Genomic DNA, 42,533 nt, shown 5'->3' with positions numbered 1-42,533 from the left:
GCACAGGCAACGGCCCCGGCCCGCGCCGCCGGCGGGGTGACGGCCCCGCCGGCGGGCGGCCCCGCCGCGGCCAACCCACCCCTCCACGCCCCGCCACCACGAACGGCGCCCCTCACTCCGGCAGGTCACCGTCGCCGCCCAACCTCGAACCCATCAACTCCATCACCCTCGACCACCCCTAACCACCCCGACCAACAACCCACCCAAAGCAGGCGCCCCACCCAACACCCAAGCAGCAGCAGGGAAACACCGAACGGCCCAAACCCCCCGAACCCCGCCCCCGTCAGCTCACCCCGGGCCCGAACCGGCGCTTGTACGCCGACGGAGTGATGCCCGTATCACGACGCATGAGCAACCGCAGATTGGTAGCCGTTCCCAGCCCACTTCGCCGAGCCACGATCTCCAAACGCGACTCGCCCCGCTCGATCAATCGGCATGCCAACGCGAGCCGCTCTCCCGTGAGCCACGTCAACGGGGTCGTTCCCAGTTGCGCCCGGAAGCGACGGTGCAGCGTCGCCGGACTGACCGCCGCCCGCGTCGCGAGGTCCGAGACCGTGAGCGGTGAGTCGAGCCGTTCCTGTGCCCAGGCCAGGACGGGAGCCAGGGACTCGTCGGGAATGTCGGGCACGGGACGCTCCACGAACTGCCTCTGCCCACCGTCGCGGTGCGCCGCGAAGACCAGTCGCCGGCTTACAGAGTTGGCGACCTCGGCGCCGTGGTCTCGGCGGACCACGTGCAGACCGAGGTCGAGTGCGGCCGCGCTTCCAGCGGCGGTGAGGATGTCACCGTCGTCCACGAACAGCACGTCCGATTCGAGGTGGACAGCGGGGAAGCGGGCCCTGAAGGCATCCGCCCACTGCCAGTGGGCGGCGGCCCGGCGCCCGTCGAGGACTCCGGCCTCGGCCAGGGTGAAGGCGCCGCTGCAGAAGCCCATCAGGCGTGCCCCGCGCGCATGCGCCCGCCGGACGGCGTCGAGCACGGCGGGTCGGCGGGGCACTTCGACGTCGGGGCGGTTGGGGACGATCAACGTGTCCGCGGTATCGGCCACCTCCAAGCCGGCGACTCCCGTGAGCGTGAAGAATCCGTCCCGCATCGCCGTGCGGGGCTCGGGAGAGCAGAGCCTGAAGTGGTAGAGGTCGCGGCCGATCTCCGGCCTACGGAGGCCGAATACCTCGGTCGCGCAGCCGAGCTCGAAAGGGTTTGAGTTCTCGTCCACGATCACGACCACCCGGTGAACGCCCACCGCATGAGCCTCGTGCGAGGATTCTTTCGCCATGTGCAATTCCTAGCACTCACGCCGACCTGGCAGAACGGCTCAGGATGAGCCCATGAGCAACCAACCGATCCCCCTGGGCGAGGCTCTGGCCTCCTTCGATGCGCTGTGGAGCCCCCGCATCGTCACGCGTGTCAACGACTACGACGTCCGGATCGCCAAGGTCCAGGGTGAACACCTCTGGCACACCCACGACGACACCGACGAGTTCTTCCTGGTACTCGACGGGGAACTGCACATCTCCTTGCGCGAGCCCGAGGGCGAGCGGACGGTCCTGCTGCCCCGGGGGGCGGTCTTCACCGTCCTTGCGGGTACGGAGCACAAGCCGTCCGCGCCGTCCGGCGCCGCGATCCTCTTGTTCGAGCCGACCGGGACGCCGACCGTGGGCGACCGCCACGACGAGATCCCCGACCACGTGGACGCGACCACCGGGCACATCCTCAACGCATGAGCGGACTCGCGAAACGCTCCCTGGGCTCCACCCCGGTTCCTCGCTCTCCCTCGAACCGGGCGGGCCCCTCCGTCCCGGGCGGTTTCCAGGGGCCGACGTCCGGACGCCCCCGAGACCGACGCCCTGCCGATGGAGGCGAACATCCGCAACCGCCCGCTCCGGGGCGATGCCCGTCGTGCGCTGGGGTCTGTCCTCGCCAACGGCCCGACCGGAGCCAGAACTGACGTGCGAAGAGCAGCCGGTGTCCGGTAGCGTGCGCGAAGGAGTGCCGGGAAGCCTGGTCGGCGTGCAAGGGACAGCTGTGTCCGCGAGCCGGTCCGGGGGGGTGCGCGTGGCGCTCGGCACGAGGTCCGTCGGCATGCCGTCGGCCCGGCCGCGGCTGTGGACCCGCCGCTTTCCGCGCCGGCCCCGAGCCCGGCCCCCTCTTGAGAGGGCTTCAGCGAATTTCGACACCGTCCGGCGCCGCGGCCGCCCGGTGCCGTCGCACCCCGGCAGGGGGCGGGGCGGCACGCCCCGCGACGGCGACCGGACCCTCCGGCCCACGCACCGGACCCGGGGGGAGAACCGTCATGACCAACCGTCCTTCACCGTCACCCTGGACCCGCACCGGCGGCGCGCTGCTCGCCGCCGCGGCACTGGTCCCGGCGGCGACCGCCTGGTACCTGCTCGCCGTCATGCTTCCCGACGACACCGAGCGGTACCACTCGTACACGACCGCCGCGCCCTGCCCGGCGGGGAGCCCGGGCGCGGCGGTGGAGGAGTGCGTGCGCACCGTGCCGTTCACCGTCAGCGGCACGGTCGTCCACAGCGCGGGCAAGAGCTCCAGGTTCCGGGCGACGCTGGACGGCGCGCCGATCTGGAGCGGTGAGGTGGGGTTCGGTGACGCCGGTCCGCTGCTGGATGCCCTGAAGCCCGGCGACCGGGTGGACGGCACGGTGTGGCGCGGCCGGGTGATGCGTCTGGAGCGGGCCGGCATCGCACAGTCCTCCTACGACGCGCCCCGCAACGAGGCGCAGTTCACTGCCGGAGTGGGCACCTTCACCGCGCTGCTGGCGGTGTTCGCCGCCGCCCTCGGGGTATTGCTGTGCACCGGCCGCACCGCCTCCGTGGCCCTCACCCGGTCGCTGTTCCTGTGGACACTGCTCGCCTGCGGCGCGCCCGCGGTGCTCGCGTTCTGGGCCGGCCTGCCGTGGTGGACGGTGCCGGCCGTGGCCGTCCCGGCGGCGCTGGCCGCGGCGGAGGGAGTGCGGCGCCATTACACGAGGACGGCTCCGCGCGGGTCCCAGGAGTTGGTGGACGGCCGGCTGGCCGCCTGACGTCCCACCTCGTTCCTCCCGACCGGGGTCTGCCGCCCTGTCGTCGACGGGGCGGCAGAACCCGGCCGTTGGTGGGGCCCAGGCGGGGTGCAGGCCCGGGTTGCCGGCCTCGGTGACGAAGGAGGCGGCGGTGGCGACGGTGCCGCCGGGGCGGGTGATGCGGGAGAGGACGCGGTGGCCGGCGCGCACGCGCCGGCGGTCCATGGTGACGTCCAGGGCGTAGGCCACGTGGACATCCACGGTCGGCAGCACCAGGTTCTCAGCGGCCCGGTCGACGGCGGACAGGAGGGTTCGCGGGCGGCCGGGTAACCGTCCCGGGCGTCCATGGAAAGCTTGGAGCGCGCGGCGGTGGTGTTCCGGCGGCGGGAGAGGACGACCCGCTGGGTGCGGCGGTGAACGCCCGGGCCGTAGTGGGCCCGGGCGCGTATGGGTCGGATCAAGCGGTCCCGGGCCTAGATCTTGCCGGAGAACGTGTCGCACTGGGTCAGGTCGCCGCTGCGGTAGCCGGTGGTGAACCAGGCCTTGCGCTGGTCGGAGGAGCCGTGCGTCCAGGCCTCCGGATTGATCCTGCCCGTGGCCTGCTTCTGGATCCGGTCGTCGCCGACGGCCGCGGCCGCGTCCAGGCCCTGGGCGATGTCCTGGTCGGTCAGGGCGGCGATCAGCGGACGGCCGGTGGAGGCCTGCGGGGTCGTGGTGGCGTGGTGGGCCCACACTCCGGCGTAGCAGTCCGCCTGCAGTTCCAGGCGCACCGAGGCGCTGGTGGCGCCCTGGCGGTCGTTGCCGACCTTCTGCATCGTGCCCAGCAGGGTCTGCAGGTGGTGACCGTACTCGTGGGCGACGACGTAGGACTCGGCGAACGGACCGCCCTTGGCGCCGAAGCGGGTGGACAGCTCGTCGAAGAAGCCGAGGTCGAAGTAGGCCTTCTGGTCGCCGGGGCAGTAGAACGGGCCCACCGCGGAGGTCGCCGGGCCGCAGGCGGTGGAGACCCGGTCGGTGAACAGCACCGTCTGGGCGGGCTTGTAGGCCGTCTTGGTGCGGCGCGGCAGCTCGGTGCTCCAGAACTCCTGGAGGCTGTTGGTGACGGCCGTGATCCGGCAGTCCTGGCGCTTGTTGGCGTCCGCGCCCTTCTTGCAGGACTGCTGCACCTCGCCGTCGGTCCGCACCCCGGAGGAGGAGGTGCCGCCGCCGGAGGACAGGCCCAGCAGCTGGGGGTCCACCCCGAGGACGACCGCGATCAGCACCGCGATCAGGCCCACCGCCCCTCCCCCGATGGCGACCTTCCCACCCGGGATGCCGCGCCGGTCGTCCACCTGCGAGGTGTCCAGGTCCCCCTGGTCGTCGAACTGCATGCCCCTGCCTGCCCACTTCTTGTCGATCCGCCGGTGTGTCGATGTGCCGCTTCGCCGCTTCGTCGCTTTGGTGGCGGTCTGCGCCTCTCGCGGCCCGCCCAGCCTACGGGCAGCGGGCCCTGACGCGCCGCAGCCGTCGCGTCACACCGCGGAGTCCTGGGCGCCGACTCCGACCACCCGCAGCAGCTCCAGGCGGGAGGCGGTCTCGCTGCCCGCGGCGGCGGTGTGCACCAGCAGCAGCTGGTCCTGCCCGCCGGCGGCCAGCACCTCGCACTCCAGCTCCAGCTCCCCCACCACCGGGTGCAGCACCCGCTTGCGGCCGCTGCGCCGCAGCGTCACCTCGTGGCGCTCCCAGCAGGAGGTGAACTCATCACCCGTGGCGCGGAGTTCGGCGAGCAGCTCGGCGACTCGCCGGTCGCCGGGGCGGGCCGCCTGGGCGGCGCGCAGGCCCGCCACGTGGGCGCGGGCCAGCGCCTCGTGGTCCTGCGGCGGGAACAGCGCACGGCTCGCCGGCTCGGTGAACCAGCGCAGCAGCAGGTTGCGCCGCCCGGGCGCCAGTGCGGCGATGTCCCCGAACACGGCGGCGGCCATCGCGTTCTGCGCCAGCACGTCCCCCAGGTCGGAGACCACCTGCGCGGGCGTGTCGTGCAGGCGGTCCAGGATCAGCAGCAGCCCGGGGCGCACATGGGTGAGCGGGCCGTGCCGGCGCGGCGGCTCGTGCCCGGCCAGGTGGAACAGGTGGTCCCGCTCGTCCTCGCTCAGCCGCAGCGCCCGGGCCAGCGCCGCCAGCAGCTGCGGTGAGGGCTGCGGGCCGCGCCGCTGCTCCAGCCGCGCGTAGTAGTCCACCGACAGTCCGGCCAGCTGCGCCACCTCCTCCCGGCGCAGCCCGGGGGTGCGGCGCCTGGCCCCCGGGGCCAGGCCCACGTCGGCGGGCGTCAGACGGGCGCGGGAGCGGCTGAGGAAGTCGGCGAGGGCCTCACGGTCGATCATGTCGCCCAGCATGGCGCGGACCGGGGTGCAGTAGCCAGGGACCGCCGCTCCCCGGTCGGCGGTCGAGGACTAGGGTCGTCCCCGTGTCCGATTTCTCGTCACCCCCGTCGCTCCCGTCCCACCTGACCGCCACCGCCGACGCCTACGACGCCGTGGCCGTGCGCTACGCCGACCTCGTCAAGGACGGGCTGGCCCACCTGCCGCTGGACCGCTCCTTCGTCACCGCCTTCGCCGACCTCGTGCGCGCCGCCGGACCCGCCCCGGTGGCCGACCTGGGCTGCGGCCCCGGCTACCTGACCGCGGCCCTGCGGGACGCGGGCCTGGACGCCTTCGGCATCGACCTGTCGCCCGCCCTCGTCGCCATCGCCCGCCGGACCTACCCGGGCCTGCGCTTCGAGGTCGGCACGATGGACGCCCTGGAGACGGCCGACGGGTCGCTGGGCGGCGTGGTGTCCTGGTACTCGCTCATCCACGCCCAGCCCGAGCAACTGCCCTCCTACCTAGCCGAGTTCCGCCGCGTCCTGGCCCCCGGCGGGTACGCCCTGCTGGGCTTCTTCGAGTCCGAGGGCGCCCCGGTGACCCCCTTCGACCACAAGGTCACCACCGCCTACCGCTGGCCGGTGGAGGCCCTCGCTGCCCTGGCCACCGATACCGGCTTCACCGAGACCGCGCGCATGCTGCGCCAGCCCGGTGAAGGCGAGCGCTTCCGCCGCGGCCACCTCCTCCTGCGCGCCGCCTAGGCTCCGGCTCCGTCCCCGCCAGGCCGGTCCGCCGGGGGCCGACCGGCGGGGCGGGCGGGCCCGCGGCTTCTCCCACGGGTGGTCGGAACCCTGACCGGCAGGTGCGCGTGGCTCGTCGGTGGCGTGCCGTAGGGTCCGCCCGTGATCGGGGACTGCGACGGGGAGGAGCTACGGCCACGGTGTCGTCTTCATCAGCCCCGATCACCGCGACGGCCGCTTCTTCTGGGATCGCCCATAAGGAGCGTGCCCGCGTCGGCGTGCGCGCAGGGCGGCCGGCCATCGCCTGCGGTGGCCCGGGCCTGACATCGCGTCACCGTGGACCGGACGTTGCTCGACGGCCGCCTGGCCCGCTTCGACGAATCGCAGGAGGAGGGGTCAGCAGGTTCGTGCAGTCCTCGACGTGGGACCCCAGCCAGGGATCGGGAGTCCCTGGATCGGCGGGTCTCTGCCGCTGTCACTGCGTGGCGGGCAGGGTGGTGGGCGTCGGAGAGAGAGCGATCCCGGGGAAGGGGACGGACGCATGCGGCGGATTCTGGTGACGGGGGCGACCGGTTCGGTGGGGCGGCGGCTGGTGCCGCGGATGGCACGGTGGGCCGGGGCTCAGGGTGGTTCGGTGCGGGTGCTGGTGCGGGATGCGGCCAAGGCCAAGGCGCAGGGGCTGGACGGGGTGGAGGTGATGGTCGGCGACCTGCGCGAACCGGCTGACCGCGCAGCGGCGTTGGAGGGCGCGGAGGTGGTGCTGAACGTGGCGGCGGCGCTGCGCGGGGTGCCGGACGAGCAGGCGTGGGCGGTCAACCGGGACGCGGCCGTGGCGCTGGCGCACGAGGCGGCGGAGGCCGGGGTGGCCAGGTTCGTCCACACCAGCACCAACCTGGTGTACGGGCGGGGGCTGGGCCGCCCGGCCGTGGAGCAGGACGAGCCGGCGCCGCACCCGGCGTGGGGTGTGTACGCGCAGTCCAAGGCGCAGGCCGAGGCGGGGCTGCGCGAGCTGGGGGACGAACTGCCGCTGGTGGTGGCCCGGTTGGCGTTCGTGTACGGGGAGGGGGACCCGCACCTGGCGCAGTCGCTGCACTGGGCGGCGTCCTGGCCCGCCCACCAGCGCCTGGCGGTGGTGCACCACGCGGACGTGGCCCAGGCGCTGTGGCGGGCGGTGGTGACCCCGGGCATCGAGGGCCGCACCTACAACGTGTCGGACGACGCCCCGCTGACCGCGTGGGACCTGCACACCCTCAACGGCCTTACCCACCCGGGTGGTGGGGAGCAGGAGGAGTTCGACCCGTGGGAGGGGCAGGTGTCCACCGCGGCCGCCCGCCGGGATCTGGGCTGGCGCCCGCTGTACCCCTCGGCGTGGGCGGCGGCGGAGGCCGGTGCGCTCTGAGCCCCTCGGACGCCGGGATCCAGGCGATGAGCCGCTCGTGGTGGTCGACGGCCGCGCTCGCGTGCGGCCAGGGGCCGACGGCGGCGGCGATGGCGGCCCAGAAGCGGTCTCCTGTGCCCAGGTGCTGCGCCAGGTCGGACAGCGTCCACTCCAGGCAGGTCGCCACCTTGGCGTCGAGGCTCGGCGCGGCGGCGATCGCGGCGCGGAAGGCGATCGCGGCGCGGAAGGCGATCGGGCGTTCGTCGATCAGCCGCAGCAGGTCGGGGAAGTCCGGGTTCTCTCGCACCGCCGGGTGCCTGTCACCGTCACGCGGGGCGGAGCCAGTGAAGGTGTCGAGCAGGGGCCCGGCCCGCCCCCGGTGGCGGGGAGGGCCGGGCCCGGGTGTCAGCCTGCCGGGGTGGGGGCCGGGGCGTAGCCGGCGGGGCGGGTGGTGAATGCGCCGCGGCCCTGGGTGCGGCTGCGCAGGCGGCCCGCGTAGCCGAACAGTTCGGCCAGCGGCACCAGCGCGCTCACCCGGGCGGTACCGTCGTGGCCGCCATGTCCCCCGTGGCCGCCGTGGCCGCCCCGCCCGGTCGCGGTGGTGCCCTGGACGGTGGCGCGGCGGGCGGCCAGGTCCCCCAGTACGCCGCCCAGGGCGTCCTCGGGCACGGTGACGGTCACCTCCGCGAGCGGTTCCAGCAGGTGCAGCCGGGCCGCGCGCAGCGCTTCGCGCAGGCCCAGGCGGGCGGCGGTGCGGAAGGCGAGTTCGGAGGAGTCCTTGGGGTGGGTGGCCCCATCGGTGAGGGTGACGGCGATCCCGGTGACGGGGTGGCCGCCGAGCGGGCCCTCGGTGAGGGCGTCGCGGCAGCCGGCCTCGACGGCCTGCACGTATTCGCGCGGCACCCGTCCGCCGGTGACGGTGGAGGCGAAGGTGAAGCCGTCGGCGGCGGGCGCCACGTCGAGGACGAGGTGGGCGAACTGGCCTGCGCCGCCGTCCTGTTTGGCGTGCCGGTAGACGAAGCCGCTGACGCCTTCGACGAGGGCTTCGCGCAGGGCGACCTGGGGCCGTCCGACCACGGCCTCGACGCCGGTGTCTCGGCGTACCTTCTCCACGGCGACCTCCAGGTGCAGTTCCCCCAGTCCGGACAGGGTGCGCTGGCCGGTCTCGGGGTCGGTGGCCAGGCGCAGCGAGGGGTCCTCCTCCGCGAGGCGGGCGAGGGCGGCGGCGAGCTTGTCGGTGTCGGCGGCGCGGCGGGCCTCGACCGCGACGGTGACGACGGGTTCGGCGCTCACGGGGGCCTCCAGGAGGATGGGGTGGTCGGGGTCGCACAGGGTGGCGCCGACGCGGGCGGTCTTGGGGCCGATGACGGCGACGATGTCGCCGGCCAGGGCGTGGTCGGTCTCGGTGTGGCGGTCGGCCATCACGCGCAGGATGCGGGCGATGCGTTCGGTACGGCCGGTGGCGGCGTCCAGGACGGTGTCGCCCTTGCGCAGGGTGCCGGCGTACAGGCGCAGGTAGGTGAGGCGGCCGGTGGGGGCGGCGGTCACCTTGAACGCCAGTGCGGTCAGGGGCTGTTCGGGGTCGGCGCCACGCTGTCCGTCCTGGTCGGCGGCCCGTACGGGCGGGGTGTCCAGCGGTGAGGGCAGGTAGGCGACGGCGGCGTCCAGCAGTGGCTCGACACCGCGGTTGCGGTAGGCGGAGCCGCCCAGGACGACCACGGCCTCGCCGGTGCGGGTGAGTCGGCGCAGGGCGGCGGTGAGGGTGGCGGGGCTGAGGGCGCCGTGGGTGCAGTACTCCTCCAGGGCTTGGGGGTCGAGTTCGGCCACCGCTTCGTCCAGGGCGTGGCGACGGGCGGCGGCCTGGTCGGAGAGGTGGGCGGGGACGGGGCCTTCGGCGAGGGTGCCGTCGTCGTCCCAGGTGAGGGCGCGGTGGTGGATGAGGTCGACGACGCCGGAGAAGGCGTCCTCGGCGCCGATGGGCAGGTGGACGGCGAGCGGGTGGGGGTGCAGGCGTTCGCGGATGGAGGCGACGGCGGCGTCCAGGTCGGCTCCGGCACGGTCGAGTTTGTTGACGAAGGCGATGCGGGGCACGCCGTGGCGTTCGGCCTGGCGCCACACCGATTCGCTCTGCGGCTCCACACCGGCGACCGCGTCGAACACGGCCACGGCGCCGTCCAGGACGCGCAGGCAGCGTTCGACCTCGTCGGCGAAGTCGACGTGGCCGGGGGTGTCGATCAGGTTGATGCGGTGTCCGGCCCAGGCGCAGCTGACGGCGGCGGCGAAGATGGTGATGCCGCGGTCGCGTTCCTGGGGGTCGAAGTCGGTGACGGTGGTGCCGGTGTGGACTTCGCCGCGCTTGTGGGTGGTGCCGGTGAGGTAGAGGATCCGTTCGGTGACGGTGGTCTTGCCGGCATCGACGTGGGCGAGGATGCCGAGGTTGCGGACGGCGGCGATGCCCGCGGTGGCCGTGGTGGCGACGGTGGTGGTGGCGACGGTGGTGCTGGTGGTGTCGGTGCGCATGGCCCGGTTGCCTTTCGAGGGGCGGTACTGGCGGGGTGGGCGCGCGATTGACACAGTGCCGCTTGGGGAATTCTGACTGTCCGTCAGCTCCAGGCCCGGAAGAGTTCGTGCCGCGTGGAGAGGCGGACGGTTCAGGCGATGGCGGCGCTGCTCCGGTGCCGGCCGCGCAGCGGGCACCGGAAGGGCGGAGACACCAGGATCACCTCGTACCGCGACGCGGGAGAGGGGGCGGCGGCGCTGTGCTTCGGCATGGCCGCTGCGCCCCCTCTCTGCTGTCTCGCGCGTCGGTACGGTCGGGCGTCCGCACCTCCGGGGTGCGGCCGCGTGGCGAGTGTAGGGAAGCCGTGGCCGGCGGGGCCAAGGATTTTACGGCGACGGCTTCTGGGGCGCACGGAAGCGCAGCACCGGCTGCGTCCAGCCGCCCCCGGCGTGCACTGCGGCATCCAGGGCGGCGCCGATGGCGCGTTCCTCGTAGCCGAAGTGGGATTCCATGATGGCGGCCAGTCCGTCGAGTTCGCGTGCGATCGCCTCCAGGTCGGCCCCGTCCTTTCCGGCGGCCTGTTCGGCGAGTTCGCGGACCCGGGCCAGGAGGGTGGCGATGAGGCCGTGGTCCTCGACGAGTTTGGCGACGGTGGGCGCGAGGTCGGGGCGTTCGCGCACCAGGGCGGCGAACAGGCCTTCGTCTTCGCCCTGGTGATGGTTCGTCAGAGCCGAACAGTACGCCAGGCAGTGGGCGAGCAGGGAGTCGTCGGCTCGCTGGTGTCGTCGTCCCAGAGCGGAACGGACACCTGTCAGGCGGCGGCGCAGTTCGTTGTGCGCCTGGGAGAGTTGGAGGCTGGGGGCGGCCGTACGGCCGGTGATCGGGGAGGCCACGAGCGGGCGGTCCCTTCGGTCGCGCACCTCCATGCCTGGCGCGGTCCGCCACCGGCACGCGATGCTGCGCCCATCCGATCACGGCACGCGCGGACCGGGCAAGTCCGCGCTCACCGCCGCGGCCGCTGCGCCGGCGCGGGCGCGGGCGCGGGCGCGGGGCCGTCCGAGCAGGATCCCTGCGACCACCAACACCAACCCCAGCCCCTGGCGCAGCCCCAGTTCGTCGCCGTCCAGTGCCGTGCCGAGCAGCACCCCGGTCAGCGGGTTGAGCAGGCCGAGCAGGCCGACGGTGCCGGCCGCCAGGTGTCGCAGGCCGGCGAACCAGCAGGCGAAAGCGAGGGCGGTGGCGGCCAGGGTGACGTAGCCGAAGGCGAGCAGGGTGGAGCCCCGGAGCGGCGGCGGGGCGCCCTCGGCGCCGGCGGCCAGTGGCAGCAGCATCAGGCCGCCGGCGGTCAGCTGCCAGGCGGTGGCGGCCAACGGGTCGGCGCCCTCGCGCCAGCGGGCGGCGAGTACGTAGCCGACGGAGGAGACCAGCATGGCGCCCACCGAGGCCGCCAGCCCGGCCCGGTCGGGCGCGCCGGCCGCCCCGAGGACGGTGAGCGCCACCCCGGCCAGGCCCACCACCGCCCCGGCCAGATGGGCGCGGTGCGGGTGCTGCCCGGCCAGCGCCCAGGCGGTGAGCAGCATGGCCAGCGGGGAGGCGGCCATGACCGTGGCGGCGGTGCTGGTGGGCAGCAGCTGGGAGGCGAGGTACAGCAGGACGAAGAACACCGCAGTGTTGAGCAGGCCGAGCAGGGCACTGCGCCACCACCAGGGGCCGCGCGGGCGGCGACGCGCGAGGGCGAGCAGCAGCAGTCCGGCGGGCAGGGCGCGCAGGGCGGCGCCCCACAGCGGGCGGTCGGCGGGCAGGTAGGCGTGGGTGACCCAGTAGTTGGCGCCCCAGGCGATCGGGGCGAGGGCGGTCAGCAGCACCCACCGTGCATTGGCTTCCATGGAAGACAATATAGCTTCCCTGGAAGCTAGCTGGAGGTAGGATGCGCCCATGGACCACCGGCACCACCCGCACGAGCACCAGCACGAGCAGCACCCGGACGGCGCCGACCGGGTCGCGCTGATCCAGGCCGCGTGGCACCGCGAGCGGCCCGACCTCGACGTCTCCCCCCTGGGCGTGATCGGGCGCCTGCACCGCCTCGCCGCCCGCCTGACCGCCGAACTCACCCTCGTCTACCAGCGCTACGGCCTGAGCGAGGGCGAGTTCGACGTGCTCGCCACCCTGCGCCGCGCCGGCGCCCCGTACGAGCGGGCCCCCGGCGAGCTGGCGGCGCACACCATGGTCACCACCGGCGCGATGACCAAGCGGATCGACCGCCTGGAGCGCGGCGGCCTGGTCACCCGCCGCCCCGCCGAGAACGACCGGCGCGGGCGCGTGGTCGCCCTCACCGAGGCGGGGCTGCGCCTCATCGACGAGGCGTTCACCGCCCACGTGCGCAACGAGCACCGTCTGCTGTCCCACCTGGGCCCCGACGAGGCCGTCGCCCTGGAGACGCTGCTCATCGCCTGGCAGCAGCGCCTGGAGGGCGCCGGGCCGACGGGCGGTACCGGCTGACGGGGCCGACGGGACGGTACGGGCTGACGGGGCCGACGGCTGACGGGCGATATGAGCAGCACGGGCGACATGGGCCGGCCCCGCGGCGAGCAGAATGTGACGCATGACCACCCCTCCCCTGCCCGGCCGCGGCGACGACGACGACGACCCCGACCGCCCCCACGCTCCCGACCATCCCGACGAGCCCGTTCCCCCGGGATGGGAGAACCCGGCGGTGCGTGCCGACCGGCGCCTGGTGGAACTGTTGCAGGAGCTGCGGGTGCTGCAGACCGGCGTGCAGATCGTCTTCGCGTTCCTGCTCGGCGTCGCCTTCACCCCGCGCTTCTCCCAACTGTCCGACGCCCAGCAGGACATCTACGTCGCCACCCTGTTGCTGACCGTCGTCGCCGCCGCCGTCCTGGCCACCCCCGTCGCCCTGCACCGCGGCCTGTTCCGCCACCCCGCCAAGGCCCGCATCGTCGACGTCTCCGCCCGCATCGCCCAGCTCGGCCTGCTGCTGCTCGCCACCGCCCTCACCGGTGCCGTCCTGCTGGTCCTGGACGTCATCCTCGGCACGCCGGCGGCCGTCGCGGTCAGCGCCGCCATCGCCCTGATCTTCGCCGCGTTGTGGTTCGTCCTGCCCTGGGCGGTGCGCCGCGCCACCCGCGAGAGGCCCTGAGCGCCCGGCCGGGGTTCGCCGCCGGCCCCTTCACCGCCGCCCGCCCGTACCGGCCGGGGCGAGTACGGCGGCGGCGGTGCCGGGGACCAGACCTTGGGCCGGCTGCCGGGCGCCGGGGGCCGGGCCGGGAGGCGCCGCAGTCCGGACGCCTCCCCCACCCCTACGACCCCGCCGGCCCTCCGAACGGATGACAACCTCCCATTAGTGTGACCGTATGCACACCGACCACCGCCCCTGGGACGTCCTGCTGATCGGCGGCGCCTCCGGCATCGGCAAGAGCCGCGCCGCCGCCCACCTCGCCGCCGCGAGCGGCGCGTTCACCGTGGAGTTCGACGACGTCGTCGCCGCCCTGCAGGCCGCCACCACTCCGGCCACCCACCCCGGCCTGCACCACTTCACCGCCGCCCCGGCCCAGGACCTGAGCACCGAGCGGGTGCTGGACCTGCAGATCGCCACCGCCCACGCCCTGGACGAGGCTCTGCTCGGCGTGGTGCACAACCGCCTGAGCGTCGACGTCCCCGCCATCGTCGAGGGCGACTACCTCAGCCCCCGGGCCGCCGCCCGCGCCGCCGCCGAGGCCACCGCACAGGGCCGGCACCTTGCCGCGGTGTTCCTCCACGAGGGCGACGCGGCCCGCATCAGCACCAACTACGCCCAGCGCGAGCCGGATCGCGGCCCGCAGAACGAGCGTGCCGCCGTCAGCGCCCGATACTCCGACTGGCTCGCCGCCCAGGCCCGCGCCCACCGCCTGCCCGTGGTCGACTGCCTCCCGTACGACACCCTGCCGCAGCGGCTGGCCGCCGCCTGGGCCTGAATCGGCCTGGGCGGCGGCGCCCTCCGGCCGCGGCACGGGGCCGTTACCCGGCGGGAGCGTCCTCGATGTCCGAGATCAGCTTGGTGCTCAGGTCGCTCTGCTTAGCCAGCCGGGTGTGCCCGGCGTCCGGCCCGCTGCCCCAGGTCAGGGGGACCGTGCTGAACGGTGCCCGGCGCCCGAGTCGTGGTGGCCCACCTCCCACGCGGTGGGCATGTCCTGGACGCGCAGCACGCCGTCGGCGTCCACCGCGGAGTCCGGGCTGCCACCGCGCACCGGGTTTCCGGGCTGGGTCATGACGGTCCCCTCCGCCCCGGGCCCGGTGCGGCGCCTCGCCACTCGCCTGGCCGATTCGGCCGTCCGCGGGGCACAACGGTCCCGGGCCCGGGCAGGTTTCGGGTACAAAGTCACAACAGGCGGTGCGCGTGGACGGGTTGGACGGGAGACGAGCGGTGCTGATCGTGGTGAGCGGCGGGCCGGGCAGCGGGAAGACGACACTGGCGCACGCGCTCGCCCGGGCTCTCGGCTGCCCCGCGGTGTGCCGCGACGAGGTCAAGGAGGGCCTGCTTCACGCCGGCGCCCCCTCCCCCGCGCCCTCCCCCGACGAGGTGGTGCGCGACGCCTTCTTCGACGTGCTGGGCGTGTTGGTGCGTGCCGGGGTCAGCGTGGTCGCGGAGGCCGCCTACCAGGACCGGGTGTGGCGCCCCCGCTTGGAACCGCTGGCCGCCCGCACCGAACTGCGGGTGGTGCACTGCCGGGTGGATCCGGCCCTCGCCCGCCGCCGGATCGCCGAGCGCCTCGCCACCGGTCGCCACCGCGCCGCCCACGCCGACCGCGACCTGCTCGCCGCCCCGCCCCGCGCCGGCAACCTGCTGGACGACTTCACCCCGCTGTCCATGCCGGGCGTGCCCCGCCTGTGCGTGGACACCACCGACGGTTACGATCCCCCGCTGGCGGACATCGCCGCCTTCACCCGCCCCTGAACGGTCGCGAACCCGGTCGCGGTGTCCGCCGCCGGCGTGGAACGATCACAGCACACTGCTGGTCACCGTTCGAGTTCGCCGTCCAGGCCTTCGCCACAGTCGAAGACCGCGACCGGCCACCGGCCACCGGTCCGGGTCCGGGTCCGCCGGGCTCAGGCGAAGGCGGACCAGGCCTGGTCGGTCAGGCGCGCGGCCTGGTCGACGTGGTGCTGCAGCTGTTCGGAGCCGGTGAAGCGCAGCCGGACCGTCAGGTGGGCCGATGTGCGCTCGCACAGCTGGACGTTGGTCTTGTCCGGGGTGACGTCCTGGCCGGTCGGAATGGGCTGGTAGAAGACCAGGCAGGAGACCTGGCCGATGGTGACGACCTCCGAGTTGGGTTTGGCCTGGCCGAGCTGGGCCGCGTCGACGTAGGGCGTGTAGGGCTTGGGACTGACGGCGCGTACGGCTTCCAGGACGAGGAAGTCGCGCATGCCGTCGTCGGTGTACTGGCGCACCGTGGCGGCGGCGCCGCCGTAGGCCTGGGAGAGGGCGCGGGTGCCGCCGGCCTCGTCGGCGGCGGCGTTCCTGGCGAGCGGGGCGTTCGTCGCGGCGGTGAGCGGGGTGAAGCCGCCGGGCAGGCTGTCGGGCGCGTGCAGGTCTTCGCCCAGGCCGCCGAACGCGGCGGCGGTGGCGGGGCCGCCGCCGTCGCCGCCGCTGCCGGTGAGCAGTAGGGGGACGCCGGCGATGAGGAGTCCGGCGACCAGGCCGGCGGCTGCGGCGACGGTCCTGCTGCGTGGCGCGGTGGTGCTCCGGTCGGTCACAGTGCTTCCTTTCTCTCTGAGTTGACTACCGGTCAGTTGCTCCGGGTGGCGGTGTGCCGGTGGTCGTAGTCGGCACGGGCGGCGAGGACGTGGGGCATGTGGATTTCCGCCCAGGCCTTGATCGAGCGCACCAGCGGCAGCAGGTCGCGTCCGAGCGGGGTGAGGGCGTAGTCGACGCGGGCGGGGACGGTGGGGGTGACGGTGCGGTGCACCAGGCCGTCGCGTTCCAGGGTGCGCAGGGTCTGGGTGAGCATCTTCTCGCTGACCCCGGCCAGGCGCCGGCGCAGGTCGCTGTAGCGCTGGGGTCCGTCGGCGAGGGCGTTGACGAGGAGGCTGACCCACTTGTCGCCGATGCGGTCGAGGAGTTGGCGGGCCGGGCACTGGGCCAGGTAGGCGTCGTATCCGGCCCGCTCGGCGGCGCGGCGCTGGGCGGCGGTCATGGTGGGCATCGGCCTGTCCCTCTCCTCTGGGTGGGTTGCGCACCTTGAGGTGCGTCCTTCCCGGTGGGGAGTAACTCTCCCTACGTTGGGCGGTGTTGGCAAGCGTTGCCGATGGTTGCTGGTTCTCGGAGGAGTGGGGTGCGATGCGCGCGGTGGTGGTACGGGACTTCGGCGGTCCCGAAGCGCTGGAACTGGTTGAGGTGGAACGGCCGGTGGCGGGCGCCGGGCAGGTGCGGGTGCGGGTCGAGGCGGCCGGAGTGAACCCGGTGGACGCCCTGACCCGCTCGGGTGCACCGGCCGGGGCGGCGCGGCGCAGGCGCTGGACCTGCTGAGGCTGCCCGCCGGTGCCACCCTGCTGGTGACGGGCGCGGCGGGGGCGTGCTGGCGCCCTGACCGGCGCCGGCACCGGGCCGCCCACCCGCTTCCCTGGTCCGGACGGCTCAGGGCGCCGAGGCCGCCGCCCGCAGGCGCTTCTTGTCCGGCTTGCCGACGGACGTCAGGGGGATCGCGTCGACCAGGTGCAGGGCCTCGGGGGCGTAGATCCGGCCCTTGCGGGCGGTGACGAAGGCACGGACCTCCTCCAGCCGCGGCTGCTGCCCCGGCGCGGGGACGACGGCGACGTGGACGTGCTCGGACTCCTGGGTGTCGCGCACGCCGAACACGGCGCACTGGGCGATCGCCGGGTGGGTGAGCAGCAGGTCCTCGACCTCGGACGGGTAGACGTGGCCGCCGACGACGATGATCAGGTCCTTGAGGCGGTCGGCGAGGTAGAGGTAGCCGTCCGCGTCGAAGTAGCCGATGTCGCCGGTGTCCAGCCACCCGTCCCGCAGGACCCGGGCGGTGAGCTCGGGCTGCTTCCAGTACCCGGCCATCAGGGTGTCCGAGCGGACGTGCACCTCCCCCTGCTCGCCGGTCGGCAGCACGGTGCCGTCGGCGCCGTGGATCTCCACCTCGACGCCCGGCAGCGGGCGGCCCACCGAGAGCTGGCCGCCGTGGCCGATGCGGTCGTGCTCGGTGGGGCCGAGCATCGCGATGTTCTGCGCCTCCGACATGCCGTAGCCGCTCACCAGCACGGGGCCGAACACCTTGAGGGCCTCGCGGATCCGGGTCGGGGAGGCGGCGCAGCCGCCGTAGGAGACGCGCCGCAGGCTGGACAGGTCTGTGCGGGCGAGGTCGGGATGGTCGAGGAGCTGGTAGAGCAGCGGGGGCAGCACCCACAGATCGGTGATGCGTTCGCGTTCGACGGCGGCGAGGACCTGGGCGGGGTCGAAGGTGCGGTGGAGGACCACGGATCCTCCGTGGTGGAGGGTCAGGTCCGACAGGACGCCGGCGAGGTGGGCCAGGGAGGTGGCGGCGAGGAGGCGGGGCGGTTCGTCCCCGGGGCGGGGGTCGCCGTAGGGGAAGTCGAAGGCGCTGCGGTAGGGGCCGTGCAGGCTCAGGATGCCCTTGGGGATCCCGGTGGTGCCGCCGGTGTGGCGGATGCCGAGGTCGTCGTCGGGGCCGATGCGGACGGCGGGCTCCTCGGCGGGACGGCCGGCGGAGGCGGCGATCACGTCCTCGCCGATGGCGACACCGGCGCCGTCGGAGCCGGGGCCGTCGGGGCCGGGGCCCAGGGTCAGGACGGCGGGCACGTCGATCAACGACAGCAACTCGGCGGCGCCCGCGTAGCGTTCGGCGTCGACGAGCAGGACGGTGGTGTCCACGCTGGCCGTGATCTCGGCCAGGACCGGGGCACTCATCCCGTCGTACAGGTTGACCACCCGCGCGCCCGCCAGACCCGAGGCGTAGCGGGCGCTGAGCGCCTCGGCGGTGTTGCCGGTGAGCAGGGTGACCGTCGCGCCGCGGCCCACGCCGCGGGCGATGAGCTCGTGGGCGAGGCGGTAGGTGGCGGCGGCGAAGTCGCCGCCGGTGATCTCGACGCCGTCGGCGGTGGTGACGGCCCGCCGGTGCGGGTCGGAGACCAGGGACCGGAGGATCAAGGCGGGTGCGCTGACGAACTCCCGCGCGGGCATGGCCACTTCTTCTTCTGCGGAGGGGGCAACCATGTCCCCACCCTAGCCCCGGCCCCGTACGGCCCACCGGAAAACCGCGGACACCCGCCCGCCGAAACCGCTGATGCCGCCCACGCTGGCGGCCAGCACACAACAGGAGTCGAACCGGCCGAAATCCTGCCCGCGCCGGGGGCCGACGTCGTGGGGCGGGCGGGGGTCAGGCGGCCAGGGTGGGAGCGAGGGTGGCGAGGGTGTGCAGGACGTGGATGCCGGGGCCGACGGGGGTGTCGGTGGCGGCGCGGTCGAGCCAGAAGGCGTGGAGCCCGGCGTCCCGGGCACCTTCGGCGTCGAGGGTGTACTTGTCGCCGACGTAGGCGACCTCGTGCGGGGGCAGGCCCAGGGCGGCGCAGCCGGCGTGGAAGATGCCGGGAGCGGGTTTGGCTTCGCCGTGCTGGTCCGAGCAGACGAGGACGTCGCCGAGGTGGTCGAGCAGGCCGATGGCGCGCAGTTTGCGGCGCTGGTGGTCGGCGTCGGAGTTGGAGACGATGCCGAGCCGGTAGTGCGGGGCGAGTTGCAGGAGGGCGGGCTCGGCGTCGGGGAAGGCGCTCCAGGCGGCGTCGCGGTGGGCGGCGTAGCCGGCGAACCAGGCGGCGGCCTGTTCGTCGCTCAGGTGCTCGGCGCCGTCCTGGCCGAGTTGGGCGAGGAACTGGCGGGTGCGTTCGTACTGCTGGCCGCGCAGGGTGAGTTCCCGGGCGAGGTAGCGGGCGTACTGGTACTCCATGATGCTGCGCCACAGGGCGACGGCCGCCTGCGGGGTGGGGAAGCGGTCCAGCAGCCCGACGTCGCGCAGGTGGGCGAGGATGCCCGCCTCCTCCGAGCCGGAGTAGTCGAACAAGGTGTCGTCGACGTCGAAGAGTACGCCCCTGATCGGCATGAACCGTCCTTTCCGTTGTCACCGCGAGCTGCGGTGCGCTAGGGACCCTACGCGCCGCTTGTCCGTGCGCCGGAGGCGAGGCGGTCGGCGAGTGCGGTGACCAGGTCGCGCAGTTCGTCGGGGCGCTCGATGACGAACGGCCGGTCGAGTGCGGCGAGCACCGGGGGCAGCCAGTCGAGCCGTTGCGCCCGCAGCTCGACCCGCAGCCAGCGCTGCTGCTCGGGTGCCCCGTCGTCCGGGACCGTACCGGGTTCGTGCTCCTCCAACCGGGCGACGGAGGCGGGCAGGTGGGTGCGGACGTGTTCGGGCGTCGCGTTGATGCGCAGGGTCACCCGGTGGCGGTAGTCCGCGGTGGCGAAGCCGGTGAGCACGCGCCGGGCGAGGTCGTGGTCCGGGTCGGAGCCGGTCGGTTCCGGGAAGGAGCCGGGCAGGGTCCTGGCGTCGGTGACGCGGTCCAGCCGGAAGGTCCGTTCCTCGTCGATCCCGGTGTCCTCGCCGGTGACGTACCAGCGGCCGGCGTGGGCGACGATCCCGCGGGCGTGCAGGGTGCGCTCGCTGCGCCGGCCGTCGCGGCCGGTGTAGCGGATGGCGAGGGGCCGGCGGTGGCGCACCGCGTCGGCGACCGTGAGCAGGACGTCGGCGTCGGGGGTGTCGGCGGTCTCGGGCGGCCCGGGGCGGTCGGTGAAGGCGAGGGCGTCCTGGAGGGCGTCGAGGCGGCGGGCGGTGTGCCGCGGCAGTACCCGGCGGATCTTCGCCGTGGCCGTCTCGTTGGCGGTGCGCTGGGTGGTGGTCAGCGCGGTGCGGCGTCCGGCGAGCAGGCCGAGGAGCACGGCCAGTGCCTCGTCGTCGCTGAGCATGAGCGGGGGCAGGCGGTAGCCGGGGGCGAGGCGGTAGCCGCCGTAGCGGCCGCGTACCGATTCCACGGGCACGTCCAGCTCGATCAGCCGGTCCACGTAGCGGCGCACGGTGCGTCCTTGGACACCGAGGCGGTCGGCGAGTTCGGCCACGGTGCGGGTGCCGCCCGACTGGAGGAGTTCCAGGAGGGTCAGCACGCGGGCGGTGGGTCGGGGCATCTGGGCAACCTACCGCGGATAGGGGACCGGTTCTGTCCGGTATTGCTCCTAGCCTACGGAACGCAAGGTTTCAGCACGCACGGCCAGGGAGATTCCATGGACTTCGTCTCGATCCGCATCATCACCGGCGACGTCGCCCGCCTCGTCGGGTTCTACGAGCGGGCCACCGGGGGGCGGGCGGTGTGGGCCACCGAGGACTTCGCCGAGCTCAGGACGGCCCGCGCGACCCTCGCGATCGCCTCCACCCGTACCGTCCCGCTGTTCGCCCCGCGCTGCGCCGGCCCGGCGGACAACCGCAGCGTGATCACCGAGTTCCTGGTCGACGACGTGGACCGGGTGCACGAGGACCTGGCCGGTGTCGTCGCCGACGTCGTCGCCGGGCCCGCCACGATGCCCTGGGGCAACCGGTCGCTGCTGGTTCGCGACCCGGACGGCAACCTCGTCAACTTCTTCGCGCCCGTCACCCCGGAGGCCGTGGCGAGGCTGGCACGCTGACGCCGCCGCGCGGCACCCTCAGTCGGACCCGGACCCGGACCCGGACCCGGCCCCGGGCGCGGGTGCGGGTGCGGGTGCGGGTGCGGGTGCCGACGCGAGGAGGGCGTCCAGCAGGCCGGGGAAGCGGGCGTCCAGGTCGGTGCGGCGCAGGCTGACGAAGCGGTTGCGGCCGGCGACCCGGGTGGTGGTGACGCCGGCCTCGCGCAGGACACGCATGTGGTGGGAGACGGTCGACTTGTGCAGGTGGTCCAGGCCCAGGTCGCGGGGTGCGCAGGAGTGTTCGGCGCCGTCGGCGTAGCTGAGCAGCAGACGCATGCGCACGGGGTCGCCGAGGGCGTGCAGGACGGTGACGAGGTCGATGTCGGCGGTCGCGGGCTGGGGAAGCCGCTCCTCCTCGCCCAGCCGCGCGGCGCTCACGTGCGCGGGGATCGTCGGCGCGGCGGTCATCGGAGCAGGGGTCGTCGGCGCGGGGGTCATGGTCTGGCTCCGATCCTCGGGGGTGCGGCGGCGGTGGATGGTTTGACAATCATCCACCAATCCCTGATTGTTTGGCGAGCATCAAACCGTTGCATGTACGTCCAACAATCGCCTCGGGGGGCTTTCCCGTGCCCGTACGCCTGCTCCTCCTCGCCCTCGGGACCTTCGCCATGGGCACCGACTCGATGGTCGTGGCCGGCATCCTCGGCCCGATCTCCGCCGACCTCGGCGTGTCGGTGGGTGCCGCCGGCCAGCTGGTCACCGTCTTCGCACTCGGCTATGCCCTGCTGGCCCCGCCGCTGGCCGCCGCCACCGCCCGCTGGCCGCGCCGGCGCCTGCTGCTGACCGCGCTCGCCGTCTTCAGCGCCGCCAACGCGCTCAGCGCCCTGGCCCCCAGCTACGCACTGCTGCTGGCCACCCGGGTGCTGGCCGCCGCCGGCGCCGCCCTCTACACCCCCACGGCCAACGCGGTCGCCACCGCCCTGGTCGCCCCCGAACGACGCGGCCGGGCGATCGCCACCGTGCTCGGCGGCATGACCGTCGCCACCGCGCTCGGCGTGCCGCTGGGTACCTGGGTCGGGCGCGCCGACTGGCGGCTGACGATGTGGCTGGTCACCGCCCTGGGCCTGGCAGCGTTCGCCGGACTCGCCGCCCTGCTGCGGGACCTGCCCGCCCCCGCCGCCGCCCTGCCCCTCGGCGCCCGCCTCGCCCCGCTGGGCCGGCGCCGGGTGCTCGGCGCGGGCGCCACCACCCTCGCCTTCTTCCTCGCCTTCCAGAGCGTCTACATCTACCTCGCCACCGCCGTCCACGGCGCCACCGGCGGCGACGCCGACCGGCTGAGCCTCATCCTGCTCACCGTCGGCGTGATGTCGGTGGCCGGCAGCTGGCTGGGCGGACGCCTGGTCGACCGCGCCGGAGTGCGCAGGGTGCTGCTGGCCGGCTCCGCCGTCGCCGCCTGCGCCTTCGCCGCGCTGCCGTGGCTGGGGCGCAGCATGCCGGGGGCACTGGCGTACTCGGTTGTGGTTCCGCTGGCGGGCTGGGCGGTGTCGGTGGCGCTGCCGCACCGGCTGGCCTCGATCGACCCGGCGAACGCGCCCCTGCTGATCTCCCTGAACAGCAGCGCCCTGTACCTGGGCACGGCGGCCGGCGGGGTGGCGGGCTCGGCGGCGATCGCGGTGCTGGGCGAGCGGTGGTTCCCGCTGGCGGCGGCGGTACTGGCACTGGCGGCGTGCGCGATCGCGGCGACCACCACCCGCGACCAGCGCCCGGCCCTACGGACGGCGGCAGTACCGGCCGCGACGCCGACGAGCAACTGACAGACCGTACGGGGGCGGGCCCGACGCACGCACCGGCTCCGGCCCAAGCGGCCCCGCCGGGCGCACCGGCTGGGGACGGGAGCGGGCCGGCGCCCCGGCCTCCGTTGCCCCCACGGGGGGCGGCGGCCGGGGCGCCGACGGCGTGCGTCAGGCTCCCAGGACCTCGCCGACCAGGGCGCGGGCCTCCTGCTGCACCCGCGCCAGGTGCTCCTCGCCCAGGAACGACTCGGCGTAGATCTTGTACACGTCCTCGGTGCCCGAGGGCCGGGCGGCGAACCAGGCGTTGTCGGTGCACACCTTCAGGCCACCGATGGCCGCCCCGTTGCCGGGGGCGTGGGAGAGCACCGCGGTGATCTTCTCCCCCGCCAGTTCGCCGGCCGTGACCTGCTCGGGCGACAGCCGGGCCAGGCGGCCCTTCTGCTCGCGGTCGGCGGGGGCGTCCACCCGGGCGTAGGCGGGGGCGCCGTGGCGATCGGTCAGGTCACGGTAGTAGGCGCTGGGGGTGGTGCCGGTGACGGCGGTGATCTCGGAGGCGAGCAGGGCCAGCAGGATGCCGTCCTTGTCGGTGCTCCACACCCCTCCGTCACGGCGCAGGAAGGAGGCACCGGCGCTCTCCTCGCCGCCGAACGCGATCGAGCCCTCCAGCAGGCCCTCGACGAACCACTTGAAGCCGACCGGGACCTCCACCAGCGCGCGGCGCAGGTCGACGGCGACGCGGTCCAGCATCGAGGAGGAGACCAGTGTCTTGCCCACCGCCGCATCGCCCGGCCAGTCGGCGCGGTGGCGGTAGAGGTAGTCGACGGCCACCGCCAGGTAGTGGTTGGGATTCATCAGGCCGCCGTCGGGCGTGACGATGCCGTGCCGGTCGGCGTCCGCGTCGTTGCCCGTGGCAATGGCGTACTCGTCCTTGCGGCCGATGAGGGAGGCCATCGCGGCCGGGGAGGAGCAGTCCATGCGGATCTTGCCGTCCCAGTCCAGCGTCATGAACCGCCAGGTCGGGTCGGTGACCGGGTTGACCACCGTCAGGTCCAGGCGGTGGGTCTCCGCGATGCGCCCCCAGTAGGCCACCGACGCCCCGCCCAGCGGGTCCGCGCCGATGCGCAGCCCCGCCGCGCGCACCGCGTCCAGGTCCAGCACCGAGGGGAGGTCCTTCACGTAGGCGCCCAGGAAGTCGTGGCGCCCGGTGGTGGCCGCGGCCAGCGCCCGCGCGTACGGGACCCTCTTGACCCCGCGCAGGCCCTCGCGGATCAGCTCGTTGGCGCGGTCCTGGATCCAGCCGGTGGCCTCGGAGCCGGCCGGGCCGCCGCTGGGCGGGTTGTACTTGAAGCCGCCGTCGCGCGGCGGGTTGTGCGACGGCGTCACGACGATGCCGTCGGCCAGCGCCCGGGGGCTGCGCCGGTTGTGGGCCAGGATCGCGTGCGAGACCGCCGGGGTGGGGGTGTAGCCGTCGGCGGCGTCGATCAGCACCTGCACGCCGTTGGCGGCCAGCACCTCCAGCGCGGTCGCCTTGGCCGGCTCGGACAGCGCGTGGGTGTCCGCCCCCAGGAACAGCGGGCCCGCCACCCCCTGCTCGGCCCGGTACTCGCAGATCGCCTGCGTGGTCGCCGCGATGTGGTCCTCGTTGAAGGCCGCGTCCAGCGAGGAGCCCCGGTGCCCCGAGGTACCGAAGGCCACGCGCTGTGCCACCTCCTGCGGATCCGGGCGCAGCGTGTAGTACGCCGTCACCAGCCGTGCCACGTCCACCAGGTCCCCGGGCTGCGCCGGCTGCCCGGCCCGTGCGTGTGCCATCCGTCCACTCCCGCCGAAATGCCGAACTTGCAGAAACTCGCGTTACGTCCTTGCCCCGCGCTCACCGATCGTAGCCAGAAAGCGACCGTGCCCCGAACCGCACGGCGGCTTCGGGGCACTCGGGTCGCGGCGGCGACGGGGATCAGGAGGCGGGCAGCTGCTGGCGGTAGTCCTGAAGCGCCGGGGCGGTGACGGTGGCCAGGAACTCCGTCACCCGGTACTCGGTCAGCCCCAGGCGGACGAACGGGTCGGTGGCCACCAGCGCCTCGATCCCGGCCCGGTCCTGCCCCGCCGCGAGGATCACCCCGCCGTCGCGCGGCACCTTGCGCCCCGAGGCCAGGAAGGTGCCCGCCGCGTAGTGGGAGTCCAGCCACTGCACGTGCTGCGGCAGCGCTTCGTCGATCCGCTCCAGCGGGGCGGTGTAGGTCAGCTCCAAGATGAACATGCCGTCAGGCTAGCTCGGCGGGGCGGGGGGAGGCCCACCAGGTCGAGGGCGCCGCGGCGGTGTAGCCCAGCGACTCGTACAGGGGCCTGCCCAGCTTGGAGGCGGTGAGGGTGGCGGGCAGGTCCGCGAGGTCGGCGAGGGAGCCGAGCATGACGGCCCGGCCCACGCCGCGCGAGCGGAAGGCCGGCGAGGTGGCGACCCAGTAGTGGCTGCCGATGCCGTCGTACACGGCCCTGGCGCAGGCTCCCGCGGCCACGCCCTCGTGCGAGGCGAGGAACACGTCCACGCCCGGCAGCCCGACCAGCGCGCTCCGGCTCCGCCCGGTCGCGGTCCAGAAGGCGGCCGAGTTGCGGGCCTGGCGCATCGGCGCCCGGGCCAGAGCCTCGGCCGAGGGGGTGGGCTGGTCGGTGGCGGTGGATCCCGTTGTCATGGTGCCCACGGTAGTGCGGAACTGACCCGTCGCCTGGGCCAATTCGTTCCGGGCGGGCTGGGCCACCTCGGGCGGGACCGCACTCGGGGGGTACGGCGGGCCTTCCCGGCCCCGGAGGATGCCGACCCCAATCCTGCCAGGTCAGGCAAGGGTTTCGGTAGGACGCAGCACACCCTTGTTCCGCCTTGCCGTGCCCCCCGCGCACGCCGCACACTCGTGCAACACCCCACTCCCCCTCCGCGGCCCACGCGCCGCCGCCCGCTTCCCGGGCGGCCGGCGTGCGGACCGTCGCGCCCTGGCGCCGGCACCGGGGGGTGGACGTACTTGAGCAACGACCAAGGGGGACACGCCACATGAACGTGCACACGGACCTGGTGCTGAAGGCGCGGGTGCGGCTGATGAGCCACAACGACCGGATCCTGGAGGGCGAGGAGGGGCTGTGGGTCTACCGGATCCTGTTCGCGGTCAGTCCACGCGCCCACGCCTACAAACTCGCCTACGTCTTGCGGGAGCTGAGCGAGGTCAGCCCGCGGGTGGCCCGCCTGCCCGAGGCGCGGCGGGCGCTGTTGGAGGAGGCCAGGGCCGTCAGCGCCCGGATCCCGACCGACGCCCCCGCCTACCAGCGCCGGATGTGGGACCACTCGATGGCACAGCTCAAGGAGATCGAGCGCCGGCTCGGGCAGGTGAGCCGGTGACGTGACCGGGCCGGTACGAGCGGCGGGGCGTACGGCCCGGCGCGAGCGGCGAGGGCATGCGGGCCGGTAGGCGGGCGCGGGCCGGTTGCGGTACAACAATCACTATTTGACGACTGATCGGAGAAAACCTGATATGAGCAGGTCAGGACTGTCCCGCCGCGCCCTGATCGCCGGCGCGGGCGCCGCCGTCGTCGGGTGGAACACCGCCGCCCGGGCCTGGGCTACCGCGCCGGAGGCCGGTGTCGCCGAACTGCCCGCGCTGGACGGGGTGGTGACGCTGGGCGAGGGCGTGGAGCGGTTCTCCTCCGACTTCGGGCACCTGGTCAGCGCCGCGCCCCGCGCGGTGCTGCGGCCCGCCTCGGTGCGAGACGTGCAGCGGGTCGTCGACTTCGCCCGGCGCCACCGCATCCCGGTGGCCGTCAACGGGCAGAGCGGGGACGCGGCGGTGGTCGGGCAGGCGGGGCTGGAGTCGCACTCCAGCTACGGCCAGGCCAACCCGCGCGGCGGCATCGCGATCGACGCCCGCGGTCTGGACGAGGTGGTGTCGATCCGGCCCGGCGAGGCCGTGGTGGAGGCCGGCGCCACCTGGGCGCAGCTGGCGGACGCCGCCCTGGCCCAGGGCTGGATGCCGCCGGTACTGACGGACTACCTGCACCTGTCGGTGGGCGGCACGCTGAGCGTGGGCGGGATCGGCGGCGCGGTGCAGCACCACGGCCTGCAGACCGACACGGTGCGGGAGCTGCAGGTCGTGACCGGCACCGGTGAGCTGGTGACGGCCTCGCGCGAACGCAACCGGGAGCTGTTCGAGGCGGTGCTGGCCGGCGGCGGCCAGGCGGGCATCATCGTGCGGGCGACGCTCGCGCTGGTGCCGGCCCGCGAGCGCTCCACCGTGTTCACCCTGGCCTACGACGACCTGGACGCCTACCTCGCGGACCAGGCGAAGGTGCTGGCCGACGGCCGGTTCGACCTCCAGGTCGGCAACGTGGTGCGCAGCGCGGACGGACAGCGGTGGCGGTACACGGCGGAGCTGGTGGCCTACGGCGACGCCGGGCACCCGGTGGACCGCGAGAAGCTGCTGGCGGGGCTGAACCCGGTGGCGGGTGAGACGTCGGTGGTGGAGCAGGGCTGGCGCGAGTACGCGTTCCGGGTGGACGCGTACGCGGGCTACCTGCGGGCGGCGGGGTTCTGGGGGCTGCCCAAGCCGTGGCTGAGCCTGTTCCTGCCGGCCTCCACGGCGGGGGTGTTCATGCGGGAGGCGGCCGCGTCGCTGACGGCCGCGGACCTGGGGGCGGGGCTGCTGCTGTTCTACCCGTACACGCGGGACGAGGTGCGCACGCCGCTGGCGGTGCTGCCGCAGGAGGAGGTGGGCTGGCACTTCGACCTGCTGGCCTTCCCCGCCCCGGGCGCGGACATCGCGGGCATGCTGGAGCGCAACCGGCGCCTGTACGAGCGGGCGGTCCAGCTGGGCGGCAAGCGGTACCTGATCGGGGCGGTGCCGGGGATGACGGCCGCCGACTGGCAGCGTCACTACGGGGGGCTGTGGGAGCAGGTGGTGCAGGCCAAGCGGCGCTTCGACCCGGCGGGGATCCTCACCCCGGGCCAGGGCATCCACGGCGCCTGACCCGTGCCCCCGGCGGGGCCGCTCCGTACCGGGGCGGCCCCGCCGGGGTCAGGGCGGTCTGCGGCCGGCCGGCTCATCCGCGGTCTCACCACCCGGAGCCCCACCCCCGCTGCTCCTCCGTCCCCACGCGCGCCGAGCCCGGGTGCCCGGGCTCGGCGCGCGCCCCTGCGGGGTGGTTCGAGGGCCTCGGCCTCCGGGGCGGACCGGTTCCGGGCACCGGCGCCGGCACCGCCCCCCTCAGGCGTACAGGGCAGCGGCGCGGCGGGCCGCGTCGGCGAGGCGGGCGCGGAGTTCGGGCGGGTGGAGGACCTCGGCCTCCGGGCCGAGGCGTAGCAGGTCGAAGTAGCCGATGTCCCAGGTCTCGAGCGGCAGGGTCACGGTGACCCAGCCGTCGGCGTCCGCCGGGCCTGCGGTGGCGAGGGCGTCGGTGGCGGCGGTCGGCTCCAGCAGGACGGCCAGCTGGTCGACGGCGAGCGGGCTCAGGCGTACCACGGCGCGTTCGCGCAGCATGGCGCGGGTGAACTCCCGTGCCGCGGTGGTCCAGTAGGCGGCGAGGTCGAAGTCCGGGTCGCGTTCGAAGTGTTCGTCGCCGGCTTCGGCGGTTTCGAAGCGGTCGACGCGGTAGGAGGCGATGCGGCCGGAGGGGCCGCGTGCGGCGACGTACCAGCGGCCGGCCTTCAGGACCAGGCCGTACGGCTCCAGGCGCCGCCGGCGGCTGCCGCCGCGTGCCGCGTAGCCGGCGTCGAGGACGCGCTCCTCCCACACCGCGCGGGAGACCTCGGCGAGCAGCGGCGGGGTCTCCGGCTCGCGGAACCAGGCAGGTGCGTCGAGGTGGAAGCGCCGGGCGGCGGTCGCGGGGGCGTCGCCGAGGACGGCGGCGACCTTCAGCCGGGCGGCGAGGGCGTGCCCGGCCAGGCCCATGTCGCGCAGCGGACCGGGGAGTCCGGCCAGGTGCAGGACCTCGGCTTCGGCGCGTTCGAGGCCGGTCAGGCGGGTGCGGTAGCCGTCGACGAGCCGGTAGCCCCCGCCGCGGCCGCGTTCGGCGTACACCGGGACTCCGGCTTCGAGCAGGGCGGCGATGTCGCGCTGCACGGTGCGTTCGGAGACCTCGAGTTCGGCCGCGAGTTGCGCGGCGGTCATCGTCTGCCGGGTCTGGAGGAGCAGCAGCAGCGCGATGGCCCGGCTCGCCCGCACCTCGCCTCCTTCGTCTCTGGTTCGTCCGCCCGTCGCGGCTGTTCGCCCACGGCCCGCGCACCATTGTCGCCGGTCGGGCGGGCCCGCCCGCCGCGCGGTCAGCGCCCCGCGTCCTCCCGTGCGTCGCCCGGGGCGTCCAGGAGCGGCCGGCCGGCCGCGTGGCGGCGCAGGTAGTGGGCGGTGGGAGTGTCGGCGCGGGCGACGGTGTCGGGAGTGCCCTGGGCGACGACGGTGCCGCCGTCGGGGCCGGCTCCGGGGCCGAGGTCGATCACCCAGTCCGCGGACGCGGCGAGGGGGATGTCGTGTTCGGCGACGACGACGGTGTTGCCGGTGTCGAGCAGCGCGTCGAGCGCGTCGACGACCTGCTGGACGTCGCGGGGGTGCAGACCGGACACGGGCTCGTCGAGCACGACGAGGCCGGCCTTGCGGCTGGTGGCGCCGCGCTGGATCGCGGAGGCGAGTTTCAGTCGCTGCGCCTCGCCCCCCGACAGTTCGGTGGCGCTCTGGCCCAGCCGCAGGTAGCCGAGCCCGACCCCGTCGAGCGCGGCGAGGGTCCGGGCGAGCTGCCGGGGCCGGGTGAAGACCTCCCTGGCCTGGTCGACGCTCAGTTCCAGCACCTGGTCGACGGCCAGCCCCCGGTAGGTGATCTCCAGGGCCTCGGGCCGGTAGCGCCGCCCGTCGCAGGTGTCGCACACCACCCACACGTCGGGCAGGAAGTGCAGGTCGACGAGTTTGCGGCCGTGGCCGGTGCAGCTCTCGCAGCGTCCGCCGGTGGTGTTGAAGCTGAACCAGGAGGCGTCCAGGCCGCGCGCGCGGGCCGTCCCGGTGGCGGCGAACAGGTGGCGGATGTGGTCGAAGGCCTTGCTGTAGGTGGCAGGGTTGGAGCGCGGGGTGCGTCCGAGGGGGTCCTGGTCGACGACGGCGACCCAGCCGAATCCGTCGAGACCGCCGACCCGGCGCACGGTGTCGGCGGCCGTACCGCCCAGGGCGGCGGCGGCGCCTGCGGCGATTGCGCCCAGGACGCTGCTCTTGCCGCTGCCGCTGACCCCGGTCAGGCAGGTGAGCCGCCCGGCGGGCAGGCGCAGCACGTCGGCGCGGGTGTGGTGGGCGCGCAGGCCGTGCAGTTCGATCCAGGCGGAGTCCGCGCGCACCGGGCGCGGGGCGCGGCGCAGCCGGGGTGTGCGGCCGGCGAGGTGGCGGCCGGTGGCGGAGGTGGGGTGGGCGGCGACCCGGTCCGGTGGGCCGCTGACCAGGACCCGGCCGCCGTGGCGGCCCGCGCCCGGCCCCAGGTCGACGATCCAGTCGGCGCGGGCGATGAGTTCGGGATCGTGTTCGACGAGAAGGACGGTGTTGCCGGCGTCGCGCAGTTCGAGGGCGATGTCGAGGAGGTGCTTCTTGTCGGCGGGGTGCAGGCCGGCGCCGGGTTCGTCGAGGACGAAGACGACGTCGCTCAGCTGGGTGCCGAGCTGGGCGACGAGGCGGGTGCGCTGCAGTTCGCCGCCGGAGAGGGTGGTGACGGGGCGGGAGAGCTGGAGGTGGGCCAGACCGAGGCGTTCCAGCAGGTGCAGGCGGCGGGTGAGGTCGTGCAGGAGGGGTTCTCCGACGGTGCGCCGGGGCGTGTCGAGGGTGTCGGCGAGGTGGGCGGCCCAGGCGCGCACCTCGTGGACGTCCACCTCCAGCAGGTCGGGGTAGGTGAGGCCGCCCAGGCGTACGGTGCGGGCGGCGTGGCCGTATCCGCTGCCGTGGCAGGTGGGGCAGGGCTGTTGGCGCAGGTAGGGCAGGTAGCGCTGTTTGGCGGCGGGGGTGCGGGCGTTGGCGAAGACCCGTTCCACTTCGGCGAGGGCGCCGCGCAGCGGCTGGGTGGAGGTGTAGGTCATCCGGGCGCTCTCGTGCCTGTTCGGGATGGTGACGGTGGCCTCGATGGCCTCGGATCCGGTGCCGTGGAGGACCTGGTGGCGGAAGGCGGCGGGCAGTTGCTCCCAGGGGAGGGCGAGGTCGACGCCGCGTTCGGCGGCGAGGGCGGGGACGAAGTGGTGTTCGGCGGAGCGCCATGAGGCGTACCAGGGGGAGGCGCCGTCGAAGAGGGGCAGGTCGGGGCGGGTGATGACGAGGTCCTCGTGGGCGCGCCGGTGTCCGCCGGTGCCGTGGCAGTCGGGGCAGCTGCCTTCGGGGGTGTGGCGGTCGAAGGACGCGGTGCTCGGCGTGTCGTCGGCTCCGGGGCCGTGCGGGCCGTCGGGGCCGGGTTGCGGCAGGCGGGAGTAGAGCAGGCCGAGGTGTCCGTCGATGCCGGTGATGGTGGCGACGGTGGAGCGGGGGTTGCGGTTGAGGCGGCGCTGGTCGACGGCGAGGGTGGGGCCGAGGCCGAGGATGCGGTCGACCTTGGGGCGGTTGCGCTGGGGGATGTACTGGCGGACGAACGGGGACAGGCCGTCCAGGTAGCGCAGTTGGGCTTCGCTGTGGAGGGTGTCGATGGCCAGGGAGGTCTTGCCGCTGCCGCTGACGCCGGTGAAGGCGACGAGTCGGCCTTTGGGGATGCTGAGGGTCACGTCGCGCAGGTTGTTGGTGCGGGCGCCGACGACGTCGATGGTGGCGCTGCTCATGCCTTGTCCGCCTCGTGCGGCTCGTGCGCGTTCGCTTCGAGCTGGGCGGGGTCGAGGGCGAAAGCGGCCATCCAGTGCGGGTGCAGCCGGTAGTAGACGACGTCGTTGTCCCAGTCGAAGGTGTCGTGGCCGTAGAAGTCGCGGAAGTAGGCGAGCAGTTCGGGCCAGTCGGCGGCCGCCTCGCCGTTGTGGGGGTTGAGGGTCTCCACGGTGCCGTGGGTGAACACGCCCAGGTCCTCCCCGCGCAGGTGGGCGGCGCTGACGGCGGGCCGGGCGGCCAGGTGGCGGGCCTTGGCGGAGGTGCGGGCGGTGCCGAAGTGCCACTTGCCGTGCAGGAAGTGGCCGTCCACGCCACTGACGCGCGGCTCGCCCTTCGCGGTGACGGTGGACAGGGCGAGCGTGCACATGCCGGTGAGCACACGGGTGAGCCGGTCGGCGGTCAGGCTGCGTTCGCTGCTGATGATGGAGCGCAGGTGGGCGGTGGAGCGGGAGAGCGAGGCGTCCAGGAGGGCCTGGAGGCGGTGGAGCTCGTCGGGAGTTTCGCGCATGGGGTCCTTGCCTTGTCGGTCGCTCCGGCCGGCGCCGTGACGGCGCCGGCCGGTGACCCCACCCTCTCCCCCTCACCCGACATCTCCTGTCGTATTTCCTCCCCGTGTCGCGACGGGCCTCAGCGAGCCAGGCGGCCCAGCAGCGCGGAGGCCGCGGCGATGCCGGCCAGGGTGGCGGCGGCCAGGACGGCGAAGTCCAGCGGCAAGTGGGACGGGGTGCCGATCAGCAGGCCGCGCAGTGCGTCGACCTGGTAACTGAGCGGGTTGACCTTGCTGACGGCCTGCAGCCAGCCCGGCATCAGGTGGACGGGGTAGAGGGCGTTGGAGCCGAAGAACAGCGGCATGGTGATCGCCTGGCCGATGCCCATCAGACGGTCTCGGGTCAGCACGATCCCGGCGATGGCCATCGACAGGCAGGAGAAGAACGCCGAGCCGAGCAGCACCACCGCCACCACCCCCAGCAGGCGCAGCGGGTTCCAGGTCATCGCGACGCCGAGGACCGCGGCGATCAGGACCACGACGACGGCCTGGAGGACGGCTTTGACGCCGGCGGCGAAGGCCTTGCCGGTGACCAGGGCCCCGCGCGGGGTGGGGGTGACCAGCAGTTTGGTGAGCACCCCGGAGTCCCGCTCCCAGATGATCATGATGCCGTAGAAGATCGCGATGAACATCGCGGACTGGGCGATGATGCCCGGCGCGAGGTAGTCCAGGTAGGGGATGCCGCCGGTGGGGATGGCCTTGAGGCGGGTGAAGGTCTCGCCGAAGATCAGCAGCCACAGGGCGGGCTGGACGGCCCGGGTGTAGAGCTCGGTGCGGTCGTGGCGCAGCTTCTGCAGTTCCACCGTACACATCGCAGCGATGCGCGCGGGTACCAGGCGCCAGCCGGTGCGGGCCCGCGGGGGCACCAGCAGCAGGTCCAACTCGGGCCCTTGGTCGGGTCCTTCAGCCGACGCGGTTGGCCGTGCGGCGGGTACGGCGGACATCGCCGAAGTCTCCTTCCGTGGCGTCGGCCAGGTCGCGGCCGGCGAAGTGGCGGAACACGTCGTCCAGGGTGGGCTCGTCCTGGCCGCCCCTGCCTTCCTGGCCTTCCTGGCCGCCCCTGCCGTCCTCGCCTTCCGGGCCGTGCTGGCGGACCTGGCGGACCTGCTCCTTGAGTTCGGCGGGGGTGCCCAGCGCCCGGATGCGGCCGCGGTCCATCAGGGCGATGCGGTCGCAGTGGCGGTCGGCCTCGTCCATGTAGTGGGTGGTGACCAGGACGGTCATGCCGGTGGCCTTGCGGACGGCGTCCACGCGTTCCCACACGCCGGTGCGGGCGATCGGGTCCAGGCCGATGGTGGGTTCGTCCAGGACCAGCAGGCGCGGGGCGCTGACCAGGGCCTGGGCGAGTTCGAGGCGGCGCACCATGCCGCCGGAGTAGGTGGCAGCCATCCGGTCGGCGGCGTCGGTGAGGTCGACGGCGGCCAGGGCCTGGGTGACACGCCGGGCGCGTTCGGCGCGGGGGACGTCGAAGACCCGGGCGAACAGCGCCACGTTCTCGCGCCCGGTGAGTCCGGAGTCGGCGGACAACTGCTGGGGGACGTAACCGAGCAGGCGCCGTACCTCCATGGGGCGGCGGGTGGCGTCGTGACCGAAGACGCGCACCATGCCGGCGCCGACCGGCAGCAGAGTGGTGATAGCGCGGATGGTGGTGGTCTTGCCCGCGCCGTTGGGGCCGAGCAGACCGAACACCTCACCGGTGCGCACGGTCAGGTCGATGCCGTCCACGGCGCGGGTGATCTTTCCGCGGCCGTGGGTGAAGCTGTACTCCAGGTTCTGGCACACCACCGCTTCGTCCTGGCCCATCACTCCTCCTCGTCGGGCAGGTTGCGCAGGCCCTCGGCCAGGCTGTGCAGCGCGGGCAGGGCGGCGGCCAGGGCGGCCCGCTCCGGCTCGGGCAGGTCCGCCACCAACTCGGCCATCAGCGCCCGGCGGCGCCGGCGCCAGGCCTCGATCCGTTCCTCGGCCGCCGGCATCGCGTACAGCAGCGCCGCCCGCCGGTCGCCGGGGTCCACCTCGCGGCGCAGCAGGTCCTGGGCGACGAGCTGGTTGACCAGGGTGGACACCGAGTTCCCGGCCAGGCACAGCTCCTCGGCGGCCTCGGAGACCCTCAGGCCGGGGCTGTCCATCACCAGGCGCAGCAGTTCCACCTGCGCCCCACGAAGTCTGGGCCGTTCCGCGCGGCGCCGCAGGCGCCGCCGGAGCATGCGCTGGATGCCGACGAGCAGGGCGGAGAACTCGTCCGCCACTACGCCGTCGGGCATTTCGGGAACGCGTGTCGCCATACCCCCGATTTTAGCTCTCAGTACGAGGTGTTTGTCGAGGAGTGCAGGAGCGGAGACTCGGGGCGCCGCTTCCCGGGCTCTTCCGGCCTGGCCGGGCGCAGAGGTGTGCCGCAACCGGCAGCACCCCGACCACCCGGTGCCCGTCAAGATTCGCGGCGGGCTCATGAGGTCGTTGCGGGCACGAGGTGGTCGAGGGCGTGGGCACTGCCCGTCGCGGCGTGGGTGGAGCGCGGGAGCATGAGGCGTTCGTAGGTGCGGACGGCGTCGTCGACGACGTCCTCCGTGACCAGGGCGTGGGCGAGGTCGGCGCCGTCGAGCATGGCGAGGTTGGCGCCGAGTCCGGCCGGGGGCATCAGGTGGGCGGCGTCACCGAGCAGCGTGAGGCCGGGGACGTGCTGCCAGGTGTGCGGGGCGGGCAGGACGAACAGGGGCCGGCTGGTGAAGCCGTGGTCACCGCCGCGCAGAAGGTAGCGCAGGCTCTCGTCCCAGCCGTCGAACAGGTCCAGCAGGTGCGCGCGTACGGCCCGCTGGTCCTCGGGGTCGACGCCGGCGGCCGTGTGCCAGGCCTGGGGAGTGCGCAGCGCGATGTAGGCGCGGATGTGGTGGTTGCTGTTGCGCTGGGCGACCAGCGTGCGGCCGGCCCCCTTGGCGAGCATCGAGCCGTGGCCGACCAGGCGGGCGAGACCCGGGTGACGGGTGTCGCAGTGGTCGAATCCGGTTTCGAAGAAGGTGACGCCGGTGTAGCGGGGTACGGCCGCGGACAGGGCCGGGCGTACGCGGGACCAGGCTCCGTCGGCGCCGATGACGAGGCCGAAGTCCTCGGTGGTGCCGTCGGCGAACCGCAGCCGGCAGGTGCCGTCCGCGAGCGGGACGGCCGCGCTGACGGCGTGGTCCCAGCGCACGGTGCCTTCGGCGAGCGAGTTCAGGAGCAGGCCGCGCAGTTGGCCTCGGTCGATCTCGGGCCGGGCGCCGGTGTCGGGATCTGCTTCGGCAGCGGCGTGGGCACCGAAAGCGGCCAGGGGTTCGGCCGTGGCGGGGTCGAGCACGCGCCACTGGTCGCCTTCGGGGCGGGCGAGGGCGTGGAAGCGTTCGAGGAGTCCGGCCGAGCGCAGCGCGGCCTGCCCGGTGTCGGCGTGCAGGTCGAGGGTGCCGCCCTGGGGGCGGGCGTCGGCGCCCGCCTCGCGTTCGAAGACGGCGACGCGGCGGCCGTGCCGCTGCAGGACCCGGGCGCAGGTGAGGCCGCCGAGGCCGGCGCCGACGATGGCGATGCGGGAGTCGCGGGCAGGGTTCATGGGAGTGGAAGTGCCCCTCGATAGGTCGGTGCGGGTCGCCGGGAGCTCCGGGCACCACCAAGAAAGCACACTCGCTAAATAAGTGCAATGACTACGCATTCGAAGCGGGTTCACTCCAGGGTAGGATGGGCGGGTGACCGAACCGACCGGGCGCCGCGAGCGCAAGAAGGCCCAGACCCGCCAGGCCCTGGCCGACGCCGCACTCGAGCTCTTCCTCGAACGCGGCTACGACCAGGTCGGCGTCAAGGACGTCGCCGACGCTGCCGACGTCTCGGTCACCACCCTGTTCAAGCACTTCCCCGGCAAGGAGGCCCTGGTCTTCGACCAGGACGACGACCTGGAGGCGGCACTGGTCGCCGCCGTCCGCGAACGCCCGCCGGGCCGGTCCATCCCCCAGGCCCTGCGCGACCACCTCCTGCTCGGGCAGACCCGCTTCGCCGTCCACGCCGCGGACCCCCGCTTCGCCGCCTTCCTGCGCCTGGTGCAGGACACCCCCGCCCTGCGCGACTACGCCCACCGCATGTGGACCCGCCACGAAGCGGCCCTGGCCGCCGCCATCGCCGAAGCCGTCGGCGCACCCGCAGACGACATCCGCTGCGCCGCCCTGGCCCGCTTCGCCCTGGAGGCCCGCAGCCTCATCCAGCGCCACCCCGACCCGGACCGCGCCGCCGACGAGGCCTTCGCGCTCCTCGAACACGGCTGGACGGCCTCCCACCCGGGCACCTGAGCCGGGGGCGGCGCGCCGGTTGCCTCACTCCGTGCCGATCTGGGTGCCGAGTTCGGTGGCGAGTTCGGTGCCCAGCTCGGTGACTGGGTGGCGGCCGGCGGCGAGATCGACGTCGGTACGGTCCCTGAGCAGCCTGATCGCGGCATCGCGCCGACCGTCGCACAGCAGGGCCGTCAGCTCGGTGACGAGCCCGGCGTCCAGCCGCCGCAGGGCGGTCAGCGCCCGGGCGTAGTCCGCCGGCAGTGCGTACCCCTGGAGGAGCAGGGCCAGTACCGTGGGCGCCGCGTCCGACCCCAGCCCGGGACCACTGCGCAGCCGGCGCCCGCCCTTGGCACGGCACCCTCGTCCTGGCATGGGCGCCTTCGTCCCGGCACGGGCGCCAGGATCGCGGATGTCTTCCTCGGCCCCGCCGATCACATCCCGCGTTTCGACCCGGCGCGCGTCCTCGCGGAGGTCGACGCCAAGCGGGCCGTCGCCGACGGGAACGGCCCTCAGGTCCCGCACGGGCGGGAGCCAAGGTCTTTCGGGGGCGGGTCCGAGGTCCCGCCGCTCAGGCCGGTCGGAAGCGCTGGACAGCAATCGGCCGCACCGGCGAAGGCCGCTCACGAAGGAGTCGCACGCCCGGATGCGGTCGGAGGCGCTCACACATGTCGCCGCGCCCCCGGCCGGGCGGGACACCGCGTGAGGAGCCGTCAGTGCCGGGGCGGTGGCTGGGTGAGGGAGCCGAGGGGCAGCAGCTTGGGGACCTGCTGGTCGGCGAGGAAGTCGAGCAGGATCCGGTTGACCAGGGCGGGCTTCTCCAGGGGGGCGGTGTGGGAGGTGCCGGGCAGGACGGCGAGTTGGGCGTCGGGGATGGCGGCGGCCATGTCGGCGCTGTGGGAGACGCGCACGCCGTCGTCGTCGCCCTGCAGGACCAGCACGGGCATGGGCAGGGCGGCCAGGGCCGCAAGGCCGATGTCGGGCTCCTCGCGCCACATCTTCAGCCACTTGGCGAAGACGACGGGGAAGTGGCCGGGGCCGTCCGGGGAGAGAGGTTCGTACTGGGGGCGGAACATGTCGGCGAGCCGTTCGGTGTCGTCCAGCATCGCCGCGTCCGCGTCGGTGGCGCCCTCGCGGCTGACGCCGCTGCTGATGAGGGCGAGCTTGCGCACCAGGTCGGGGCGACGCAGCGCCAGGCGCAGGGCGACCGTGCCGCCGGCGCTCCAGCCGACGAGGTGGACCGGACCGGTGGCGAGGGTCTCCAGGAAGGCGATGACGTCGTCGGCCATCAGCTCGCTGGTGACGGGGCCTTCGACGTCGGCGGTGCGGCCGTGGCCGCGAAGTTCGGGGGCGTGGACGCGGAAGCGTTCGGCGAGGGCGGGGATCTGGGCGTACCAGCTGTCGGCGGTCACCCCGCCGCCGTGCAGCAGGACGACGGGCTCGCCCTCACCCCGCGTCTCGTAGTAGGTGCGCAGTCCGTTGACCGTCACGTACTCCCCCATGCCCCCACCCCTTTGGTCCTTCCGGCAGCACTGAACCGCCTTGCCCGGTGGCCGGATTCGGCGTACTTGAGCAATGCTCAGGTCGATCATAGGCAGATGACCTGAGCTAAGCTCAAGTCCCTGGAGAATCCCGTTTGCCGGAAGGACCGCACCCACCCCATGGCACTGCACCGCGAGGACGTCGTCCGGGCCGCGCTCGAGCTGCTGGACGAGGTCGGGCTGGACCGGCTGACCACCCGGGCGCTGACCGACCGGCTCGGCGTACAGCGCGGCGCGCTGTACTGGCACGTGCGCAGCAAGCAGGAGCTGCTGGGTGCGATGGCGGACGCGGTGGTGGCCGGGGTTTTCACCGCGCCCGGCACCGGCGACGGGGCCGACAACGGAGCGCAGGCAGGCTGGGCCGGGCGGACGGCGGACTTCGCGCACCGGTTGCGCGGGGCGCTGCTGGCCCGCCGGGACGGGGCGCGCCTGGTGTCCGCCCACCTGGCCCCGGGGGCTGCGACGCTGGGGGCGGTGGAGGAGGGGCTGGCGCTGATGCGGGCGCAGGGGCTCGCACTGGCGCAGGCGGCGATGTTCGGGCACGCGGTGACCAGTTACGTGATCGGGTTCGTGCTGCAGGAACAGGCTGCGCACACCGGCACCGAGGCCGGTGCCGGTGCCGGTTCCGGCGCCGATGGTGATGACCGTGCCGATGCTGGTACCGCGCCGCCGGTGGATCCGAGGCGCTACCCCCACCTGGCCCAGTGGCAGGCCGAGCAGCCCGCCGACCCGGATCAGGCGTTCTCCGCCGGTCTGGCGTTCCTGACCGCGGGGCTGGCTGCCCAGCTGTCCTGATACCGCCCGCCCCGGGGACTCGGACGGGCGGGCGAACGGGCGAGCGGCAGAAGAGCCGGGCCGGTGCCGGTAGTTCAGGAGCCGGGAGCCAGGACGTGCACCGGCCCGCCCTTCCAGCGGGCGGGCTCCGCAGCGGCGACGAGCGCCCGGCCGGGGCCCGGGCGCCAACCCGCCGATCTCCCACGGCGGGTGCTACGTGCCGCGCCTGCCCGAGACGCCACGGTCGACGGGCGTCGGCGGCCGCGAGTACGGCCGTGAGGGCGGTGGGACCGGTGAGGTCAGTGAGGGCGGTGGGACCGGTGAGGTCAGTGAGACCGGTGAGGCGCTCGCGGCGCGCTCCCACGCGGTGGCGCGGCGTGCCACGGCACTGGGCGAGGAACACCAGGTGCCGGGCCGGGTGCCGGCGAAGGAACTGAAAACCGACCCGGCCGCCGGAACGCAGGAGTTGTGCCTGCCACTGCGGCGTTCGCCGTGCCCGGCTCCGCCAGCGGCAGCGGCCTGAGCGCCCCCGGCCGGGGGCGCTGTGGCGGGTGGCGTGATGCGGGTGCGGCGGGCGCCGTCGTGCGCGTACGGTGCGTGATTCGTGTTGCGGAGGTGTTGCGGCGCGCGTGGCAGGGGTCCTGCCGTAGTAGCGTCGGGCATGAAGTCGCGCGTGGTGCGCGGCCGTTGACTAGGAGCGCTGCGGGACGGGGGCCGGGCTTGGGAAGGGGTGGTGGGTGTGGGACGGGCACGCGTGACGGCGCGGGTGATCGTGCACCCCGGTGTGGAGGATGTGAGCGTCCAGCAGGTGCTGGAGGCCCTGGCCGATCCGGCGAGGCGCTCGGTGGTGCGCACCCTGGCGCACGCGGGCGCCGATCTGAGCTGCGGCTCCTTCGACCTGCCGGTCGGGCGCTCCACCTCCAGTCACCACTTCTCGGTGCTGCGCGCGGCCGGGGTGCTGCGCCAGTACTACGTGGGCACCACGAAGATGAACACGCTGCGCGCGGAGGAACTGGAGCGGCGCTTCCCGGGCCTGCTGTCGGCGGTGGTCGCCGCCGCCGACGCCGAGGCCCGGGACGCGCCCTGAACGCCTGAACGCGCCCGGGCACGTTCGCGCCAATCGCCCGGCCCGGGCCCGCCCGGAGCCCGGGGTCAGTGATCGGTGATCAGCGGTCAGTCGGTGACGGTCACGACGATCTTGCCGACCTGGGTGCCGGCCTCCAGGTAGCGGTGGGCCTCGACGATGCTGTCGAGGCCCTCGAAGACGCGGTCGACGGCCGGGGTGAACGTGCCGTCGGCCAGGCCGGCGGTGATGAACGCGTGGGCGCGGCGCAGCCGCTGGGCGTCGCGGCTGACCTCGTGGATGGTGTAGAACCGGCTGCTGATGGGCGCGAAGGTGTCCTGGCCGGGCATGGGGGTGTCGCGCATGTCCAGGCGCCCGTAGACGATCAGGTGCCCGCCGGGGGCGATGGCCTGGGCGAGGGTGTTCACGCCGGGGCCGGCCACGGCGTCGAAGACGGTCCGCACGCCCTCGCCGCCGGTGATGTCCAGGACGCGGGCGGGCAGGTCCTCCTCGCCGGTGACGATGACGCGGGCGGCGCCGGCGTCCAGGAGCTGCGCCGTCTTGGCGCGGGTGCGGGTGGTGGCGATCGGTACGGCGCCGATGCGCCGGGCGATCCGGATCGCGGCCAGGCCCACGCTGGATGCGGCGGCGGTGAGCAGCACGTGGTCGCCGGGGCGCAGGTGCCCGTCCTCGGCGAGGGCGCCGTAGGCGGTCAGGTAGGGCATCCAGGTGGCGGCGCCCTGGACGGCGCTCAGGTGCGCGGGGCGGTGGACGGCGGCGCGGGCGGGGACGACGGCGTGGGTGGCGTAGACACCGTAGTCGTTCTGGAGGAACGCGGGGATGGAGTCGACCGGGTCGCCGACGCGGAAGCCGGTGACACCCTCGCCGACGGCGTCCACGGTACCGGCGGCCTCGTAGCCGGGGGTGGCGGGCAGCTTCGGCTCCTCCAGGTAGGTGCCGGCGCGGTAGAGGGCCTCGGCGCGGTTGAGGCCCAACGCCTGGACCCTGATGCGCAGTTCGCCAGGGCCGGGCTGGGGCAGGGGAACCTCGCGGACGGTGAGGACCTCCGGTGCGCCGGTGGCGGTGAAGACGACTTTCCTGGGCATGGCGAACTCCCCTTCGGCGGTGTGCCGGTGTGTGCGGTTCGACTACCCAGCCAAGCGGGGGCGGGGACCGCTGTCAAATTTCTATGGATATCGAACATGGAGCGGTGGGCCCTTGCCGTACGGGAGTTGATGCCGCGCCATCCGGACTCCGGGGGCCCTCGGAGAGGTGCACGGGGGTGGGGCGTAGGGTGGTCGTCCGTGATCGAGGGCGAGGACCAGGGGTGGGCCGGCACGCGCCGGTGGGTGGAGGGCGCGCTCGCGCCCGGCGAGCGGATCGTCCGGGTGCGGGAGCTCAAGGGCGGGTGGACCTCGCGGATGCGCCGCCTGGACATCGAACCCGCCGACAGCGGTCGCGAGGATGGCGGCGGAGACGGTTACGCGCTCGTGCTGCGTTCCTTCGTCAAGCCGTTCTACCGCCGCCACGCCCCGGGACTGCTGGCCCGCGAGGCCGGTGTGCTGCGCCTGCTGGAGGCCGGGGACATCCCCGCCGCCCGGCTGCGCGCGGTGGACGCGACGGGCGAGCACTGCGAGGACCCGTCGCTGGTGATGACCCACCTGCCCGGCAGTGTGCGGGTGCGCGAGGACGGCGAGGTGGCGCGCCGCACCACCCTGCTGGCCGAGCAGTTGGCGGCCGTGCACGCCGTGGCGGTGCCCGAGCACCGGCGTCCGCGCGCCTGGCAGGCGTGGACCTCCCCCGAGCGCGTGCAGGTCCCCGCCGCCACCGAGCGCCCGCGCCTGTGGGAGCGGGCGGTGGAGGTGATCGGCCGCGAGGCCCCGGCGCACCGGGGCCGTTTCCTGCACCGCGACTTCCACTCCGGCAACGTGCTGTTCACCGGCAGCGGGGAACAGCTGGCGGTCAGCGGCGTCGTCGACTGGGTGGAGACCTCCTGGGGCCCGGCGGACCTGGACGTCGCCCACTGCTGCACCGCGCTGGCCCTGCTGCACGGCGTACCGGCGGGCATGGCCTTCGCCGACGCCTACGAGCTGGCCGGCGGCGCCCTCACCACCGGCGGGGACCACTTGTACTGGCGGCTGCTGGACGCCCTGGCGTTCGCCCCCGACGCGCAGAAGGTCGCCGAGCCGTGGCGCGAACTGGGGCGCACCGACCTGAGCGCGCCCGTGCTGGCCGGGCGCCTGGAGGACTACGTGCAGGCGCTGTTCGAGCGTTACGCGTCGCCCAGCACTTCGACGGTCGGCGCGTCCTGCTGATCGCCCACTCCGCCAACCGCTGGGCCCTGGACTGCCTGCTCACCGGCGCCCGTCTGGAGGAGGTCCTGCGCCACCCGCCGCCGTGGCGCCCGGGCTGGCACTACACCCTGCCGGTCCCCTGGCAGTGGCCGCCCGCCTGACGCCGGACCTGCGGCGGGGCTGCGGCGGTGGGGGGCGGGGCGGGGCGGCAGGGGCCGCGACGGCCACCCGCACGACCCCGCCCCTCTCGCCCCGGCCAACCCGCGCCGCAACCCACCGATCCGCTGAGCGACGCGGCGCACGGCCCGACGCGTGCCCGGGCGCGGCGACCCGGTGGCGGGGCCCGGGGTCCAGGCCGACGCAGCACAAGTAGCCATCCGTCCGATCCCGGCCCCTCCCACCCGGCCGGCTCGCGTCGCCGCCCGCCGATCCACCGATCCGCCAATCCGCCGATCCGCCTGGCTCGTTCGTCGAACGGCCCGGCGAATGCCCGTCCGCGGCGCGCGGATCCCACCTGCCCGGGGCGCACGTGGCACCAGCGCGCGGCGTGCAGCGGCGCCAGGCGCGCGCGGTGGGCTGCGCCACCCTCGCCGTCATTCCTGGGAGCGCCTGCCGCTGCGCCGCGGCCGGGCGGGCGCGCCCGTGGGGCGGGCACGTGGGGCGGGCGCGGGGGGAGTCGGCGGGGCCCCCCTCCCACCCCCCGAGGTTCGGCCGCGCAACGGGGGGGGGCGGGGGTGGCGTGTTGATACAGGGCCGGGACCCAGGGGC

43 protein-coding genes are annotated in these 42,533 nt (G+C 74.3%); 17 read left to right on the top strand and 26 right to left on the bottom strand.

The genetic code is table 11. The features are described from left to right. Positions 1-283 precede the first annotated feature (283 nt). On the bottom strand, positions 284-1,276 hold the full coding sequence (locus ACH4J0_RS25700; RefSeq protein ID WP_396242916.1) for a helix-turn-helix domain-containing protein: 993 nt from the start codon (positions 1,274-1,276) through the stop codon (positions 284-286). A 52-nt stretch (positions 1,277-1,328) separates the two neighbouring features. On the opposite strand from ACH4J0_RS25700, the gene ACH4J0_RS25695 reads away from it, so the two are divergent. Beyond that, a complete protein-coding gene (locus ACH4J0_RS25695) occupies positions 1,329-1,724 on the top strand; it encodes a cupin domain-containing protein (protein WP_396242915.1) in 396 nt (131 codons plus the stop codon). Positions 1,725-2,293: 569 nt separating this feature from the next. After that, positions 2,294-3,040 carry a hypothetical protein gene (locus ACH4J0_RS25690; protein WP_396242913.1) on the top strand — a complete coding sequence of 249 codons (747 nt, stop codon included), beginning with the start codon at positions 2,294-2,296 and terminating at the stop codon, positions 3,038-3,040. Between the two features lie 452 nt (positions 3,041-3,492). Here the strand turns inward: ACH4J0_RS25690 and ACH4J0_RS25685 are convergent, their stop codons facing one another. Together ACH4J0_RS25685 and ACH4J0_RS25680 are read right to left on the bottom strand one after the other, a co-directional pair. Further along, positions 3,493-4,389 (bottom strand): neutral zinc metallopeptidase, encoded by an 897-nt coding sequence (locus ACH4J0_RS25685; RefSeq protein ID WP_396242911.1) that lies wholly within the window; start codon positions 4,387-4,389, stop codon positions 3,493-3,495. A gap of 141 nt (positions 4,390-4,530) precedes the next feature. Next, positions 4,531-5,376 carry a helix-turn-helix transcriptional regulator gene (locus ACH4J0_RS25680; RefSeq protein ID WP_396242925.1) on the bottom strand — a complete coding sequence of 282 codons (846 nt, stop codon included), beginning with the start codon at positions 5,374-5,376 and terminating at the stop codon, positions 4,531-4,533. Positions 5,377-5,462: 86 nt separating this feature from the next. Here ACH4J0_RS25680 and ACH4J0_RS25675 point away from each other — a divergent pair, with 86 nt between their 5' ends. Together ACH4J0_RS25675 and ACH4J0_RS25670 are read left to right on the top strand one after the other, a co-directional pair. Further along, positions 5,463-6,119 (top strand): class I SAM-dependent methyltransferase, encoded by a 657-nt coding sequence (locus ACH4J0_RS25675; RefSeq protein ID WP_396242909.1) that lies wholly within the window; start codon positions 5,463-5,465, stop codon positions 6,117-6,119. A 520-nt stretch (positions 6,120-6,639) separates the two neighbouring features. Continuing rightward, positions 6,640-7,497 (top strand): NAD-dependent epimerase/dehydratase family protein, encoded by an 858-nt coding sequence (locus ACH4J0_RS25670; protein ID WP_396242908.1) that lies wholly within the window; start codon positions 6,640-6,642, stop codon positions 7,495-7,497. A 384-nt stretch (positions 7,498-7,881) separates the two neighbouring features. Here ACH4J0_RS25670 and fusA read toward each other — a convergent pair whose 3' ends face one another. The 3 genes from fusA to ACH4J0_RS25655 form a co-directional block, all read right to left on the bottom strand. Then, positions 7,882-9,996, bottom strand: coding sequence for an elongation factor G (fusA, locus tag ACH4J0_RS25665; protein ID WP_396242907.1), 2,115 nt, complete (start codon positions 9,994-9,996; stop codon positions 7,882-7,884). A 366-nt stretch (positions 9,997-10,362) separates the two neighbouring features. After that, a complete protein-coding gene (locus ACH4J0_RS25660; protein WP_396242906.1) occupies positions 10,363-10,869 on the bottom strand; it encodes a hemerythrin domain-containing protein in 507 nt (168 codons plus the stop codon). A 78-nt stretch (positions 10,870-10,947) separates the two neighbouring features. Next, positions 10,948-11,862 (bottom strand): DMT family transporter, encoded by a 915-nt coding sequence (locus tag ACH4J0_RS25655; RefSeq protein WP_396242905.1) that lies wholly within the window; start codon positions 11,860-11,862, stop codon positions 10,948-10,950. 49 nt (positions 11,863-11,911) lie between these two features. On the opposite strand from ACH4J0_RS25655, the gene ACH4J0_RS25650 reads away from it, so the two are divergent. From ACH4J0_RS25650 to ACH4J0_RS25640, 3 genes are all read left to right on the top strand, one after another. After that, positions 11,912-12,475, top strand: a complete 564-nt coding sequence (locus ACH4J0_RS25650; RefSeq protein ID WP_396242904.1) for a MarR family winged helix-turn-helix transcriptional regulator — start codon at positions 11,912-11,914, stop codon at positions 12,473-12,475. 103 nt (positions 12,476-12,578) lie between these two features. Beyond that, positions 12,579-13,133, top strand: coding sequence for a DUF6328 family protein (locus ACH4J0_RS25645; RefSeq protein ID WP_396242903.1), 555 nt, complete (start codon positions 12,579-12,581; stop codon positions 13,131-13,133). Between the two features lie 214 nt (positions 13,134-13,347). Further along, complete coding sequence (locus tag ACH4J0_RS25640) at positions 13,348-13,947, top strand: AAA family ATPase (RefSeq protein WP_396242902.1); 600 nt, start codon at positions 13,348-13,350, stop codon at positions 13,945-13,947. Positions 13,948-14,091: 144 nt separating this feature from the next. On the opposite strand, the gene ACH4J0_RS25635 is transcribed toward ACH4J0_RS25640, so the two are convergent. Further along, a complete protein-coding gene (locus ACH4J0_RS25635; RefSeq protein WP_396242901.1) occupies positions 14,092-14,241 on the bottom strand; it encodes a hypothetical protein in 150 nt (49 codons plus the stop codon). A gap of 155 nt (positions 14,242-14,396) precedes the next feature. Here ACH4J0_RS25635 and ACH4J0_RS25630 point away from each other — a divergent pair, with 155 nt between their 5' ends. After that, on the top strand, positions 14,397-14,927 hold the full coding sequence (locus ACH4J0_RS25630) for an AAA family ATPase (RefSeq protein ID WP_396242900.1): 531 nt from the start codon (positions 14,397-14,399) through the stop codon (positions 14,925-14,927). Positions 14,928-15,079: 152 nt separating this feature from the next. On the opposite strand, the gene ACH4J0_RS25625 is transcribed toward ACH4J0_RS25630, so the two are convergent. Next, positions 15,080-15,727 carry a hypothetical protein gene (locus ACH4J0_RS25625; protein WP_396242899.1) on the bottom strand — a complete coding sequence of 216 codons (648 nt, stop codon included), beginning with the start codon at positions 15,725-15,727 and terminating at the stop codon, positions 15,080-15,082. 32 nt (positions 15,728-15,759) lie between these two features. Continuing rightward, positions 15,760-16,176, bottom strand: coding sequence for a winged helix-turn-helix transcriptional regulator (locus ACH4J0_RS25620; RefSeq protein ID WP_396242898.1), 417 nt, complete (start codon positions 16,174-16,176; stop codon positions 15,760-15,762). Positions 16,177-16,310: 134 nt separating this feature from the next. Between ACH4J0_RS25620 and ACH4J0_RS25615 the strand changes: the two genes are divergently transcribed. Further along, positions 16,311-16,499: a hypothetical protein gene (locus ACH4J0_RS25615; RefSeq protein WP_396242897.1), complete on the top strand. Its 189-nt coding sequence runs from the start codon at positions 16,311-16,313 to the stop codon at positions 16,497-16,499. 108 nt (positions 16,500-16,607) lie between these two features. Here the strand turns inward: ACH4J0_RS25615 and ACH4J0_RS25610 are convergent, their stop codons facing one another. The 3 genes from ACH4J0_RS25610 to ACH4J0_RS25600 form a co-directional block, all read right to left on the bottom strand. Continuing rightward, the gene (locus ACH4J0_RS25610; protein WP_396242896.1) at positions 16,608-18,212 is read right to left on the bottom strand and encodes an AMP-binding protein; all 1,605 of its coding nucleotides are present in this window, start codon (positions 18,210-18,212) and stop codon (positions 16,608-16,610) included. A 163-nt stretch (positions 18,213-18,375) separates the two neighbouring features. After that, the gene (locus tag ACH4J0_RS25605) at positions 18,376-19,092 is read right to left on the bottom strand and encodes an HAD family hydrolase (protein ID WP_396242895.1); all 717 of its coding nucleotides are present in this window, start codon (positions 19,090-19,092) and stop codon (positions 18,376-18,378) included. A 47-nt stretch (positions 19,093-19,139) separates the two neighbouring features. Further along, a complete protein-coding gene (locus ACH4J0_RS25600) occupies positions 19,140-20,165 on the bottom strand; it encodes a helix-turn-helix transcriptional regulator (RefSeq protein ID WP_396242894.1) in 1,026 nt (341 codons plus the stop codon). 96 nt (positions 20,166-20,261) lie between these two features. Here ACH4J0_RS25600 and ACH4J0_RS25595 point away from each other — a divergent pair, with 96 nt between their 5' ends. Further along, complete coding sequence (locus ACH4J0_RS25595; RefSeq protein WP_396242893.1) at positions 20,262-20,660, top strand: VOC family protein; 399 nt, start codon at positions 20,262-20,264, stop codon at positions 20,658-20,660. 18 nt (positions 20,661-20,678) lie between these two features. On the opposite strand, the gene ACH4J0_RS25590 is transcribed toward ACH4J0_RS25595, so the two are convergent. Continuing rightward, positions 20,679-21,137 carry an ArsR/SmtB family transcription factor gene (locus tag ACH4J0_RS25590; RefSeq protein ID WP_396242892.1) on the bottom strand — a complete coding sequence of 153 codons (459 nt, stop codon included), beginning with the start codon at positions 21,135-21,137 and terminating at the stop codon, positions 20,679-20,681. A gap of 128 nt (positions 21,138-21,265) precedes the next feature. Between ACH4J0_RS25590 and ACH4J0_RS25585 the strand changes: the two genes are divergently transcribed. After that, positions 21,266-22,453: an MFS transporter gene (locus ACH4J0_RS25585; RefSeq protein WP_396242890.1), complete on the top strand. Its 1,188-nt coding sequence runs from the start codon at positions 21,266-21,268 to the stop codon at positions 22,451-22,453. Positions 22,454-22,600: 147 nt separating this feature from the next. Here ACH4J0_RS25585 and pgm read toward each other — a convergent pair whose 3' ends face one another. The 3 genes from pgm to ACH4J0_RS25570 form a co-directional block, all read right to left on the bottom strand. Beyond that, the gene (gene pgm, locus ACH4J0_RS25580) at positions 22,601-24,241 is read right to left on the bottom strand and encodes a phosphoglucomutase (alpha-D-glucose-1,6-bisphosphate-dependent) (protein ID WP_396242889.1); all 1,641 of its coding nucleotides are present in this window, start codon (positions 24,239-24,241) and stop codon (positions 22,601-22,603) included. A gap of 142 nt (positions 24,242-24,383) precedes the next feature. Further along, the gene (locus ACH4J0_RS25575; RefSeq protein ID WP_396242888.1) at positions 24,384-24,686 is read right to left on the bottom strand and encodes a YciI family protein; all 303 of its coding nucleotides are present in this window, start codon (positions 24,684-24,686) and stop codon (positions 24,384-24,386) included. 4 nt (positions 24,687-24,690) lie between these two features. Further along, positions 24,691-25,116 carry a GNAT family N-acetyltransferase gene (locus tag ACH4J0_RS25570; RefSeq protein ID WP_396242887.1) on the bottom strand — a complete coding sequence of 142 codons (426 nt, stop codon included), beginning with the start codon at positions 25,114-25,116 and terminating at the stop codon, positions 24,691-24,693. Positions 25,117-25,469: 353 nt separating this feature from the next. Between ACH4J0_RS25570 and ACH4J0_RS25565 the strand changes: the two genes are divergently transcribed. Together ACH4J0_RS25565 and ACH4J0_RS25560 are read left to right on the top strand one after the other, a co-directional pair. After that, the gene (locus ACH4J0_RS25565) at positions 25,470-25,811 is read left to right on the top strand and encodes a hypothetical protein (RefSeq protein ID WP_396242886.1); all 342 of its coding nucleotides are present in this window, start codon (positions 25,470-25,472) and stop codon (positions 25,809-25,811) included. Positions 25,812-25,944: 133 nt separating this feature from the next. Next, positions 25,945-27,432 (top strand): FAD-binding protein, encoded by a 1,488-nt coding sequence (locus ACH4J0_RS25560; RefSeq protein ID WP_396242885.1) that lies wholly within the window; start codon positions 25,945-25,947, stop codon positions 27,430-27,432. A gap of 237 nt (positions 27,433-27,669) precedes the next feature. Here ACH4J0_RS25560 and ACH4J0_RS25555 read toward each other — a convergent pair whose 3' ends face one another. The 7 genes from ACH4J0_RS25555 to ACH4J0_RS25525 all read right to left on the bottom strand — a co-directional run bounded on the left by ACH4J0_RS25555 (position 27,670) and on the right by ACH4J0_RS25525 (position 35,387). Continuing rightward, the gene (locus ACH4J0_RS25555) at positions 27,670-28,626 is read right to left on the bottom strand and encodes a helix-turn-helix transcriptional regulator (RefSeq protein WP_396242884.1); all 957 of its coding nucleotides are present in this window, start codon (positions 28,624-28,626) and stop codon (positions 27,670-27,672) included. A 98-nt stretch (positions 28,627-28,724) separates the two neighbouring features. Continuing rightward, on the bottom strand, positions 28,725-31,226 hold the full coding sequence (locus ACH4J0_RS25550; RefSeq protein WP_396242883.1) for an excinuclease ABC subunit UvrA: 2,502 nt from the start codon (positions 31,224-31,226) through the stop codon (positions 28,725-28,727). Continuing rightward, positions 31,223-31,774 carry a pyridoxamine 5'-phosphate oxidase family protein gene (locus ACH4J0_RS25545; protein ID WP_396242882.1) on the bottom strand — a complete coding sequence of 184 codons (552 nt, stop codon included), beginning with the start codon at positions 31,772-31,774 and terminating at the stop codon, positions 31,223-31,225. The genes ACH4J0_RS25550 and ACH4J0_RS25545 overlap by 4 nt, the downstream gene beginning before the upstream one ends. A 119-nt stretch (positions 31,775-31,893) precedes the next feature. Beyond that, positions 31,894-32,757 (bottom strand): ABC transporter permease, encoded by an 864-nt coding sequence (locus tag ACH4J0_RS25540; RefSeq protein WP_396242881.1) that lies wholly within the window; start codon positions 32,755-32,757, stop codon positions 31,894-31,896. Beyond that, a complete protein-coding gene (locus tag ACH4J0_RS25535; protein WP_396242880.1) occupies positions 32,717-33,616 on the bottom strand; it encodes an ATP-binding cassette domain-containing protein in 900 nt (299 codons plus the stop codon). Before ACH4J0_RS25535 ends, ACH4J0_RS25540 begins: the two co-directional genes overlap by 41 nt. Next, the gene (locus ACH4J0_RS25530) at positions 33,616-34,095 is read right to left on the bottom strand and encodes a MarR family winged helix-turn-helix transcriptional regulator (RefSeq protein WP_396242879.1); all 480 of its coding nucleotides are present in this window, start codon (positions 34,093-34,095) and stop codon (positions 33,616-33,618) included. The genes ACH4J0_RS25535 and ACH4J0_RS25530 overlap by 1 nt, the downstream gene beginning before the upstream one ends. A gap of 161 nt (positions 34,096-34,256) precedes the next feature. Then, the gene (locus tag ACH4J0_RS25525) at positions 34,257-35,387 is read right to left on the bottom strand and encodes an FAD-dependent oxidoreductase (protein ID WP_396242878.1); all 1,131 of its coding nucleotides are present in this window, start codon (positions 35,385-35,387) and stop codon (positions 34,257-34,259) included. A 133-nt stretch (positions 35,388-35,520) separates the two neighbouring features. On the opposite strand from ACH4J0_RS25525, the gene ACH4J0_RS25520 reads away from it, so the two are divergent. Further along, positions 35,521-36,114: a TetR/AcrR family transcriptional regulator gene (locus tag ACH4J0_RS25520; RefSeq protein ID WP_396242877.1), complete on the top strand. Its 594-nt coding sequence runs from the start codon at positions 35,521-35,523 to the stop codon at positions 36,112-36,114. A 24-nt stretch (positions 36,115-36,138) separates the two neighbouring features. Here ACH4J0_RS25520 and ACH4J0_RS25515 read toward each other — a convergent pair whose 3' ends face one another. Together ACH4J0_RS25515 and ACH4J0_RS25510 are read right to left on the bottom strand one after the other, a co-directional pair. Next, the gene (locus tag ACH4J0_RS25515; protein WP_396242876.1) at positions 36,139-36,468 is read right to left on the bottom strand and encodes a hypothetical protein; all 330 of its coding nucleotides are present in this window, start codon (positions 36,466-36,468) and stop codon (positions 36,139-36,141) included. Between the two features lie 338 nt (positions 36,469-36,806). Further along, positions 36,807-37,595, bottom strand: coding sequence for an alpha/beta fold hydrolase (locus ACH4J0_RS25510; protein ID WP_396242875.1), 789 nt, complete (start codon positions 37,593-37,595; stop codon positions 36,807-36,809). Between the two features lie 159 nt (positions 37,596-37,754). Here ACH4J0_RS25510 and ACH4J0_RS25505 point away from each other — a divergent pair, with 159 nt between their 5' ends. Together ACH4J0_RS25505 and ACH4J0_RS25500 are read left to right on the top strand one after the other, a co-directional pair. Beyond that, positions 37,755-38,429, top strand: a complete 675-nt coding sequence (locus tag ACH4J0_RS25505) for a TetR/AcrR family transcriptional regulator C-terminal domain-containing protein (RefSeq protein ID WP_396242874.1) — start codon at positions 37,755-37,757, stop codon at positions 38,427-38,429. A 718-nt stretch (positions 38,430-39,147) separates the two neighbouring features. Next, positions 39,148-39,495: a helix-turn-helix transcriptional regulator gene (locus ACH4J0_RS25500; protein WP_030552897.1), complete on the top strand. Its 348-nt coding sequence runs from the start codon at positions 39,148-39,150 to the stop codon at positions 39,493-39,495. Between the two features lie 86 nt (positions 39,496-39,581). Here ACH4J0_RS25500 and ACH4J0_RS25495 read toward each other — a convergent pair whose 3' ends face one another. Then, complete coding sequence (locus ACH4J0_RS25495; protein WP_396242873.1) at positions 39,582-40,577, bottom strand: zinc-dependent alcohol dehydrogenase family protein; 996 nt, start codon at positions 40,575-40,577, stop codon at positions 39,582-39,584. 198 nt (positions 40,578-40,775) lie between these two features. Here ACH4J0_RS25495 and ACH4J0_RS25490 point away from each other — a divergent pair, with 198 nt between their 5' ends. Further along, positions 40,776-41,786: a phosphotransferase family protein gene (locus ACH4J0_RS25490; protein ID WP_396242872.1), complete on the top strand. Its 1,011-nt coding sequence runs from the start codon at positions 40,776-40,778 to the stop codon at positions 41,784-41,786. The last annotated feature ends 747 nt before the right edge of the window (positions 41,787-42,533 follow it).

The organism is Kitasatospora sp. NPDC017646, from assembly GCF_044329365.1.
In the GTDB taxonomy this organism is placed as follows: Bacteria; Actinomycetota; Actinomycetes; order Streptomycetales; family Streptomycetaceae; genus Kitasatospora.
The sequence above is the reverse complement of the archived record's forward strand: the minus strand, read 5'-3'. Positions and strand labels throughout refer to the sequence as shown.

Bases quoted from the DNA above. Each gene is read 5' to 3' on its own strand.
- ACH4J0_RS25655 (WP_396242905.1), bottom strand. From the start codon at position 11,862: ATGGAAGCCAATGCACGGTGGGTGCTGCTGACCGCCCTCGCCCCGATC.
- ACH4J0_RS25550 (WP_396242883.1), bottom strand. From the start codon at position 31,226: ATGAGCAGCGCCACCATCGACGTCGTCGGCGCCCGCACCAACAACCTG.
- ACH4J0_RS25650 (WP_396242904.1), top strand. From the start codon at position 11,912: ATGGACCACCGGCACCACCCGCACGAGCACCAGCACGAGCAGCACCCG.
- ACH4J0_RS25505 (WP_396242874.1), top strand. From the start codon at position 37,755: ATGGCACTGCACCGCGAGGACGTCGTCCGGGCCGCGCTCGAGCTGCTG.
- ACH4J0_RS25695 (WP_396242915.1), top strand. From the start codon at position 1,329: ATGAGCAACCAACCGATCCCCCTGGGCGAGGCTCTGGCCTCCTTCGAT.
- ACH4J0_RS25600 (WP_396242894.1), bottom strand. From the start codon at position 20,165: ATGCCCCGACCCACCGCCCGCGTGCTGACCCTCCTGGAACTCCTCCAG.
- ACH4J0_RS25700 (WP_396242916.1), bottom strand. From the start codon at position 1,276: ATGGCGAAAGAATCCTCGCACGAGGCTCATGCGGTGGGCGTTCACCGG.
- ACH4J0_RS25575 (WP_396242888.1), bottom strand. From the start codon at position 24,686: ATGTTCATCTTGGAGCTGACCTACACCGCCCCGCTGGAGCGGATCGAC.
- ACH4J0_RS25510 (WP_396242875.1), bottom strand. From the start codon at position 37,595: ATGGGGGAGTACGTGACGGTCAACGGACTGCGCACCTACTACGAGACG.
- ACH4J0_RS25685 (WP_396242911.1), bottom strand. From the start codon at position 4,389: ATGCAGTTCGACGACCAGGGGGACCTGGACACCTCGCAGGTGGACGAC.
- ACH4J0_RS25670 (WP_396242908.1), top strand. From the start codon at position 6,640: ATGCGGCGGATTCTGGTGACGGGGGCGACCGGTTCGGTGGGGCGGCGG.
- ACH4J0_RS25530 (WP_396242879.1), bottom strand. From the start codon at position 34,095: ATGGCGACACGCGTTCCCGAAATGCCCGACGGCGTAGTGGCGGACGAG.
- ACH4J0_RS25565 (WP_396242886.1), top strand. From the start codon at position 25,470: ATGAACGTGCACACGGACCTGGTGCTGAAGGCGCGGGTGCGGCTGATG.
- ACH4J0_RS25535 (WP_396242880.1), bottom strand. From the start codon at position 33,616: ATGGGCCAGGACGAAGCGGTGGTGTGCCAGAACCTGGAGTACAGCTTC.
- ACH4J0_RS25645 (WP_396242903.1), top strand. From the start codon at position 12,579: ATGACCACCCCTCCCCTGCCCGGCCGCGGCGACGACGACGACGACCCC.
- ACH4J0_RS25610 (WP_396242896.1), bottom strand. From the start codon at position 18,212: ATGGTTGCCCCCTCCGCAGAAGAAGAAGTGGCCATGCCCGCGCGGGAG.
- ACH4J0_RS25640 (WP_396242902.1), top strand. From the start codon at position 13,348: ATGCACACCGACCACCGCCCCTGGGACGTCCTGCTGATCGGCGGCGCC.
- ACH4J0_RS25615 (WP_396242897.1), top strand. From the start codon at position 16,311: ATGCGCGCGGTGGTGGTACGGGACTTCGGCGGTCCCGAAGCGCTGGAA.
- ACH4J0_RS25590 (WP_396242892.1), bottom strand. From the start codon at position 21,137: ATGACCCCCGCGCCGACGACCCCTGCTCCGATGACCGCCGCGCCGACG.
- ACH4J0_RS25525 (WP_396242878.1), bottom strand. From the start codon at position 35,387: ATGAACCCTGCCCGCGACTCCCGCATCGCCATCGTCGGCGCCGGCCTC.
- ACH4J0_RS25570 (WP_396242887.1), bottom strand. From the start codon at position 25,116: ATGACAACGGGATCCACCGCCACCGACCAGCCCACCCCCTCGGCCGAG.
- ACH4J0_RS25495 (WP_396242873.1), bottom strand. From the start codon at position 40,577: ATGCCCAGGAAAGTCGTCTTCACCGCCACCGGCGCACCGGAGGTCCTC.
- ACH4J0_RS25545 (WP_396242882.1), bottom strand. From the start codon at position 31,774: ATGCGCGAAACTCCCGACGAGCTCCACCGCCTCCAGGCCCTCCTGGAC.
- ACH4J0_RS25515 (WP_396242876.1), bottom strand. From the start codon at position 36,468: ATGCCAGGACGAGGGTGCCGTGCCAAGGGCGGGCGCCGGCTGCGCAGT.
- ACH4J0_RS25605 (WP_396242895.1), bottom strand. From the start codon at position 19,092: ATGCCGATCAGGGGCGTACTCTTCGACGTCGACGACACCTTGTTCGAC.
- fusA (WP_396242907.1), bottom strand. From the start codon at position 9,996: ATGCGCACCGACACCACCAGCACCACCGTCGCCACCACCACCGTCGCC.
- ACH4J0_RS25540 (WP_396242881.1), bottom strand. From the start codon at position 32,757: ATGTCCGCCGTACCCGCCGCACGGCCAACCGCGTCGGCTGAAGGACCC.
- ACH4J0_RS25690 (WP_396242913.1), top strand. From the start codon at position 2,294: ATGACCAACCGTCCTTCACCGTCACCCTGGACCCGCACCGGCGGCGCG.
- ACH4J0_RS25620 (WP_396242898.1), bottom strand. From the start codon at position 16,176: ATGCCCACCATGACCGCCGCCCAGCGCCGCGCCGCCGAGCGGGCCGGA.
- ACH4J0_RS25560 (WP_396242885.1), top strand. From the start codon at position 25,945: ATGAGCAGGTCAGGACTGTCCCGCCGCGCCCTGATCGCCGGCGCGGGC.
- pgm (WP_396242889.1), bottom strand. From the start codon at position 24,241: ATGGCACACGCACGGGCCGGGCAGCCGGCGCAGCCCGGGGACCTGGTG.
- ACH4J0_RS25635 (WP_396242901.1), bottom strand. From the start codon at position 14,241: ATGACCCAGCCCGGAAACCCGGTGCGCGGTGGCAGCCCGGACTCCGCG.
- ACH4J0_RS25595 (WP_396242893.1), top strand. From the start codon at position 20,262: ATGGACTTCGTCTCGATCCGCATCATCACCGGCGACGTCGCCCGCCTC.